The 57,671-nt window shown below is 36.5% G+C and carries 48 protein-coding genes, 4 tRNA genes and 4 pseudogenes (2 of these 56 only partly in view); 36 read left to right on the top strand and 20 right to left on the bottom strand.

The features are described 5' to 3' along the window. Together priA and AL022_RS03085 are read right to left on the bottom strand one after the other, a co-directional pair. Positions 1-1,369: the 5' portion of a replication restart helicase PriA gene (priA, locus tag AL022_RS03080; protein ID WP_014934817.1), read on the bottom strand. Its footprint begins 1,043 nt before the window's first position; 1,369 of the gene's 2,412 nt are visible here — the first part of the coding sequence; the start codon lies at positions 1,367-1,369; its stop codon lies beyond the left edge, outside the window. Positions 1,370-1,513: 144 nt separating this feature from the next. Beyond that, positions 1,514-2,314 carry a 3'-5' exonuclease gene (locus AL022_RS03085; RefSeq protein ID WP_014934818.1) on the bottom strand — a complete coding sequence of 267 codons (801 nt, stop codon included), beginning with the start codon at positions 2,312-2,314 and terminating at the stop codon, positions 1,514-1,516. Positions 2,315-2,400: 86 nt separating this feature from the next. On the opposite strand from AL022_RS03085, the gene mutY reads away from it, so the two are divergent. The 6 genes from mutY to AL022_RS03115 all read left to right on the top strand — a co-directional run bounded on the left by mutY (position 2,401) and on the right by AL022_RS03115 (position 10,047). Continuing rightward, complete coding sequence (mutY, locus tag AL022_RS03090) at positions 2,401-3,597, top strand: A/G-specific adenine glycosylase (protein ID WP_242388172.1); 1,197 nt, start codon at positions 2,401-2,403, stop codon at positions 3,595-3,597. Positions 3,598-3,833: 236 nt separating this feature from the next. Continuing rightward, positions 3,834-4,043, top strand: coding sequence for a cold-shock protein (locus AL022_RS03095; RefSeq protein ID WP_014934820.1), 210 nt, complete (start codon positions 3,834-3,836; stop codon positions 4,041-4,043). Between the two features lie 49 nt (positions 4,044-4,092). After that, positions 4,093-5,262, top strand: a complete 1,170-nt coding sequence (locus tag AL022_RS03100; RefSeq protein ID WP_014934821.1) for a DEAD/DEAH box helicase — start codon at positions 4,093-4,095, stop codon at positions 5,260-5,262. 269 nt (positions 5,263-5,531) lie between these two features. Beyond that, positions 5,532-6,197 (top strand): hypothetical protein, encoded by a 666-nt coding sequence (locus AL022_RS03105; RefSeq protein ID WP_014934822.1) that lies wholly within the window; start codon positions 5,532-5,534, stop codon positions 6,195-6,197. 200 nt (positions 6,198-6,397) lie between these two features. Further along, complete coding sequence (locus AL022_RS03110; RefSeq protein WP_041546129.1) at positions 6,398-7,027, top strand: hypothetical protein; 630 nt, start codon at positions 6,398-6,400, stop codon at positions 7,025-7,027. Between the two features lie 44 nt (positions 7,028-7,071). Continuing rightward, the gene (locus AL022_RS03115) at positions 7,072-10,047 is read left to right on the top strand and encodes an ankyrin repeat domain-containing protein (protein WP_014934824.1); all 2,976 of its coding nucleotides are present in this window, start codon (positions 7,072-7,074) and stop codon (positions 10,045-10,047) included. A 70-nt stretch (positions 10,048-10,117) separates the two neighbouring features. Here AL022_RS03115 and AL022_RS03120 read toward each other — a convergent pair. Further along, a tRNA-Arg gene (locus AL022_RS03120) sits at positions 10,118-10,191 on the bottom strand. A gap of 115 nt (positions 10,192-10,306) precedes the next feature. Beyond that, positions 10,307-10,381: transfer RNA gene (locus AL022_RS03125), tRNA-Pro, on the bottom strand. 152 nt (positions 10,382-10,533) lie between these two features. Here AL022_RS03125 and AL022_RS04315 point away from each other — a divergent pair. Both AL022_RS04315 and AL022_RS03140 read left to right on the top strand, forming a co-directional pair. Next, positions 10,534-11,522: pseudogene (locus tag AL022_RS04315) on the top strand (IS481 family transposase). A 191-nt stretch (positions 11,523-11,713) separates the two neighbouring features. Further along, positions 11,714-12,808 carry an IS3 family transposase gene (locus tag AL022_RS03140; RefSeq protein ID WP_014934830.1) on the top strand — a complete coding sequence of 365 codons (1,095 nt, stop codon included), beginning with the start codon at positions 11,714-11,716 and terminating at the stop codon, positions 12,806-12,808. Between the two features lie 72 nt (positions 12,809-12,880). Here the strand turns inward: AL022_RS03140 and AL022_RS04510 are convergent, their stop codons facing one another. Together AL022_RS04510 and AL022_RS03145 are read right to left on the bottom strand one after the other, a co-directional pair. After that, on the bottom strand, positions 12,881-13,030 hold the full coding sequence (locus AL022_RS04510) for a hypothetical protein (RefSeq protein ID WP_014934831.1): 150 nt from the start codon (positions 13,028-13,030) through the stop codon (positions 12,881-12,883). A gap of 51 nt (positions 13,031-13,081) precedes the next feature. After that, the gene (locus AL022_RS03145; protein WP_014934832.1) at positions 13,082-14,227 is read right to left on the bottom strand and encodes an Rpn family recombination-promoting nuclease/putative transposase; all 1,146 of its coding nucleotides are present in this window, start codon (positions 14,225-14,227) and stop codon (positions 13,082-13,084) included. A 564-nt stretch (positions 14,228-14,791) separates the two neighbouring features. On the opposite strand from AL022_RS03145, the pseudogene AL022_RS04405 reads away from it, so the two are divergent. Then, a pseudogene (locus tag AL022_RS04405) lies at positions 14,792-14,974 on the top strand (transposase); the annotation flags it as partial. Positions 14,975-15,140: 166 nt separating this feature from the next. Then, positions 15,141-16,208: an alpha/beta hydrolase gene (locus AL022_RS03155; protein WP_014934834.1), complete on the top strand. Its 1,068-nt coding sequence runs from the start codon at positions 15,141-15,143 to the stop codon at positions 16,206-16,208. A 74-nt stretch (positions 16,209-16,282) separates the two neighbouring features. Here the strand turns inward: AL022_RS03155 and hflX are convergent, their stop codons facing one another. From hflX to AL022_RS03185, 6 genes are all read right to left on the bottom strand, one after another. Further along, a complete protein-coding gene (gene hflX, locus AL022_RS03160; RefSeq protein WP_014934835.1) occupies positions 16,283-17,506 on the bottom strand; it encodes a GTPase HflX in 1,224 nt (407 codons plus the stop codon). A gap of 66 nt (positions 17,507-17,572) precedes the next feature. Then, on the bottom strand, positions 17,573-19,126 hold the full coding sequence (gpmI, locus tag AL022_RS03165; protein WP_014934836.1) for a 2,3-bisphosphoglycerate-independent phosphoglycerate mutase: 1,554 nt from the start codon (positions 19,124-19,126) through the stop codon (positions 17,573-17,575). A 227-nt stretch (positions 19,127-19,353) separates the two neighbouring features. Continuing rightward, complete coding sequence (locus tag AL022_RS03170; RefSeq protein WP_014934837.1) at positions 19,354-20,067, bottom strand: pseudouridine synthase; 714 nt, start codon at positions 20,065-20,067, stop codon at positions 19,354-19,356. A gap of 60 nt (positions 20,068-20,127) precedes the next feature. Beyond that, positions 20,128-20,493, bottom strand: a complete 366-nt coding sequence (locus AL022_RS03175) for a TraR/DksA family transcriptional regulator (protein ID WP_014934838.1) — start codon at positions 20,491-20,493, stop codon at positions 20,128-20,130. Positions 20,494-20,590: 97 nt separating this feature from the next. Continuing rightward, on the bottom strand, positions 20,591-21,340 hold the full coding sequence (locus AL022_RS03180) for a zinc ribbon domain-containing protein (RefSeq protein ID WP_014934839.1): 750 nt from the start codon (positions 21,338-21,340) through the stop codon (positions 20,591-20,593). Positions 21,341-21,343: 3 nt separating this feature from the next. Further along, positions 21,344-22,471, bottom strand: a complete 1,128-nt coding sequence (locus AL022_RS03185; RefSeq protein ID WP_014934840.1) for a Nif3-like dinuclear metal center hexameric protein — start codon at positions 22,469-22,471, stop codon at positions 21,344-21,346. A gap of 142 nt (positions 22,472-22,613) precedes the next feature. On the opposite strand from AL022_RS03185, the gene lpxK reads away from it, so the two are divergent. The 9 genes from lpxK (at position 22,614) to AL022_RS04450 (ending at position 31,810) form a co-directional block, all read left to right on the top strand. After that, positions 22,614-23,666 (top strand): tetraacyldisaccharide 4'-kinase, encoded by a 1,053-nt coding sequence (gene lpxK, locus AL022_RS03190; RefSeq protein ID WP_014934841.1) that lies wholly within the window; start codon positions 22,614-22,616, stop codon positions 23,664-23,666. A 378-nt stretch (positions 23,667-24,044) separates the two neighbouring features. Further along, entirely contained in the window at positions 24,045-26,045 is a 2,001-nt protein-coding gene (locus AL022_RS03195) for a putative porin (protein ID WP_014934842.1), read from the top strand. Between the two features lie 114 nt (positions 26,046-26,159). Further along, a complete protein-coding gene (atpB, locus tag AL022_RS03200) occupies positions 26,160-27,218 on the top strand; it encodes a F0F1 ATP synthase subunit A (protein ID WP_014934843.1) in 1,059 nt (352 codons plus the stop codon). Between the two features lie 70 nt (positions 27,219-27,288). Further along, entirely contained in the window at positions 27,289-27,513 is a 225-nt protein-coding gene (gene atpE / locus AL022_RS03205; protein WP_014934844.1) for an ATP synthase F0 subunit C, read from the top strand. A gap of 50 nt (positions 27,514-27,563) precedes the next feature. Further along, positions 27,564-28,070 (top strand): F0F1 ATP synthase subunit B, encoded by a 507-nt coding sequence (gene atpF / locus AL022_RS03210; protein WP_014934845.1) that lies wholly within the window; start codon positions 27,564-27,566, stop codon positions 28,068-28,070. A gap of 3 nt (positions 28,071-28,073) precedes the next feature. Beyond that, positions 28,074-28,613 carry an ATP synthase F1 subunit delta gene (atpH, locus tag AL022_RS03215; RefSeq protein WP_014934846.1) on the top strand — a complete coding sequence of 180 codons (540 nt, stop codon included), beginning with the start codon at positions 28,074-28,076 and terminating at the stop codon, positions 28,611-28,613. 76 nt (positions 28,614-28,689) lie between these two features. Next, a complete protein-coding gene (gene atpA / locus AL022_RS03220) occupies positions 28,690-30,276 on the top strand; it encodes a F0F1 ATP synthase subunit alpha (RefSeq protein WP_014934847.1) in 1,587 nt (528 codons plus the stop codon). Between the two features lie 60 nt (positions 30,277-30,336). Beyond that, a complete protein-coding gene (atpG, locus tag AL022_RS03225; protein WP_014934848.1) occupies positions 30,337-31,245 on the top strand; it encodes an ATP synthase F1 subunit gamma in 909 nt (302 codons plus the stop codon). Between the two features lie 322 nt (positions 31,246-31,567). Continuing rightward, a complete protein-coding gene (locus AL022_RS04450; protein ID WP_014934849.1) occupies positions 31,568-31,810 on the top strand; it encodes a hypothetical protein in 243 nt (80 codons plus the stop codon). Positions 31,811-32,539: 729 nt separating this feature from the next. Here the strand turns inward: AL022_RS04450 and AL022_RS04605 are convergent. Together AL022_RS04605 and AL022_RS04325 are read right to left on the bottom strand one after the other, a co-directional pair. Next, a complete protein-coding gene (locus AL022_RS04605; protein WP_242388174.1) occupies positions 32,540-33,385 on the bottom strand; it encodes a hypothetical protein in 846 nt (281 codons plus the stop codon). Positions 33,386-33,525: 140 nt separating this feature from the next. Beyond that, positions 33,526-33,801 carry a transposase gene (locus tag AL022_RS04325; RefSeq protein WP_014934851.1) on the bottom strand — a complete coding sequence of 92 codons (276 nt, stop codon included), beginning with the start codon at positions 33,799-33,801 and terminating at the stop codon, positions 33,526-33,528. Here AL022_RS04325 and AL022_RS04455 point away from each other — a divergent pair. Next, positions 33,786-33,980 (top strand): annotated as a pseudogene (locus tag AL022_RS04455) (transposase); the annotation flags it as partial. The gene AL022_RS04325 and the pseudogene AL022_RS04455 sit on opposite strands and share 16 nt — an antisense overlap. On the opposite strand, the gene AL022_RS04610 reads toward AL022_RS04455, so the two are convergent. The 3 genes and pseudogenes from AL022_RS04610 to AL022_RS03245 form a co-directional block, all read right to left on the bottom strand. Continuing rightward, entirely contained in the window at positions 33,977-35,011 is a 1,035-nt protein-coding gene (locus AL022_RS04610) for an IS256 family transposase (protein WP_014934852.1), read from the bottom strand. The pseudogene AL022_RS04455 and the gene AL022_RS04610 overlap by 4 nt on opposite strands. A 387-nt stretch (positions 35,012-35,398) precedes the next feature. Continuing rightward, a pseudogene (locus AL022_RS04685) lies at positions 35,399-35,634 on the bottom strand (IS481 family transposase); the annotation flags it as partial. A gap of 55 nt (positions 35,635-35,689) precedes the next feature. Further along, the gene (locus tag AL022_RS03245; RefSeq protein WP_014934853.1) at positions 35,690-36,193 is read right to left on the bottom strand and encodes a hypothetical protein; all 504 of its coding nucleotides are present in this window, start codon (positions 36,191-36,193) and stop codon (positions 35,690-35,692) included. Between the two features lie 611 nt (positions 36,194-36,804). Between AL022_RS03245 and rfbD the strand changes: the two genes are divergently transcribed. The 5 genes from rfbD to AL022_RS04690 all read left to right on the top strand — a co-directional run bounded on the left by rfbD (position 36,805) and on the right by AL022_RS04690 (position 41,013). Beyond that, complete coding sequence (gene rfbD / locus AL022_RS03255) at positions 36,805-37,677, top strand: dTDP-4-dehydrorhamnose reductase (protein ID WP_014934854.1); 873 nt, start codon at positions 36,805-36,807, stop codon at positions 37,675-37,677. Between the two features lie 256 nt (positions 37,678-37,933). Continuing rightward, the gene (gene der, locus AL022_RS03260; RefSeq protein WP_014934855.1) at positions 37,934-39,238 is read left to right on the top strand and encodes a ribosome biogenesis GTPase Der; all 1,305 of its coding nucleotides are present in this window, start codon (positions 37,934-37,936) and stop codon (positions 39,236-39,238) included. Between the two features lie 148 nt (positions 39,239-39,386). Next, positions 39,387-40,283 (top strand): MlaD family protein, encoded by an 897-nt coding sequence (locus tag AL022_RS03265; protein ID WP_014934856.1) that lies wholly within the window; start codon positions 39,387-39,389, stop codon positions 40,281-40,283. A gap of 92 nt (positions 40,284-40,375) precedes the next feature. Beyond that, positions 40,376-40,684, top strand: coding sequence for a phospholipase D-like domain-containing protein (locus tag AL022_RS04620; protein WP_014934857.1), 309 nt, complete (start codon positions 40,376-40,378; stop codon positions 40,682-40,684). Beyond that, on the top strand, positions 40,684-41,013 hold the full coding sequence (locus tag AL022_RS04690; protein ID WP_420888365.1) for a phospholipase D-like domain-containing protein: 330 nt from the start codon (positions 40,684-40,686) through the stop codon (positions 41,011-41,013). Before AL022_RS04620 ends, AL022_RS04690 begins: the two co-directional genes overlap by 1 nt. A gap of 10 nt (positions 41,014-41,023) precedes the next feature. Here the strand turns inward: AL022_RS04690 and AL022_RS03275 are convergent, their stop codons facing one another. The 3 genes from AL022_RS03275 to AL022_RS03285 form a co-directional block, all read right to left on the bottom strand. Further along, on the bottom strand, positions 41,024-42,790 hold the full coding sequence (locus AL022_RS03275) for a hypothetical protein (protein WP_014934859.1): 1,767 nt from the start codon (positions 42,788-42,790) through the stop codon (positions 41,024-41,026). Positions 42,791-43,123: 333 nt separating this feature from the next. Further along, positions 43,124-43,210 (bottom strand) — tRNA-Ser (locus AL022_RS03280). Between the two features lie 180 nt (positions 43,211-43,390). Then, positions 43,391-44,002 (bottom strand): DUF502 domain-containing protein, encoded by a 612-nt coding sequence (locus tag AL022_RS03285; protein ID WP_014934861.1) that lies wholly within the window; start codon positions 44,000-44,002, stop codon positions 43,391-43,393. 586 nt (positions 44,003-44,588) lie between these two features. Between AL022_RS03285 and AL022_RS03290 the strand changes: the two genes are divergently transcribed. The 11 genes from AL022_RS03290 to dnaE form a co-directional block, all read left to right on the top strand. Further along, the gene (locus AL022_RS03290) at positions 44,589-45,248 is read left to right on the top strand and encodes a metal-dependent transcriptional regulator (RefSeq protein WP_014934862.1); all 660 of its coding nucleotides are present in this window, start codon (positions 44,589-44,591) and stop codon (positions 45,246-45,248) included. Positions 45,249-45,311: 63 nt separating this feature from the next. Continuing rightward, the gene (locus tag AL022_RS03295; RefSeq protein ID WP_242388177.1) at positions 45,312-46,199 is read left to right on the top strand and encodes a metal ABC transporter solute-binding protein, Zn/Mn family; all 888 of its coding nucleotides are present in this window, start codon (positions 45,312-45,314) and stop codon (positions 46,197-46,199) included. Between the two features lie 247 nt (positions 46,200-46,446). Then, positions 46,447-47,346 (top strand): metal ABC transporter solute-binding protein, Zn/Mn family, encoded by a 900-nt coding sequence (locus AL022_RS03300; RefSeq protein WP_041546312.1) that lies wholly within the window; start codon positions 46,447-46,449, stop codon positions 47,344-47,346. A gap of 2 nt (positions 47,347-47,348) precedes the next feature. Then, the gene (locus AL022_RS03305; protein WP_014934865.1) at positions 47,349-48,110 is read left to right on the top strand and encodes a metal ABC transporter ATP-binding protein; all 762 of its coding nucleotides are present in this window, start codon (positions 47,349-47,351) and stop codon (positions 48,108-48,110) included. Positions 48,111-48,294: 184 nt separating this feature from the next. Further along, a complete protein-coding gene (gene hslU / locus AL022_RS03310; RefSeq protein WP_014934866.1) occupies positions 48,295-49,665 on the top strand; it encodes an ATP-dependent protease ATPase subunit HslU in 1,371 nt (456 codons plus the stop codon). 136 nt (positions 49,666-49,801) lie between these two features. Continuing rightward, positions 49,802-51,106, top strand: a complete 1,305-nt coding sequence (rseP, locus tag AL022_RS03315; protein ID WP_014934868.1) for an RIP metalloprotease RseP — start codon at positions 49,802-49,804, stop codon at positions 51,104-51,106. A 103-nt stretch (positions 51,107-51,209) separates the two neighbouring features. Then, positions 51,210-53,696, top strand: coding sequence for an endopeptidase La (gene lon, locus AL022_RS03320; protein WP_014934869.1), 2,487 nt, complete (start codon positions 51,210-51,212; stop codon positions 53,694-53,696). Between the two features lie 81 nt (positions 53,697-53,777). Next, complete coding sequence (locus tag AL022_RS03325; RefSeq protein WP_014934870.1) at positions 53,778-54,914, top strand: lipid-A-disaccharide synthase; 1,137 nt, start codon at positions 53,778-53,780, stop codon at positions 54,912-54,914. Then, a complete protein-coding gene (ruvX, locus tag AL022_RS03330) occupies positions 54,904-55,335 on the top strand; it encodes a Holliday junction resolvase RuvX (RefSeq protein WP_014934872.1) in 432 nt (143 codons plus the stop codon). The genes AL022_RS03325 and ruvX overlap by 11 nt, the downstream gene beginning before the upstream one ends. Positions 55,336-55,546: 211 nt before the next feature. Continuing rightward, positions 55,547-55,622, top strand: a tRNA-His gene (locus AL022_RS03340). Between the two features lie 87 nt (positions 55,623-55,709). Next, a protein-coding gene (dnaE, locus tag AL022_RS03345; RefSeq protein WP_014934873.1) for a DNA polymerase III subunit alpha crosses the window boundary here: on the top strand, positions 55,710-57,671 show its 5' portion. The gene runs 1,476 nt beyond the window's last position; the window shows 1,962 of its 3,438 coding nt (coding positions 1-1,962); the start codon lies at positions 55,710-55,712; its stop codon lies off the right edge, out of view.

Consider the following 57,671-nt stretch of genomic DNA (forward strand, 5'->3'; position numbering starts at 1 on the left):
ACTTAGGTTGCCCTGCTGTCCCAAATCTATGGCTTAATCTTACCAAGCCATATTTACCAGTTTGGCTATTGTAATAGCTTTCTATAGAAGGTGTGGCTGAACCCAGTAAAACTTTTGCTTGATGTTGTTGTGCCAATAGAATGCTACTCTCTCGTGCATGGTAGGTAGGCATTCTATCGATCTGTTTATAGGCCTGATCGTGTTCTTCGTCTATAATAATCAGTTGTAGCGCTTTAAAAGGCAGCAAAAGGGCAGATCGTGTGCCTATGACCAATAATGCAGCTGGGTTTAGCAAGCGTGCCCATGTTTTTAAACCTTCTTTATTCGATTGTTTTGAGTGGTGTACCATTAACCATTCTCCCCAAAAAGGTCTGATACGTTCTACCATATGCGTTATTAAACCTATTTCTGGTACTAAAAACAATACTTGTTTTTGTTGACAGAGTGCAGATGCAATTAGATGCATATATAACGCTGTTTTACCGCTTCCTATAGTACCATATAATAGTACCGCTGTTTTTTGAGTAAATTGCCTTTCAATTTCTATAAGCGCTTTTTTTTGATAGGTTGTTAAAGTAGATAATGGTGTACAGGGTGCTGTAAAAGTTACCAGCTGAGGTGAATCTGTCTTTATCAAAATCCCTTTCTTGTATAATGCATGAAAAGCTGATTGAGAATAGCCTAAAAGTACTTCTTTAGAAATATATAGAGGAAAATTTTCTTTATTGGGTAAAAAATGGGCTAAAAGTGCTTGTTGTTTCGGTGATCGTGGTGCTAGTTTGGTTATGGTAAATGGATCTAAATGGATAGTTGGAGAAAGGGTAATGTAGCGGTTGTCACGCTCTGCTGGATCAATCACAGTTTCGACAGTTGCCTCTACCAATCTTTTAGACAGCAGTGCTATAAGTGCTTTATTAGTATCTTTTTGTCCTATTAATGACACAATAGATCTATAAGATAAAGATTGGTGTTGTAGTGCAGTTATAATAATTTGTTCGATTGCAGATAGTGTATAGTTGCCCATAGACTCCTTGTATTGAAAACCTATGTTGTTATTAAGTATTTTAGGCCATGCCATCGATAGCGTTTCACCAAGATTAGATAGGTAATAATTAGCCATCCATTCTAAGAATGCCAATTGCTGAGTTGTAAATAAAGGGGTTGCGTAAGAGATAGCTAATACATCCTTAGTAGGATAGGAGGGAGGGATATTATGGCAGCGGATTACAATCCCAAGCAAGAGTTTGCTGCTACGCAATGGTACAAGTACACTACTACCTATTTCTAATCTATCTTGGTACTGAAAAGGAATAGAGTAGGTTAAAGCTTTAATAGGTAGCGGAAATATAATATCTACAAATTTTTTCAAGTGCCATACATTTTAAAAGTGTAAAAATGCTTATGCTATAACTCGAGTCATGTTATAAGTGATTGGTTAAGTCGTCCCGTAGGACTATTCAATAGACCTATAGATGTAAAACCTTGACTGCTTCAATCAATAAATTAAGTACTTTTAATCTATTATACCCATTTTAATTTGGGTTAATTTACGCTTGGTATCCAAAGGAAAATCACCTTGTATCATCCATTTATAATAAGAAGGTTCCAATTTGAGCACCTCTGATACACTTTTCCCTTTGTGTTTGCCAAAGTTAAAGATGGGTATATGTTGCGCGTTGTAGACTATTCTACCTGCAAAATCCACCATGTTGGTATTGGTTAGATGATGTAGGGTAGCCACATCATTTTTTATGATACCCAATGCATTGCCTAATGAATCTACTACTGGCTGATTTTCATATCTTTTTATTTGTTCCATAAGTACCTCTAAAGTAGCCTCTATGTCTACCATAGCGTTATGAGCGCCATCTAGTTCCTTTTGACAATAAAATTGATAAGCTGCCTTTAAAGTTCTTTTTTCCATTAAGTGAAAAAGCTTTTGAACATCTACGATTTTACGGGTTTCTACTTTAAACTCTAATTCTGCCCGTAAAAAGCTTTCTACTAATATAGGTATATCAAAACGCAGCAGATTAAAACCAGCTAAGTCAGCGCCTTTTAAAAAGGCAATTAATTCTTTTCCTATTTGTTTAAACGTTGGTTTGTCTTTTAGATCTTCCGTATAAATACCATGGATTAAACTAGATTCAATAGGAATAGTTTGTTCTGGATTAATTCTTTTGTAAAAGGTCAAGCGGTTGCCGTTGGGCATAAGTTTAATCATTGCAATTTCTATGATGCGATCATGTACTACATTGGTACCTGTAGTTTCTAAGTCTAAAAAAACAAGTGAATTGGTTAATTGTAAAGGCATAGTATCTTTTTCTTTGCTGAAGCTTGTCGTTGCAAGGATATTATTTATACACATAAAAAATGGTTTGTCCCCGCTTAAATTTGTCTATGCTTGCCTATATTGCGCAATGGTTATCGATTATTCAGTCTACAGTAGTACTTCTTGCCAAATATAATAAAATATGCACTACACTTTCCATTATCGTATCCTCTATATTAATGAATACCATTAGCCATCTTATTTTTCGTAGGTTATTGCTTTCTTGGTACAAGTTACATCAGCGTTGTTTGCCTTGGCGTACCACTAAAGATCCATATAAGATATGGTTATCAGAAATTATTTTGCAACAAACAAGAGTTGTGCAAGGGCTTCCCTATTATGAGCGTTTTATTGCCCAATATCCTTCTGTAGTCGCATTATCCCGTGCTACAGAACAGGATGTGCTCCGTTTATGGCAGGGATTGGGTTACTATAGCAGAGCCCGTAACCTACATCATTGTGCGCAAACTATTGTTGAAAAATATAATGGCGTTTTTCCTACTAGTTACCGATCACTCCTTACATTGAAGGGTGTAGGCCCTTATACAGCCGCAGCGATTGCTGCCGTTTCTTTTAAAGAAGTAGTAGCTGCTGTAGATGGAAATGTCTACCGTGTATTGGCACGTATTTTTGGGTTAACCTATGATATAGGTACATCCCAAGGTAGAAAACAAATGCATCAGTTTGCTACCCTATTAGTAGATCCTATACAACCTGATACATATAGTCAAGCAATTATGGATTTTGGTGCACTCCAATGTACGCCAGTAGCTCATTTTTGTACTACCTGTATTTTCAACAGCTATTGCGTGGCTTTCTATACCGACAGACAAAAAGTATTGCCTGTTAAAACCAATAGACTACATAAACGAGTCCGTTATTTTGACTATTTTATTTTGCAGTATAAGGAAGCCATATATATGAAAAAGCGTATAAAAAGAGATATTTGGCAAGGGATGTATGATTTTTATTTGTTAGAAAATAAACAGCGCTTGGTGGTAGATCAGATGGAAGATCCTTTGTGTAGGTTAGCTAAAAGCCATCAGTTATCCATTACTACCTTTGAAAAAGAAGCATCCCATTTGCTCACCCATCAGAAGTTGTTGGTGAAATTTCACAAGATCGAGGTTACTTTAGCTTTCTTGCAAGCAACCAACGATCTATTTAATCAATTTTCCTTAGTATCATTTAATCGTTCACAGATTCAAACTTTGCCTAAACCTATATTGATTCAAAATTTTTTAAAAAGACTAAATTTTGTTTAGTTAAAAAGTTTGAATAGCTGTTTTTTATCCATACTACTATAGCCTCTACTTACTTAAGTCTACCATTTTGGCAATAAAAATTTTCTTTTGTGAATAAAAATATTTACCTTGCAACACGCGTTTTTTCTAACCTTAAGTCAAGGTGCCTATAGGTTGCTCATTTAACAATTTTATAAGTAAAAGGTAAGTTAAGGCGCTTCGCGTTTAATTTTTAATAATAGTTTTTTTTGTTTTCCATGATGGAAGGAGTAGTAAAATGGTTTGATCCAGCCAAAGGTTATGGATTTATAAAACCGGTAAATGGAGGTAAAGATGTTTTTGTTCATATAAGTGCGCTTGTAGCGTCTAGAGTAAGCATGATAGACCAAGGTCAATCAGTAGGTTTTGAAATAACCAGCGATAGAGGCAAAGAAGTAGCTAGTAACATTAAGGTACTTGATGTGTAAGGAACAGAAGAAGAATGATTTAAATTTTAATATTATACTTTAATATACATTGAGTAATACTTTTCAAACATATAATTTGCCATCAGCTCTTTTGGGAGCGTTGGCCAAGATGCAGTATGATCATCCTACTGCTATTCAAGACCAAGTGATTCCAGTAGCTTTAACCGGCCAAGACATTTTAGGTTCTTCTAAAACAGGTAGTGGAAAAACAGCTGCTTTTTCTATACCTGTAGTTGCACAGCTTATGGATCGGCCTGAGGCGCGTGTACTCGTATTGGCCCCCACACGGGAGCTTGCTGAACAAGTGGCAGGTGTGATGTCGAGTATGATTCGTGGTTGTAGCCACTTGCGTACGGTATTGTTAATAGGAGGTGAGCCCATTGGCAAGCAGTTAATGCGTTTGCGCACGAACCCTAATATTATTGTAGGTACACCTGGTCGTGTAGAAGATCATTTATGTAGAGGCTCACTACATTTGCAACGTACTACCTTTTTGGTATTGGATGAAATCGACCGAATGTTAGATATGGGTTTTTCTATTCAAATAGATAAAATTATTAAGCGTTTGCCGATAGAACGACAAACATTGATGTTTTCGGCTACCTTGGATAGAAACATTGAGCGATTGGCTGGGTCTTATTTAAGGCAACCGGCACGTATTAATGTCGAAGTATCTGATGATGAGCCTAAAAACATAGAAGAAGAATCTCTTTATGTGCCAGAGGCTGCAAAATTCCAAGTTTTATTGGAGCAACTTAATCAACGGGAAGGGTCTATTATTGTTTTCGTAAGAACGCAAATAAAGGCAGATAGCATCAGTTATCAATTACAGCAAGCAAATTTTAAAGTTTGCGCCATTCATGGTGGATTAAAGCAACACCAACGGAAGCGTGTCATAAAGGACTTTAGAAATAAGCATTATACTATTATTGTAGCAACTGATGTCGCTGCAAGGGGATTAGATATTGATCATATCAAGCATGTAATCAATTATGATTTTCCCCAAGCTGCTGAAGATTATACCCATAGAATTGGTAGAACCGGTAGAGCGGGTGCTACAGGTTTTGCTTTGTCTATGATTTCTTCTCCCCAAGAAAGAAGGCTTTGGCGTATTATTCATAATGATCCAGTAGAAAAAGAAGTAAAAAGGCCATTTAGACAAAGCACAAATTTTAATCGGTTTAGATCTCGTTCTTTTGGACGTAGTGTTTCAGGTTAAGTATTTTACTTGTTTTGTTTGTTTCACTTAAGGGTTAGCTTTCATCTATTGTTAAAGGCTAGCCCTTTTTCTATAAATCTGGTAGTAAGCTTTAATCATTTTTTTCAGCGTAGCAATCACTCTATATTTAACCCTTCTATATTACAGTTGTATTGCTTGGAATTTTATATAAATAATCCTAGGATAAAAATCCATTCAGTTGCATAGAAAATTTTTGTAAGAGAAATTTGTTTTATACATTATCTATTTTGTTTTTAATAAAAAATGTTATGTACCGTTTTATCCAGCTTTTTAAACGATTAAGTTATGCTATAATAATAAGTCTAATTTTTACCCATCAAGCAGCAGCTTTTAGGATTAGATTAGGGACTCCGCATCAAGATCTAAAGCATTACTTTTATACAGGTATTAAGTCCCAATTAGGATATGCAAGTCTTAATGTCAACCACCCCAAAATAATTTGTCTGGGGGGTAGTTACTCCAGGGGTGCTGTTCTATTGGGGGCATTGGTAGGACGCCAGTGGATGCAATATTTTGCTACCGAGTTAGCTTTTGAATGGTTGCACAGCTATGCAGGAAGGAAAGAATATTTATTCAGGAGTGAGCCTATTAAAACTGACCTCAGTTTCTATACCCTTGGTTTTGGTTTAGACTGTATGCCTATGCTACCTGTATCAGATAATATAAGTCTATTGGGCGTATTCGGTATTGGGTATAAAAATGCTAATATAACAGAAAACAAACAAAAAATATTTGACTTGATGGGATGGAAGGTTATTCCTAGAATTGGGCTAGGAGTAGTTTTAGATAGAGTAGATGCACGTCTTTCACTAAAACTTTTAACGGAGCTTAATAATTTATTTAAAGATGGTAATCAATCGGTATTTAAACCTTCTTTTCTGCTTGGTGTAAATCTCTCTTTAAGTTTTAAATAACCAGTGTTATCTACTTTGTCATCAGGTTATACCTTAACCTTATTGTATAAAGCTGTCTCTATCTATTTTCATGCTGCGTTTTAATTCAATAATAAATGATCTATAAGGTTATGGAACAACCATTATTCAAGCGGGGTATATTCTGCTACTTTAAAAGAATATTGTACTACTGTTTCTTGTGCTGCTGCAGTTTAGTCTCTATGCCCATACCATCTGTAGAAGCAAAGACAAAAAAAACAGCTGTTCAGGACGATCCAGAACAGCAAAAAAAGCATAAAAATAAAAAAAAGAAAAGCACTAAAGTTAAAGAACCCGCATATGATATCATTGCGTATACTTCTCTTTGTCTAGAAAATCCCAGAAAATTAGCCAAATACGCTACTTTTTACCATTCGGGTGACCATTGTATAGGACTGGATATCAATAGAATAGATATTACTAGCGATGCAGATATAATATGCAGTATCTATGCTGGAGAACGGCTTAAAAGTTTTACTGAGGACAGCGAAAAAGCTACTTGGAAGCTTATCCAACGATATTATACAGCTCAGTTGTTGGCAGAGCGTGATTATAATCACTACCAAAACTATAAAAAAAATCAAGGAAATTATCGAGATTATAGCAATGGTATTTTGACTGGCCTGCTTACAAATGCTATTGTAAGTTCTATTCAAGCAGCAAGATTTAAGGAAGAGGAAGCTATTTTTAAACGCATACTACCCTGTATGGCTAACCTATATAGTATAAAAAAGCAAGTGCAACTCAGTAAAATTAATGTAGTCATGCTGACTACTAGAGTCCCTATTTTATACGAGCCAGTTGTTTGGTAACTACCGGTAAGACTACAAAACCACGCTATATAAATTATATTATTATGAAAATCATTCAACGGTTGTTAACCTGTTTAGCCATCATTGTTCTTTGTATCCATCAGGTATTTGCTAAAGATTGGTTTATGGCCGTTAGAGCAGGTGATCTTAAAACGGTAGAAGCATTGATCCATACAAACAAAACTAACATAGATCAATCAACCAAAAATGGTACTACTGCCTTAATGATAGCAGCCAAGCGTGGTCATGGTAAGTTGGTAGCAAAGTTGCTTCATGCAGGGGCTAGATTAGATCTACAAGAAAACAAACAAGCTGCTACTGCCCTGATGCTAGCTGCTCAAAAAGGTTACGTAGAGGTGATGGACCAACTCATTCAAGCAGGTGCTCAGGTAGCATTAACCGCTAAAAAGAAAGGCGGTTATACTGCCTTAATGCTGGCCATACAACAGGGCCAAACGGCTGCAGCCACCCGTTTGATACAAGCCCATGCACCATTAGATGTTGCCGCTACCAATGGCGATACGCCGCTTATTTTAGCGGCTAAGCAGGGCTACCGGAGCATTCTCCAGAAGTTATTAACAGCTGGTGCGGATATAGACGGTCATACAGACCAGGGTACCCCCCTTATGGTGGCTATAAAAGCTGGCCATATAGATGTAGCCATGCAGTTGTTGGCCGCAGGGGCTAGATCTGATTTAATTTTAGTTAAAACTGGGGAAACAGCCCTTTCATTGGCAGTCGTATATGGCCATGAAACCATCGTAGATCAGCTACTTGAGCAAGGTATCATCGTCAATTACCAGCATACCCGTCGTCTTTCTCCATTAAGTGAAGCATTGAGACATAAAAATCTCTCTATTGCTAAAAGGTTAATTGGGGCGGGTGCACGCTTTCATTCGGATGAAGATATCCACAAATTATGTTTAGCTGTTTTTGAAGGTCAATCTGATCAATTAGATAAAAAAACAGTGCACCAGCTAAGTGATGATGGTTGTCCCCTTTTGTACTACGCAGCCTTAAGGGGTCATATTAAATGGGTGGATGCTTTGTTAAAGCAGGGGGCTAAAGTAGATGCCTGTACGAAATGTTACAAAGAGTCTCCATTAATGGCAGCTGTTATCCATGGCCACGATGCAGTTGTAGCTAGGTTAGTAGAGGCAAAAGCCAAATTAAATTTGCAAGATAATGGAGGCTATACCGCACTTATGTGCGCCATTGAACAAGGCTATGAGCCAATTGCCTTAAGGCTACTACGGGCAGGTGCCAACCCAAATATACAAACGGGTTTAAAGGATACGCCATTAACCATGGCTGTAGCAAGAGGGCAAAGCAAATTGGTCGATCAACTCCTACGCCATACCAAACCAAAAGTTAACCTTCGATCTTATCAAGGTACAGCTGCTTTAATAACGGCCGTCTTCCAAGGTCATACTACCATTGCCGGTCAGCTTATCAAAGCAGGGGCTAGTTTTGTAAATAATAAACCAGTTGATGCGCTGTTTAAGGCAGTCTACCAAAACGATCTAGCCCTTATAAATAAATTGATCCGTCCTAAAACCAATTTAAATATACAAACATCGAATGGTTATACCTTTTTAATGGTAGCTGCTGCTGCAGGGCATACCGAAGTGGTCTCTAGATTAATAGAAGCCGGGGCTCATTTAAATAGTCAAAATAATACAGCTGCTACGCCTTTAATCATAGCTATTAGAGCGAACCAGCAGGCAGTAGTAGATCAACTCATTGCTGCGGGAGCCGATCTTAATAAGAAAACAGCATCAGCTGTTACTGCTTTACTTCAGGCAACTGCTATGGGCTATACGGATATGGCCAAGCGGCTTATCAAAGCAGGAGCATCCATTCATATGGCCAATCAAAAGGGGGTTACCCCACTAATAGTTGCTGCATTGAACGGAGATCATGATCTGGTTGCACAATTGATCGAAGGAGGTGCGGAACTGAATGCCACTACCCATCTGGGTTATACTGCCCTTACCTATGCTGTTGCCAAAGGGCATAAAGCAGTGGTCCAGAAACTGCTTGCCTCAGCTGCGGATCCTAATGTACCAACTGCTGCAGGTGAGACACCCTTAGGTTATGCAGCTACGGATCTATCCCTAGTTGATCCATTGCTCCAGGCAGGTGCAAAATTAGACTCCCCTACAGCTGGTGATGAAACCCCGTTTATGCGGGCAGTAATAGGAGGTAATCTGGCCGTTGTAGAGCGATTTATTGCAGCTGGTGTACAAGTGGATCAAGCAAATGCGCATCAGGTAACGCCTCTTATGCAAGCGGCTTGGAAAGGGCATGTAGATATTTTTAAAGTACTTATTGCTGCAAAAGCCGATCTAAATATTCAAACCATAGAGGGTGATACAGCATTATTATGTGCCATTCAAAATGGCCATTTTGAAATAGTTCAAGTGTTATTGGCTGCTGGTGCTAGTCTAAGCTTAGCCAATCATCAAGGATTTACCCCTATTATACAAGCAGCTAAAATGGGTCATCTACCAATTGTTCAGGCATTAATAGCTGCAGGTGCATCGTTCAATCAATTGGGTAAAAGTAAACTAGCGGCTACTGTTAATCTTCAAATTCAAGGACAAAAGATCGTGCAAACCCTTTTTGGTGTAGATGCGATTGCGGAATTAACACCATTGATGTATGCAGCACAGTACAATTATCCTGCCATTGTTAATGCGTTGCTTCGCGCGGGCGCTGATCCAAATTTGTCCAGTAATGTAGGTAATACTGCGCTGATTTTGGCGGTCAAAAATGGTTCAAAAGAAAGTATACAGCTATTGTTAGAATCTGGTGCTCGTCTTGATATACAAACCCATTCAGGTAATACTGCGTTGATGTGGGCAGCTAAAAAAGGTCATAGTGCGATCCTAAAGCAACTGCTTGCAGCCGGTGCCAATCTTAATATAACCAACCAATGGCAAGAAACAGCGCTTACTTTGGCTACTCGAAAGGGACATCAATCTATTATAGAAGCACTCAATCACGTTAAAATATAAAAATAATACTTTAACACGTTGAAATTTTCTACTAGAGTGGTCTCAAATTGCCCAATCTATCCTTATAGAGTGGTTCCGGAAGGATTCGCACCTTCAAACCTACTGCTTAGAAGGCAGTTGCTCTATCCATTGAGCTACGGAACCTAAGATATATTTATTTAGTTTTAGTCACTTGGCAAGCTTGCACTACTAAAGAGATAGAACCTAAGTGAGAAAGAAGCCCCATGAAACTGGTTGACATTTGCTATCAACTTGTCAGTCGGGGCGGCAGGATTCGAACCTGCGACCTTCTGCTCCCAAAGCAGACGCGATAACCGAGCTACGCTACGTCCCGAATCTATAAGCAAAATAAAAAGCGGATAGGGGGGGATTCGAACCCCCGGTATAGAACAATCCATACCGCATATTTAGCAAACTGCTGGTTTGTTTAGTCCCGTATAATTGTGGTATATTATATGCTTCAACAAATAAATGGCAAGATGATTTATCGTACAAATATTACACTCAAATGCCAGAACAACGGAGGCAACCCGTAGAGCAATACGTTTATGTAAAAAGAGCATAAAAGAGACCTCTAAATTATTTAATGTTAATCCTAAAACAGTAGTTAAATGGCGTAAAAGAGCAAGTCCTAAAGACTTACCTATGGGTCCTAAAGAACGTAGATCTAAAGTATTAAGTAGTTCTCAGGAGGCAGCAGTCATAGCTTTTAGAAAGCTGACTCAACTGCCACTTGATGATGTATTATATAGTCTTCAAGAGACTATTCCTCATTTAACTAGATCTACCTTACATCGTTGCTTTAAACGTCATGGTTGTTCTGTTTTACCAAAAGATAAACCTTTTATTAATCAGAAAAAAAATTTAAATCTTATCCCATTGGTTATTTTCATATAGATATAGCAGAAGTAAGCACAGTAGAGGGTAAACTATATTTGTATGTAGCTATTGATCGGGTATCTAAGTTTGCATATGCTGAATTACATACAAAACAAACCAAGATGTTAGCAGTAGAGTTCTTAGGTAATTTAATTCAATCAGTACCTTATAGGATTCATAAGATATTAACCGATAATGGCATTCAGTTTACCCATTATCAACAACACAGGCATGCTTTTCCGAATATATTTGATAGGGTTTGCAAAGCACATGCTATTGAACATAGAAAAACTAAAGTGAAGCATCTATGGACCAAGGGTCAAGTAGAGCGCATGAATAGGACTTTAAAGGAAGCTACGGTGCATAATTTTATGTATGCTAATCATAATTCAATTAAAAACTCATTTACATGCTTACTTGATGGCTTACAATTTTGCTAAACGATTAAAAGCACTAAAAGGAAAAACTCCTTGGAAAGCTATTTTGGATACATGGGAAAAAATCCAGAATATTTTAATACTAATCCAAACCATTTCTTACTGGGACTAAACAGTTATGAAGTATTGTATAATTATTATACTATGGGTGCTGAGTAATTTCCCTCATGTTAAAAAGTATATTAACCCGTATCATGTTTCCCCTACAGTACATATAATAGAACCAGATCAATGGGCTACTTGCCATAAAAAAGGGAAACAAGTATAGTGGACCGAAAAAATCGGACAGAAAATTAGATACTTTGTTTCGTATTGTACTAGTTTTATTGTTTCACAAACGAGTTTATAAAATGGGAAGAAAAAAGGTTAGAAAGTTTAGTTCAGTAGAGAAGACTAAAATAGTCTTAGATTTATTAAAAGAAGAATTGACGTTAGTAGAGTTATCGTCCAAGTATGGAGTAACTAGCAAAACACTTCAAAATTGGAAACATCAGTTTATGGAGCATGCTTATTTAGCTTTTGATCCATCCAAAGTTGTTAGTGCATACAAAGATGAAATAGCTCATTTAAAGGATGAAAATGATTCCTTAGCCAAGACATTAGGTAAAACTACAGTTGAGCGGGACTGGGCAGTGGGAAAGCTAAAGAGCTTGGACTTATTAAGTAAAAAAGGTCTTGTCGAATCCAAGCTTACTCATTTACTTAAGGCAAGACAATGTAAATTATTATCGATTAATCGTTCTTTTTTATATTATAAATCTAGTATAGAAGATAGTTTTAATAAGGAGCTTATCAATAAAATAGCTGATATTTATATCGATCATCCAGAATACGGATACCGTTATATATATAACCAGTTATTAGAAGATGGTTTGTCTATAGGAAAAAATCGTGTGCTACATTATATGCGTAGAATGGGCTTATGTGCTGTTTATCCGCGTAAAAAAGTTTTTACTTCTTTTAAGTCTTCTAAATATAAAGCACATGGTTATTTACTAGATAAGTATTGGTTTTCCTCTGGTCAGACCAGGCGTCTTTATGTACCTAAATCAAATCAGGTTTGGAGCGGGGATATAACTTATATTAAAACTAATAATGGATTTATCTATTTTGCAGCTATAATAGACTGGCATAGTAAGGCTATATTGAGCTATAAAGTATCTAACAGTATGGATACAACACTTGTAACAGATATTTTAGAAGAAGCTCTTAGCAAATATCCTGCTCCAGAGTACTTTAATAGCGATCATGGAAGTCAATATACCAGTCATGGTCACATACAATTGTTAAAAAAGTATGGTATTAAAATATCAATGAATGGGCAAGGTAGAAGTATTGATAATGTAGTTATAGAGCGTTTTTTTAGAACAATAAAATATAACTGCTTGTTTATAAATGACTTTAAAAATATTAAAGAGATTAAACAGGGCATTAACGATTTGTAGAAGTCAAGATTTAATCTTACAGACAGTAAAAAGGCTCTGTCCATTTAACTGTGTAAAATATTTTTATGTGTTTTAAATTCTATTTTCGAATTTAATTAAAAAATGTGCCATAGCCTCATTCCAACTATGAATAGAGGCTCTGTCTGGGTCTATGGTTGATTTTGTATAGACTGCCCCCCCCTTATCCCAAATTTTGGGTATTACGCCAGGGAGAATAACCATAAAAAATGCATTCAACTTTTAGAAAAAGCACTTAAAAGTAGATAAATACTATTAAATAGGCTGAATATCAGACTTAGATAAGCCAGTAAATAACATTACTTTTTCTACTTGGAAGCCATCTTTAAGAATAACCCTAGCTATAGAAATAGCTTTCTCTTTTTCTCCCTCTAGCTTACCTTTTTCTTCGCCTATTCGGATGCCTTCTTGTCTACCTTCTTGTCTACCTTCTTGTCTACCTTCTTGTCTACCTTCTTGTCTACCTTCTTGTCTACCTTCTTGTCTACCTTCTTGTCTACCTTCTTGTCTACCTTCTTGTCTACCTTCTTGTCTACCTTCTTGTCTACCTTCTTGTCTACCTTCTTGTCTACCTTCTTGTCTACCTTCTTGTCTACCTTCTTGTCTACCTTCTTGTCTACCTTCTTGTCTACCTTTCTGTTCACCTTCTTGTCTAGCCTTTTCTTTTATATAGTCTTCTGCAGCCTGATTATCGATAATCCGCTTGATCTCTTGCTCATAGGTCCTTAATTCTTCTTCTGACCAATTGAAACGATTTAACGCTTCATACGCACGTTGGATCACTAAGTCTGAATCTATTATTTTACGTACCTCTTCTTCACTAGTAGAGGACGCATATTTAAAAAAGTAGCACCATTTCTCTATCATTGTAGAGAGCAATTCGATAGATTTGATCTTAAATTTGGGTAATTCTATAAAAGTGAACGAAAAATCTTTTAAATCTCTTGCATATGTTTTAGAGTCTACAATAACATGATTAGATAAATAATCTTTTTTTGTAGGGAAAACAATATAATCCGTAATAGCTATAAAGATTACTCCTTGGAGATCTTGGTATCTAGCACCTACTTCTTGACCTACGTTGAGTTGCCTGGAATAGGCTTTAGAGGCATAGTGCTGAGCTCTCTTTTCAAAACCTTCTTGAGGAGCTACCTGCATCTCTACTATTATTTGCTTCCCATATTGATCTGTACATAATACGTCTACTATACTCTCTTTTTTACAGGCAATATCTGGATCTTGAATAGTAGATAAGAATCTAACGTCTTGTACCTTATCTGAGCCTTTTAGATCTAGCACATCATTGATAAAATGAATAAGAATATCTTTATGTTTTTCACTACCAAATATTTTACGAAAGGCTACATCGTTTTTTGGATTTAGAAATTTTGAGGTCAACATAAACTTACAGTAAAGCTATTAATAATTAAGATTCAATACTGTCTCAAATATCCTAAAAATAATCAGGTTATAGTATTTTGTTTTTTGAAATCCCAATATAATAACTTGAATTATATACTTACCTACTTGATTTAAAGCTGTTTTAATACAGTATTTTATTCGTATTTTTACTAGAAAATTAGCTATTGTACTTTACAAAATCAAATAATTTTTAACACAAAAACTTAATAACCAAAATAATTTATATAAAAAATAAAAATTCTTTATACAACTGTTTATAAATAAACTTTTATAAATGATTATCAAATTAAAAATATTATAATCTAGAATTCACTTTCATAAATAAAATAGATAAATCTATTACAAGTCAATACTTAATCCTAAATTTTTAGTGTAACAACCCTCTACGAATCATACATTTAAGAGTAGACACCAACTGTATCTGTATAAATTATTTTTCAGTTTTTTACAAATTTAATGAAAAAAATATGGATAGTCTAACTCTAATTTTGCAGATGAAGATTTAGACTACACCCTCTATTAACGTCAGTTATGGATTAAATATATTATAAATTGGTATCTAAGACGCGCTATAAAGTAGAAAGAGTATTTGGTAGCATTAAGAGGTGGTTCCGTAGTGCAGGGACTAGGTATATAGGACTGGATAAAAGCCATACGCAACATGTTATGGGAGCTGTAGCCTATAATTTATATAGGGCGCCAAATATCATATTAAAAGGTATTTAGGGGGATGGTCTATCTAAAATGTATAAAATTAATGTGAAAACCAATAAATAATGAATTATATGCATCCCTAACCTAAAAAATTACAAAAAATAGAACTAAAAACTTAAAAAAATTACAATAACTATCTATAGAAACTGCCTCAATATTATTACGAATCACAGAGTTTATGCACACAAAAAATAAAATAGATTTATCTAGCTTAGATCAAGCAGCTAGTTTTGCCGTTTTGCTTTTACATGGTTTGTACGCACGGGCAGATGAGCTAAAACCCATTGCAGAAAAGTTGACTAAACAATTTGGGAAAGCGATTTTTATCATGCAACCAACTTGTAGAACAGGATTAAAATCTCTGCTACAATCTATAGATCAACAAGCAGCGGGTATGCTTCAGTGGCTAGAACTTGAACTGATCCGATATCACAAAGATCCTATTTCTTTTCCTCTCATTATCATTGGATATAGTCAAGGTGGTGTATTGGCTTGCACCTTAGGAAAATCGTATAAATTTCAGCTCAATATACTGGGGATCATTACCCTTAATGCGCCACTAATGGGCACACCGCTACTTGAGCTCACGCGTAAGGATATGCAGCGATTTATATCCGATGCAACAGCTGGATTAGCGTTTATAGATTATCCATTAGCTAGAATCAAATGGATCAACACGGTAGCAGGATGGGTATACACACTTGCTCGTCTAGACTGGGCACCGGTAAATGGGTTAAAAGATATAGCTCCGAATAGTAGATGTCTAAAAGGCATATATAAGTTTTTAAAAGATAACCTTGACATACCTTGTTTACTAATCGGTACCTATCACAATGATTTGCTATCCTTATTCAACACCCATATCAAAACAGCCAAGAATCAGGAGTCGATAGCCCAATTAAATGAAGCCTATGGACTATTTATTAGTGGTAAAAAAGGGGCAAAACATGATACTTTGATTCCACTAACCAGCCAATTATGTAAAGAAGAAAATGTACATAACCTAATGGCCTTAGATAGAAAAGATCTAGACCATAAATACCTACCTATGGTTCGGCCCAACCATCCCCCCATAAGGAGGAAAATCTATAAACGGCTACTTCATGCCAGAAACTTAATTGCTATAGATCCTAATTTATTTGTAAAACAAGGTGAAACAGTTCTATATGCCCATCTAGTATCAACCGATTTAATCCAATATATTGAAGGCTTAGTACAAAACGTTGGAAACGTCCTGAAGAAATGATCAGTCATATGGGGGTTGTATGTTTATAATGGATAAAATCGATCTATAGCTAAAATTTAAGAGAAGAAAAGAGCTTATCCAATATCAACCACAGAGCCAATAGAGCTAGCTTTTATATATTTTGTTGCTTGAATTTCCTCTATTTGTTTTGTGATCATTTCTTTTAAAAGATCTATATGTAGCTGTTTCGTGGCAGATATACAAACTGAAGGATAACCACTAACAGCATGACTATATAACCCTGTTCTGGAAGCAACTGGTGCATCTATTGCTTGTATAACCATAACTTTCTTACTTTGGTGCATCATATCAATTTTATTGAATACTAAAATTCTTGGTAGATTTGCTGCACCTATTTCTGTTAGCGTTTGATCAACTATATCTATTTGCTCTTGAAACCCATCATGTGATCCATCTACTATATGCAACAGCAAATCGGCTTCTTTAATTTCTTCTAATGTAGACTTAAAACACTCCACTAGCGTGTGGGGTAGTTTACGAATAAATCCGACCGTGTCAGTTAGTAAAAAAAAGTGCTGATTTAATACTACCTTACGTACAGTAGCATCCACTGTAGCAAATAATTTATCATCGGTCAAGACATCTGACTTAGATAGCAGTTTCATTAAAGTAGATTTTCCTACATTTGTATACCCTACCAATGCGACCCGAACTAAATCAATACGCGCCTTGCGTCTGGTAGTACATTGTTGTGCAATAGTGGCTAATTTTTTACGGAGTTGGGTGATTTTATATTGAATCATTCTTTTATCCGTCTCTAATTCTTTTTCGCCAGGACCACGCATACCTGCACTACCTCCTTTCTGATTCGTAAGATGGCTCCACATTCTGGTAAGCCTTGGTAATAAATATTGATGGTATGCCAATGCGACTTGTGTTCTAGCTTGTTTGGTTTGGGCACGCATGGAAAATATATTAAAGATCAATAAACTTCTATCTAATATCTGGCAAGATAGTAATCTTTCTAGATTACGCACTTGTGAGGGCGTAAGCTCATCATCAAAAATAGCAAATCTAATCTTTTCTGATTTTATAAAATCAGCTATCTCTTTTACCTTACCCTTACCTACAAAAGTAGCACCATTTGGACGCTCTAACCTTTGCATAAAATTTTTCACAATTTTTAATCCAGAAGTACCTGCCAAAAAGGCCAATTCTGTAAGGTATGATTCTGTTTTAGCCAGAGGCTGATGGAATGTAATGAGCGCTATTAAAATAGCTGTTTGGGCTTCTTGGTTGACTACTAAGTTGGATGGATTAGACCTATCTGTGTACATAAATGACTAGATGATTTATAAAAAAACAAAATATAGCATTATAGTAATGGTACTGCTGCATCTCTTTCACACAACCCATTGAAGTAAATTTTTTCCACTCATTTCTTTAGATGGTGATAGGCCTAATAAGGATAACAAGGTTGGCGCTACATCGGCTAATGTGCCAGCGCTAGCCAGCTTAGCTGGCTGACCAACGTAAATCAATGGAACAGGTGCGATGGTATGGGCAGTATGGGGCTGTTGTATTTTAGCATCATACATACATTCTGCATTACCATGATCAGCTGTAATAATCGCTTCACCTCCTTGCTGCTTTAATGCAGCAATAATTTTAGCAAGACATTGATCAACAACCGTAATAGCTGCTTCTGTAGCCAATTGATTACCTGTATGACCCAACATATCAGGACTTGCAAAGTTGCAAACAATGACATCATAAGCCTTTTGTTCAATGGCTCGAACCATTTGATGGGTAATTTCTACCATACGCATCTCAGGCGCTAGATCATAGGTAACTACTTTTTTAGAAGGAATCAGTAGACGGCTTTCATTGGGAAAAGGCTGTTCAACGCCTCCATTAAAAAAAAAAGTCACATGGGCATATTTTTCTGTTTCTGCTATACGCAGCTGCGTTAAACCAGCTTGGGACAAACAAGCCCCTAAGCCATTTTGTATATATAAAGGGGGAAAAGCTATGCGACTAGGAATATCAGCTGCGTATGATGTCAATGAAACAAAATCAGCTAAATGAGGATAAATTGTACGTTTAAAATTTGAAAAATTAGGATCGACTAAAGCACGACTAAGTTGCCTTACACGGTCCGATCGAAAATTCATAAAAAAAACAATATCTCCCGAATCAATCGTTATAGGTGACCTATCTAATGGACAAATACAAGTAGGCTGTACAAATTCATCTGTTTCACCCCGCGCATAAGCTGCTTCTAAACCGCTTAAAGGGGTTGAAGCATTATAGGCGGCTTGACCTGTTACTATACAATTATAAGCAGCTTCTGTACGCTCCCAACGATGGTCTCGATCCATTCCATAATATCGGCCAGTAAGCGAAGCAATTTGACCTATTCCTATTTGTTTGCATTGCATTTGCAAATGTTGGATGGAAGTTACACCACTAATAGGTGGTGTATCACGTCCATCCAACATAACATGAATATAGCAGTTTTGTACAGCCATTTTCCCACACAACGCTAACAAAGCGTATATATGTTTTTCATGGCTGTGGACCCCACCAGGTGATAAAAGTCCTACTATATGAACGGATGCGCCACTATTATTTGCCTTACTTAAGGCAGATAAAAATACTTTGTTGGTAAAAAAATCTCCTGTTTCAATCGCTTTATTCAAACGTGTCAAATCTTGGTCTAGGACACGACCTGTGCCAATTGTCAAATGACCTACTTCTGAATTACCTACTTGACCTTCTGGTAGTCCTACTGAAGCACCAGACGCATCCAATAATGTATGGGGATAGGTCTCCATTAAATAATCCCAATATGGCGTTTTTGCACCTGCAATAGCATTATAACGAACTTTTGTTGAATAGCCCCAACCATCAAGTATCAATAAAATAATGGGTTTGGGTGGTTTAAATGTGCGCATAGAACTAGAAAAAAACGAAAGATTTATATAAAGAAAGGCTTTCGTCTAGGTGAAAATATTTCTATTGAACCATACAGGATTAGAGATCATAGCACTGTACATTATGACAAAACAATAGCATACAACTAAGATGGCAACATGCAACTATTCTAACGCGCCTACATATAAAAAGGCTAAAAAGGACATCAATATTAGTGTATTTATTAGGTTTTAAAACAAGTCACTGTCTATACCAAATTTTTAAGTTTAAACACCTCTTTATCTTGCAAAAAGATCCATTTTCCGCGGGGTATATGTTGCTTAGTAAGATGGGCATAACCTACCCTATCTAATTGGTGGACTATATAACCTAAATGGCTAAAAATTCTTCTAATAATGCGATTTTTACCCATATGGATGGCTATACCTATTTGAGTTGGATCTGCTTTTACTATAGAGACTTGATCTACTTTGACTAGGCCATCTTCTAGTAAAAGACCTTGTTGAACCGCATGTAAATCTTCAATTTGTATCGCCCTATTCAATACTACATGATACAGTTTCTTAACTTTACTGGCAGGATGCGACAATTTACAGGCCAAATCTCCATCATTGGTTAGGAGTAGTAACCCTGTAGTATCATAATCTAGCCGACCAACGGGGTAGATACGTTGGGCACAATACCGTTTACTAATCAAATGTAAAACGGTCTTTCTACCTTCAGGATCTTGTAGTGTAGTCACATATCCCCTTGGTTTGTTCAAAAGTATATACTTTAGTTTTTCTGGACGCAAAGGAATACCCTTATAAGTAACTACTGCATCGATTGGTACTTTTATACCTAACTGTTGTACAACTGCACCATTGACCGTCACATGACCTGACTTAATGCGTTGATCTGCCTCCCTTCTTGCACAAAGACCAGCATTACTAATAAATTTGTTTAACCGTATTAAAGACACCGCAGAAGAGCTATATAGAAAAACTGCCCATAGAGCATGATAACACTTACAACCTAAGGATTATTTTTTTGCATTTAACTTTGCGTCCACTGCATACATGGTATGAGGGACTACCTTTAAACGTTCTTTATCTATAACTTTACCTGTTAAAACACAAATACCATAGGTGCCATTTTTAATGCGTTGAATAGCAAGTTCAATTTGTTTTATAAACTTTTGCTGACGCTCAGCTAATTGACCCACATTTTCTGTCTCTATCACCTCTGCATTTTCTTCAAATGGCTTACCAGCAACCTCTAGACCTGCTTCTTGTCGGCTCAAAACTTTTTCCAACACTTGCAGCTCATGGTTAGCTTTTTCTAATTTTTCTAAAAGAATCTTTTCAAAAAACCTTAGCTCCTGAGGTGAATATACTTGTTCTGCCATAACTTTTTGATCTTAATGGTACGCAACGTAAAAGCGTAACATGAATTATTTTTATTACATTACAGCACCTAAGTAACGTAGTATCTTCACTTATGCTTTAGCCAACGAATAGCAATGCATCAATAGGCTGCTCCAAAGCAATTAACATTCTACCACAATGTTCACAAAGTACTATTTTATTGCGTTCATAGACACCTATTTTTTGCTGAGGAGGAATGACTATACAACATCCCCCACAGGCCCCTTTTTTAATAGGAACTACTGCCAAATTATTAGGTACATTTTTTCTAATTCTTTCATAAGTAAGATACAAAGGCTCACCTAAAACAACTATAATCTCTTTTCTTGTTTGGAATAATGCTTGCTCTTCCCTTTCACTTGCTTTTAAAATTATTTCAAGTTCTTCTTTTTTTAAAACTAAATCATATTTTTTTGATTCTAAAAGTTTCGAAAAAGCTTCTAAATTAGCTTCGTCTTGCTCTATATTGCCATAGGCATTATGTAGAAATTTTTCTGCAAGTTGAATATCCAATCTATGGAGATCAAGTTCTTTGGTAATGGCGTCATATTCTCTATTATTTCGCACTTCCATTTGCTGCGCTTCATACTGCTGGAGTTTTTTTTCACCTTGCTTGATAAATGCTTTTTTATGTACTACCTCCTCTTTTAGTTTAGTCAATAGTAATGCACGCTCTTCTATAGTTGCAGACAATGCCTCTATCTGTGCCTCTAATTTAGATACCTCTTCTGGAAGGGTACCTCTAAGTTTCAAAATATTATTAAGATTTGTATCAACATCCTGAATATCAGACAGTTTTTTTAATTTAATTGCAATATTTTTATCCATTAGCTAATCGTTAATGTGGTGAATAGGGTTGGTAATAGTTTTACAGCGTAGTATTACAATATTATTAAATTCTTTTGATAATAATGCAAGTATTAATTTTTTAAGACCCAATCGAGTCGCATGATGGCCTATATCGATGAGTAATGTTTTACCATTCGCTTCTAAAAATTGTTCATATTGTAGGCCCGTTGTAATAAACGCATCTATTTTCTTGTCAAGTACTTCTTGTAACAATCCACTACCACTGCCCGCATAAATGGCCACTGTTTTAATAGGTCGGTCGAAATAATTTGTATGTTGAAGATAGGCTAAATTCAACTTTGTTTTAATGTATTTTAAAAAATATTTATCTGGCAACTCTATAGGCAAACTACCGAATACGCCACTTCCTCTATTGTTTATAATTACTTCTACCTGCTCTAAATAGTAGGTCACCTTTTCATAAGGATGTACATGGAGTAAAGTTTGCATGACTCTTTTCTTACAAAACATAGGTACCATAAACGTAAGCTGGCTTTCTTGTAAAAATTCTAATCCTAACCTAGCAGGAAAGTAGGATATCGCTTCTAATCCTATTCCAGGGTGGCCATTAACGGCAACAGTAGTTAGATGCTCAGTAGCCAATACAGCTCCTACTTGGCACAAAGATTGGATTAAATGTTTGGCTGCATGGGGCAGCAGAAAGGTCGTAAGCCTATACATACTTGCTTTCTGAGGAATGATGGGGTAGGTTTCTTGTAACTCAAGCAAATGAGCGATTCGATGGCTAGTTCCCTGACCGAGATAGTCTAAATTAGTACTAAAAATATAAATGGTAAGTTTATACTTTATGGCTTTAATGATACATCCCCCAGCATAACTTTCTGGAGTAATTTCAGTCAATGGTTGGGTAAAAAAAGACTGATTTACGATTATAAAATTACAGCTATTTTCAATAGCCTCATCCAATAACGCTTCCGTTATATCCAGGGCAATCAATATGCCCGTTACTATATTACTTATATCACCAACTACAACAGGAGATGTGGCCACACTATGCTGGCTTTGAAACTGGACATTTTGCTCTAGGTAATTTATCACATCAGATATGGTAACAGCAGTAGAACTATATCTCGGTGCTTTTGTGGTCATCAGGGTGTTTAGATATATAGTGCGAATGAATTAAAATTTAGTTGAAGAAGACTTTAATATAAGAAAAATACCGTTACTTGTGTAACAAGATCCGTTGTAGGATATTATAGTCGATCATTTTTATTAGTAATATATAAATTTTATGTTTCCACTATGGTTGCAGATAGTGCGTTGGGGGTATGGAGGAATGGTTGCATTACGTCATTTTCTGTACAATAAAAAAATAAAAAAAAAGTTTTTTTATAAAAAGCCCATATTGATCAGTATAGGCAATCTATCAGTAGGTGGTACCGGTAAAACACCTTTGACAATCTATTTGGTCAAATTGCTTGCTAAGTACCAAATCGTAGCCGTGCTAAGCAGAGGCTACAAGCGCAAATCGGTAGGCTTTAAAATAATCAATGGACTAGACTCTGCTTTAACAGCAGGTGATGAGCCTTATCTTATATATACATATTTTGTAGATAACCCTAATGTGCTTATTACAGTTTGCGAAAACAGAACTAAAGGAATAGATAAAATTATGGAATATAAGCCAGATGTCGAAGTAATTCTTTTAGATGATGGTTTTCAACAGCTTTGCCTAATGCCCCACCTAAATATTTTATTGACTACTTTTCATCAGCCTTTTTTTAGGGACCATCTACTACCATTGGGTCGATTGCGTGAGCCACGTAAAGGCGCATCACGTGCTGATATAATATTGGTAACCAAAAGCCCAACAAACCTTAGCCGATTAAAAATGGAAGCCATAAAAGCCTCTATACAACGATATTATACCAAAGCCATACCGATTTTTTTTACACATATCATCTACCACAATCCTATGACGATAGCCACTCGAAAAGCAGATAAATTGCCGATTGTGCTACTCCTAGTTACCGGTATTGCAATCCCCCTACCTTTACGAAATTATTTAGAAACCAATGGACATAAGATTACACATCTGATTTTTCCAGATCATCACTGGTTCAATTATGCTGATATATTAAAAATTATCAGTGTATTTCATGGATTAAGCGATACAGATAAAGCCATTGTTACAACAGAAAAAGATTATGTAAGATTAACAGCGCATGATTCGATCAAGCAATTGGTCCGATTACCTATATTTTATATTCCCATAGAGGTAGGATTTCTGCAAGAAACAGCGGAAAACTTTGAAAAAAGAATTATGCAAACTGTACTTTCTTAGTCTAATCATACGCCCACTTTTTACATAGCATGTATTAACGTGCGCCGTTTCGGATTAAAAATAATTTTATTACATCTGATTACTAGACAATTATATATAATCTTTTATGAATCTTAAATCCTTAAATCATGGTTTTATCAAAAAATATTTTTAAAAACTTTGATTATCAGAATTTGATTATATTTTTATAAACTGATTATTAGTATAAATTTATATAATCCAAAATTTACCTTAATATGATAGGACTATTTAATAGCCCAGATAGATCGGTTGTCTGCTTTAAACGGATTGGCATCGCTTGTAATTTTCTAGTTTATTTTACCATCGTAGCTCCATACAAGTCATTATATTTGTAACTTCAATATTAAAAATATTAATATGGCAAATCTTTGGATTGGGTGGTGGTATAATCTATTTCTTTTGGTTGTTATCCAATCATTTAATGCGTATGGAAACGAAAAAGCAGAAGAGATCTTTGAAAAAACACAAGAAGAAAAGGTGGACGCAACTACTACTTTTTTTATAACACCACGTGCCATAAAACAAAATTACAGAAGGTATCATCGCATCGACCGATCGGTAACGAAGATGGACCATTTTACAGTTGCAGAACGTCATCACTACAATTTTCAAGATCTGGGTAATCATTGGACAGCGGCTCAACATTTATTTTACAGGTTACCCCAACATATAGGTGCGACCTATGGCCTTTCCGCCTATGACTTTTACTTTCAACCACCTCAAGATATACGTTACTACTATACTGCCAAAGCATATGCCTATTTTAATATTGTACTGGCCAATTTAGGTAGTTTCTTCTTTGATGGCTGTTATACCCAACGGCTCCTTAAAAACTGGCACATAGGCATCCATTTGCATGGTGCTATGACAGAAAAAGAATGGCCACATAGCAAAGATGATAAAATCATTAATGGGTTCCCCCATTTTGATATTTTTACCCATATGAAAAGTTCAGATGAGTGCTATCATCTATTTATGAGTGGATCGAATATGCAGTATCTGACCAAAGAAACGGGTGGTGTACGTTCAAGCAAAAAAGAAAAAGATCAATTTAAGTTTGATGAAAAAAGTCCAAGTAAACGATATGCCTCTTCTTTCCCTTTGTTAGAAGAGGCATATATGCAAAACAAAATAGACAAAAAAGTAATGCATAAAGATCTTAGACGTAGTTTTTACCTCTACCATCATTACGAGTTCAGTAAACCACTACAATTATACCATGAGTTCAACTATAACCGTACCAACAATCTATGTACCATTAAAAATCTATACAAAACACTACTGGAGTGTATCTCTGAAGAAACGGATGAAGATGACAAAGAGGAAAACCGTGTGACCATGCAATCCTTTGGCCATGAAATAGGAATTAAAGGAGATATAGAACGCCATAATCTATTTTATGCAGTACATTATACAATCGAATCCATTGATCTAGAATATAATTTCTCTACGCCTAATCCCAAAACATACGACAGCCCTTTAAAGGACAAAAAATTAGCAAAAGAACACTATATAGGGGGTAATACGCGGTTGCACTTTACCAACCATCGTACGCTTTATGTAGATGGCGCTTATCTATTGGAAAAAGGAGGCTATCATAAATTAAACATAGCTTACCAAGATAAATTTTTTAAAGTTTCCTGTCATACCATTAAGCATAAAGTGCCTTACATAGTATCCTATGGTTATAGCAGACACAGGTTATGGAAGAAGGATTTTATAGCGCCATCTGCACAAGCAATAGATGCAGCAGTATGGTATAAATGGCTCCATACAACCATTCATCCGATTTTATCGTTTAAAAGGCTAAACAACTATATTGGCTACCAGAAGGCCATACTACCAGATAGAGCCGACCATTGTATATCGGAGCCTATACAGATCACTACCCCTATTTATCTTTTTTCTTTAGAGGGGAACTTAAATTTTTGCTTCTTTTCATACTTTCATTTTGACCACAATATTACCATACAATGGGACATCAGCAAGGGGGGAAAGCCTTTTAAAGGCTATACACCTCCTTATATGTACACAGGTCGTTATTACTATGCAAACCAGCCCTACGATAAAAAGATGGATATAGAAACAGGTATCAATGTACATTTTAAAGAGCTTTACTACGGAGATGGCTACGATGTAATCGCACAGCAATTTTACCGCCAAAACCAATTTGCTACACAAGGACGCCCAATCATAGACCTATTTTACAATATCCGTATTAACAACTTAAAACTTTCTTTGAAATACAGCTTTATCAACGATTTTATGCATAAGCCATCTGCCTATTTTGCCACACCATTTTATCCTGGACTTAAAAAGGCAGCAGACATTGGTATCCATTGGTCTTTTTTTGATTAGGCCTATATTTGTAGTAGTGTGTCAAAGCTAAATAGATCATCGTCTAACATTTTTTTGAAAAATTCCTTGTAACTGCGTACCTTAGCATAGATAAATATTTAGCCCCAATTGCTTATGTTACCCTATAGATTATTTAGCATATTTCATGCCATCCTAAAGGAGCAGATGGCATCAAAAAAAGTTGTTTGGGTAAAATACCTATTGGCTTTTATCCTATCTTGGCCATCTTTTAGTGGCCATCCCACATCGCCACAAGCTAAAAATCCAGTTATGGAGCATGTTGCAGATGCCCATAGTTGGCACTTTGCCACCATTGCTAGAAAACACATTGAACTATACCTACCCGTTATACTGTATTCTTCAGATAAAGGTATAGAGTGTTTCTCCTCTGCCCATTTTTATGATAAAAACCACCAGCCTACTCCATTTTGTGGCTACTTTCTTTCGAATCAAAAAATTCATCCGCTAGATCCAAGCCGATCTGTTTTAGATCTGTCTATTACAAAAAACATAGCAGCTATGTTTTTAAGTATGGTACTCCTAATAAGCGGACTGCTATGGATGGCAAACAGCTATAGGCGGGCCCCACTTGCTCCACCCAAAGGATGGTTGGCTTGTATAGATTTAATCATATCTTTTATAAAAAATGAAATAGCCCTGCCTAACATAGGCCCGCAACACTATAGAAGATTTTTACCTTATCTGTTAACCATTTTTTGCTTTATATGGCTTAATAATCTTTTGGGGCTATTGCCAGGTGGTGCCAATGTAACAGGGAGCATTTCAGTCACCTTGGTGCTGGCTGCTTTTACTATGCTGATCACTATTTTCAACGGTAATAAATCCTATTGGCGCCATATATTTAAGCCAGAAGGGGTACCAAATTGGCTGTTGCCTATTATGATGCCAATAGAAATTTTGGGGATTTTCACAAAGTTTTTTTCGCTTATGGTCCGGTTATTCACCAACATTACAGCCGGTCACATCATTTTATTAAGTATCATAGGACTTGTGTTTAGCATGAAAAGTATATGCATCGGCTTTATGGTCAGTCTACCTTTCGGAGTCTTTATGTTTTTGCTAAAATTGCTCGTTGCATTTTTACAAGCCTATGTTTTTACACTGCTTTCTGCCATTTACCTGGGACAAGCTGTTGATGAAGGCAACCATTAATAGGGTTGTATTGCTTAATATTTTATATATTTACCTATCCTCTTTATTTAACAATTAAACAAATTTTTTTATGTTGGTTCTATTAGATCTATTTAGTGCGGGAATTGGTGCAGGTATTATTGCCTTAGGCGCAGGCATTGGGATTGGTAAAATTGGAGCCGCTGCGATGGAAGCTATAAGCAGACAGCCAGAGATGAGCGGAAAGATTCAAACTGCCATGATTATTGCTTGTGCACTTATTGAAGGAGTTGCCCTATTTGGCGTACTAATTTGTCTTTTGATTGCTAACAAATAGTATGGGTTTAGTCAACTTGGCTAGTCTATTTTCTTACAACTATAGCTTTTATGACTTTAATAACGCCAGATTTTGGTATTATATTTTGGCAAACCATAACTTTTTTAGTCGTCCTTTTGGTATTATCTAAATTTGCCTGGAGGCCTATTTTAGAAATCCTAAAAGCACGAGAAGATGCAGTAGCCCATGCGGTATATAAAATCACTGAGGCAAAAGTATTAATCAAGCAACTAGAGGAGGACCGAGCCAAACTTATAGAAGAAGCCCATCTAGAACGTGCACGTATTGTTGGTGAAGCGCTGGTTACCCAACGGGCCATTATTGATCAAGCACATCAAGAAGCTTTAGTCCTAAAAGAACGTTTATTGGCAGAAGCTAAAGTAGCCATAACTAGAGAAGAAGAACGTGCCCTTGAAACAGTTAAAGCCAATGTTGGCTCACTAGTTGTTCAAATTACTGAAAAATTATTGGTCAAAGAATTAAGTCAAGATTCATCCCAATGGGCGCTAATAGAACGACTCATGGCAAATAAACTGCCTCATGCATACAAACCCTGATCTATGTTAAAAAAAAAGAAGATAGCAGCACGATATGCTAGCCTGTTTTTAGCCCAAGCCATTCAAGATAACATACTAACAAGTATACATAATGACCTTTCTTTTTTGCAAAACCAGTTTAGGGACTGTCCTCTACTAGATAGATTACTGAATAATCCTACTATACCCCGTTCTGGAAAACGAAAACTACTTGAAAAAATTTCTACACAGCCCCTTAGCCCTATGCTATGGAGGTTTCTTAAAATCATCATTGATCAAAATCAAATTGGTTTACTAAAGGAAATTTTAACTGCTTTTTGGGTAGCCTATCGTAGCTATATGGGCATTCAATCTGCCCTTTTAACAACTGCCACGGCTTTACCAGAAGCTTTGATCAAGCAATTAACAGAAGAGGTAAAAAAATGGGTGTCCTGTAAAGAAGTAGTAATGAAACAACAAATTGATCCCTGTATTATTGGAGGATACATTCTTCAAATGGGCACATTAAAATTAGACAGAAGCATACAGCACGCGCTACACACCCTACAAAACTGTTTGGGATAGCGTTAGTAATAGATAGAGAAGCCTAGTTAAATGCAACCATACGCTATGGAGCAGACAAAATTATATAATTGAACCAATGGCGCAAATAAATACAGATGCGGTTACTGCAATACTCAAAGCACAACTAGCCAATTTTAAAACAGAAGCTGAACTAGCAGAAACAGGTATAGTCGTTCAATCTGGTGATGGCGTAGTCCGCATCTACGGTCTTTTACATGCACAAGCAGGAGAGTTACTATCTTTTTCCAATGGATCAAAAGGATTAGCGTTAAACTTAGAAGAGCATATGGTAGGTGCCGTTATTTTAGGAGAGGCTAATTCCATCAAAGAGGGAGATGTAGTAACGCGAACCAAAAATGTCGCCTCCATTCGAGTAGGCGAAGGATTACTAGGTCGTGTGGTGGATACCCTTGGCTTACCGATAGATGGCAAAGGTCCTATTATTGGGGAAACTTTTGAAATGGCGCTAGAACGGAACGGTCCTGGTGTAATCTACCGTCAACCAGTAGATGCACCCCTCCAAACAGGACTAAAAGCCATTGATGCAATGATTCCAATTGGCAAAGGACAACGAGAGCTTATTATTGGAGATAGGCAATCTGGTAAAACCTCTATTGCCCTAGACACCATTATCCATCAACGTAAATTATTTGAGCAAGGGAAGCCTATTTATTGTATTTATGTAGCCATTGGTCAAAAAGCATCGGCTATAGCCAACGTAGTAGACATTTTAACCCGCCATGGTGCAATGGCCTATACCACGATCGTAGCAGCCCCTTCTTCTGCTTCCGCGCCCATGCAATCTTTTGCCCCCTTTGCAGGCGCAGCTATTGGTGAATTTTTTAGAGATACAGGCAGAGATGCACTGGTTATCTATGATGACCTTTCCAAACAGGCTGTTGCGTACAGAGAATTATCCTTACTATTAAGAAGGCCACCTGGCCGGGAAGCTTTTCCTGGTGATATTTTTTACCTACATGCCCGTTTACTAGAACGAGCAGCACGCATTATTGCCAACGATGCAATGGCTGCTTCTATGGAAGCGATTCCTTATGGCTTAGTTGGAAAAGTCAAAGGTGGCGGATCGCTTACCGCGTTGCCGATTATAGAGACCCAAATGGGTGACGTATCGGCTTATATTCCTACCAACGTTATTTCGATTACGGACGGGCAAATATTTTTAGAAATGAATTTATTCAACGCAGGCATCAAACCTGCCATTAACGTTGGCATTTCTGTATCCCGCATTGGCGGTGCTGCACAAATCAGGGCGATTAAAAAAGTGGCTGCTACCTTAAAATTGGACCAAGCACAATTTGCTGAGTTAGAAGCTTTTTCAAAATTTAGTGCTGATTTAGATGCCACTACCAAAAAAGCTATCGACAGAGGTCGTAAAAACCAAGAATTGCTTAAGCAAAATTTGCATACGCCTATGCCGATAGAAGAGCAAGTTGCCATTCTATATATAGCTATGAATGGGTACTTGGATACCGTTCCACTGGATCAGCTTAAACCATTTGAAAAAGAATTTTTAGCCCTATTGCGCGGCCAACACCCTACTATGCTTACCACTATTACAGCAGGAAAGTGGGAAACGCAAATGGCCGAAGTACTAGTAGCAGCAGCAGCGCCTCTTGTAACAAAATATAGTGCTAAAAAATAAAGAAAGAGGCGATGGCAGTACGCTTCGAGATTACAATAACAGTAAAGCAATCTGATTACTATGGCACATCTTAAAGAAGTAGTAGACCGCATCAATCTGATAGCCTTTACCCAACAAATCACCAAAGCCATGAAAATGGTATCTGCTTCGAAATTGCATAAGATCCAGCAGGTGCTATTTCCTTTAAAAACATATGCCACCCAACATAATGCATTGTTGCATGCTGCACTTCAAAATATAGATGAATCCCATCCAGTCCACCATTTAAGCCAAAAAAAGATAGAACAGCGGCTCTTATTGGTAGTGGTTGCCTCCAATCGAGGATTGTGTGGTGCATTTAATAAAAATGTACTCAGAGGCGCATATGAACATATTACAAGACGCCAACAAGCGTCATCTATCCCTGTAGAAGTGTTGACAATTGGTAAAAAAGCCCATCAGTTTTTTAAAAAGTCCAATATACCTATTATAGAAGCGTATGTTGATCTTTTATCAAAACCGAATGATCAATCCAGTGCTGAGCTGACTACCTATTGTATAGAAGCCTTTCAGCAAAACAGCTATAGTGAAATTGCATTGGTTTATACTGCTTTTAAAAATTCTGGCAAACAAGAAGTAACTGTGTTGCCTTTTTTACCTTTTTTACCTTTTTTACCTTTTTTGCCTGATATAGAAGCAACATATAAGCAAACCACCCGCCAACCACACCAGTATATCTACGAACCTTCCCAAGCGCTATTGATTGCACAGCTTATCCCCGAAGTACTCAACCATAAAATCATGCATATGCTGATTGAATCCAGTGCCAGTGAACATGCAGCAAGAATGGTTACGATGAGCCAAGCAACCGACAATGCAAACGACCTTTTAAAAGCACTTCGTATCAGCTACAATAGAACAAGGCAAGCATTGATCACAAGCGCACTAGCAGAAATCACAAGTGGTGCAGAAGCATTGGCAGAAGCTTAAAAAAAGTGATAAACTACTTTTGACCAAAAAGATGATAGCTTTTCTAGTTCATCAAAAAACAGGTGAAATTTTTTAGTTGATTGCTGTATCCCATAACTACAACTTCTAGCTACACCAAACAGATACACCACTTCCGCTATTTAAAATAAATAAAGCTAAGCATTTGGAATATATTAGAAATATACTTAGTATTGCTTTGGTAGGAAGATTAGTTGTAATCAGTTATAAAGTATAAAACTTAAAGCTTTATGTTTTTAACATTTTTTTATTATGCAGCTATATTTTCAAGTTAAGAAATAATCATCCAAGCATACACAGACTGATGAAAAATAACATAAAAAAATTCGTATACGGCTCCATAGTAGCGCTAAGCGCATATAGCTGTTTTGACAAACCGACCCCTCCAAATAACACTAACCATTCAGGTAATAAAAAATTGAAAGAAGGTGGATCGAAAAATCTAGATGCTTCAACAAAAATTGGCACAGCAACAAATGGAGCAGCAGCAACAAACGGAACAGTAACAGCAACAGAAAACGGAACAGAAACAAGACGATCTAAATAAACAAACAAAGAAATCAGGAAAGGAGGCATCTTAAATGAGAAAAATGCATCAAAGATAGTATAGTAGTAGAACTGACAGATAAAACTAGAAAAGTAAACGAACTACTAGATAAAGCTTTAACAAATAACACTATATAAGCTTATTGTTTTTTCCATTTCTTACTCTTTGGTGATTATAGTAAAAACCATCCCTAAAAGTTATCGGGAATTGAATTACCGATAACTTTTTAATTAGCAAATACAATATAGATATATTGTTTTATTATAAAATGCTGCAGATTATATAAGTATACCTTAAGAAGGGTGAGGGTATTGAATATTTTTTTATGATATTCCTAAAACTCACTAAATAAACACAAAATTTTAGCAAAAAAACTATAAATAAGTTAAAAAACTTACTAGTTTTCCAAAGTTAAGTGGAATTTTACCTGCTCTGCTATATCACCATAGCTACAACTTATAGCTACATAAACAGATAAAAATTTTTATCAATGTATCTATTTTGATAAAATTAAAAATATATTTAATTTTATTTAAACTTTTCTAAAAATAAAGAAATAAGTTTGAAGTATTTATACATTTATACTTAAAATAATACTTTAAGCTAAGTACAACAACGACTAAACATAGATTAAAACAATGAAAAACAACATAAAAACTTTCCTATATGGCTCTATGCTATCTTTAACTACATCTAGCTGTTTCGATAACGCGACCTCTCCAAATAGGGTTAAGGATTCAGGTAATGCCAAATCTCAAGGAAGCACCTTGCAGCAAAGCGCAAATGCTTCAAAAGGAATAAAAGAACTAGAACTAGAACTAGACGGAGCACCAGGACCGCAAGGAGCACCAGGACCGCAAGGAGAGAAAGGGCCACAAGGAGAACAAGGGCCACAAGGAGAGAAAGGACCGCAAGGAGAGAAAGGGCCACAAGGAGAACAAGGGCCACAAGGAGAGAAAGGGCCACAAGGAGAACAAGGGCCACAAGGAGAGAAAGGGCCACAAGGAGAACAAGGGCCACAAGGAGAGAAAGGGCCACAAGGAGAACAAGGGCCACAAGGAGAACAAGGGCCACAAGGAGAGAAAGGGCCACAAGGAGAACAAGGGCCACAAGGAGAGAAAGGGCCACAAGGAGAACAAGGGCCACAAGGAGAGAAAGGGCCACAAGGAGAACAAGGGCCACAAGGAGAACAAGGGCCACAAGGAGAGAAAGGGCCACAAGGAGAACAAGGGCCACAAGGAGAGAAAGGGCCACAAGGAGAGAAAGGGCCACAAGGAGAACAAGGGCCACAAGGAGAACAAGGGCCACAAGGAGAGAAAGGGCCACAAGGAGAGAAAGGGCCACAAGGAGAGAAAGGGCCACAAGGAGAGAAAGGGCCACAAGGAGAACAAGGGCCACAAGGAGAACAAGGGCCACAAGGAGAACAAGGGCCACAAGGAACCCAGGGCTACAAGGAGAGAAAGGGCCAGATAGACCGCAAGGACCACCAGGAGAACAAGGAGAAACAGGAAGCACCGATAGTAAAAACAACACCAACAACCGAAGCACAAATAGAAACAGAAGATAAAGTAACAAGCCCAACAGATATAGACAGCAAGCTCAATGGAAGTAACAGACAACAAAGAGGAAGAGGAAGAGGAAAAAGCTAACAATAAAAAGAAGAAGAATAAAAATCGGCTCTGTCCATTTAAGTGTGTAAAATATTTTTATGTGTTTTAAATTCTATGTTCGAATTTAATTAAAAAATGTGCTATAGCCTCACTCCAATTATGCATAGGCATGGTCCACTTTCTGGTTATGTAGTTAATAGTTAGATACAAGGTTTTAAAAACAGCTAAATCGTTAGGAAACACTCTTTTATTTTTAGTAACTCTACGGAATTGACTATTTACAGATTCAACAATATTTGTTGTNTAAATAACCNTACGTATTGCATTAGGGTATTGTAAAAATAGCATCAGATTATTCCAATTGGCATACNATAGAATCACTTAATAGTGCGATTAGAAAATCGATCAATAACCGTAAATTTTTTCCTAATGACCAATCTGCATTAAAAGTGGTATATTTAGCTATACAAAAAGCATCACAAAAGTGGACTATGGCTCTACATGATTGGAGAGCCGCTATCAATCGATTCGCTATAGAATTTGAAGGAAGATTTTCTTAAAAAATGGCACTTACACAAAATCGCTTACAGGCTCTCAGATTATTCCAATTGGCATACCAAGCCTTGGCTATTTGTGGGTACTGTTTATCCCATTTGTTGGCAAAAGTTTCTAATGCTATTAGTGCTTCTTCTTCATTTACTGATGTATAAATTGGCTTTAAATCAGCAGATAATGCTTTCCTATCTTTATAGGATACATACTTCAAGCTATTCCTAATTTGGTGAACGATACAGAGTTGGTGGTCTGTTTTAGGATATACAGCACNGATTGCCTCAGACATACCTGATAAATTATCTGTACAAGCAATCAGCATATCCTGCATACCACGATTTTTGAGCTCTGTCAAATTACCTAACCAAAACTTAGATCCTTCATTTTCACTCATCCATAGTCCTAAAACATCTTTTATCCCTAATCGATCTATACCTAACGCAACATAGACTGACTTATTCATGATGCGTTTGTCTTGTCTAACCTTAACTACAAAACAATCAAAAAAAACAATTGGATAGACTGTTTCTAATGGACGATTTTGCCATATCTTAACATCTTCAATAATAGAATCTGTGATCTTACTTATCAGGCTTTCACTAACTTCTGCTCCATATAATTCTTGTATTTGAAGTTGAATATCTGATAGGCTCATCCCTTTAGCATATAAAGATAAGATCTTATCATCTAAACCAGGGATTCTTCTTTGACGCTTAGGTAATAAAACAGGTTCAAAAGCCGATGATCTATCTCGGGGGACATCAACCGATATAACACCATTATCAGTTATAACTTGCTTACTAGATAAACCATTACGAGCATTTTCTGAATCACTACGACTATATTTGGTATAACCTAAATGGCTATCCATTTCTGATTNTAACGCTTTTTCTACAAGACGTTTGCTTAATTGTTTNAGTAAACCGCCTTGATCAAACAGAGTCGATAGGTCTACACCTGAGTCTATAAGGACTTCTATCGCCTTGCTTATTCCGTCTTTACATATATCTTTTTTTTTATCTATTTTAAGTGTTATCATTTAGGTAAATATAAACCCTAAAAAATATTTACACACTTATAAAGACAGACTCAAGATGGCACAAGATGGTCTTTTTTTAACTGAATCACAGCTATAAGCCTTAGAAAAACGTAAAAACGAACAAGAAGCATGCGGAGAAATAGATACCGAACAGGCTCTGTCGCGTCTGTGTAAAAAATTTGTTTCTGGAAGGATATGATATGTGCGTGTATTTTCTATTTAACATAATAGATATTATATAACTAGAAGTCTAAGTATCGATGATCTTTTCTGGTTCTGTCGCATCTGTGGTGACATTTAATCTTACAATTGTTAAATTGTGTTGATATAAATACGGCCTATTATTATTGTAGAAGTCAAGATTTGATCTTACAGACAGTAAAAGAATTATAGTATATAGTTGTGGTTTAAGTTTAGCGTGTCAGATGTTCCTTTAATATATGCGATTTGATTATTTTTTTCAAGTACTAATTTTTTACTATCCTCCCAAGTTTGTATAGGTGTTTTACCATAATAATATTTTCCAGAATGTGGTCGCTCATATCAAAAGCATGATGTTCTATTTTGCCTTTATACTCACCACGATCTGTTCGTATACGTAAGATAGATATGCTTTGAGCTTGACAATTTTAACAATTGTAAGATTAAATCTTGACTTCTACACTTGAAGATGTATTTTTAGGTTTTGTTATTTTTTTGTCTTCTTAAGAGATTTTTAAACCACACCTTTTTTTCTTGTTTCTTACTGCTATTTCTTTGAGTTATATTATCTGGGTTGCATACATCGTCATTCGTTGGTTCAGAACCAGCTTCTCTATTATTTGAATCTCTATATTGCTTATCTTCTTCTGTTTTAAATGCATGTTCTTCTTTCCAAGATTGATCTTTTTGAGTAGTTTTTATGTTTTTTGTTTCTTGTACACTTGGTGGAACAACTTTAACTTCCTTTATGACTTGATCTTTCTTGTCTTCTTTCTCTTTCTCTTTCTCTTGTCTATCTGGTTGTGCCTCAGTAGTTGCGAGGTCAGTTAAAGGAATTGCATCCGCAGCAGCTGCCATTTTGCTGGGAGCAATGGTAGAGGCGTCCCGTTTAAGGTTTCCGTTTTTAGAACCAGTACATTTTTCTGCTGTTAAGACAGGTAAAAATAATAAAATAATTAGTTTGCTTGTAGATGTGGACATAATAATGTAAATTTGATTCGGTGAAATAAAATTTTAAATACAATGGAATATGCCCTCGGCATGTCTCCATAATTAGTTTGGTATAGTGTGTTGTATACAGCATATTTTTTTGTTACGAGTAAAAAACAATAAATTAAAAATAGCTTATTAAGTACATGCACTTCCATATATGCCAATAGATAATTCATCTACTGGAATCCGCTATAGATATACACTTAAGAATCTTATCTACTTAAGCCACTTATATAGATATAAATTACGGATTAGCTTTTTTATTCGCATCGAAACAGTGGTTTGGATTATACATTGAGGTTATTTTTTTGTTTTTTTTATATATCTTAAGCTCTTTATCATGAAANCAATATCCGCCAAAAAGCAGGTGAAAGCGGTTATTTTGCTGGTTAAAAGGACTTCCTCGCTTTCCATTGGTTTATAGTTTATACTTAATGGTAATAAAAAATATATATTTTCCCAATTTTTTTGAAGGCAATAATCGTGCTTGTCTGTCTTTTTACACTTTGCTTTAAAGTCAATGTTCATGTAAGGGAGGGAAAACAGTACTGGCTCTTTTACCACATTGTTTACTTGTATAGTCCATCTTATCACAGGCTATGTCTGTTGTTTTAGTTACTGGTTCAGAAGGTCAGTTGGGCGTTGCTTTACAGGCTACTTTTAAAGCGGGTCCTTTGTTTGCGCCGCTTTTTTGCAGCAAATTCATGCTGGATATTACAGATGCTGGCCAAATAGAGGCTTGTATCAAAGCCCATGCCGTTCGATACATTATAAATTGTGCGGCTTATACAAATGTGCAATGGGCAGAACAAGAAGCAGCAACCTGTTTTAAGGTAAATAGCCTAGCTGCGGGCTACTTGGCGGCATTGGCAGCAAAATACGGTATTGTGCTCTTCCATATTTCAACAGACTATGTATTTGGCCTTACAAAAGGACGGCCATTCAACCCCAATGATCCCACCGATCCACTGAATCAATATGGTCAATCCAAACTAGTTGGAGAACAAATGGTGGCAGCACGGGCTACCCATTTTTATATCATTCGAACAGCATGGTTATATGGTGAAAAGGGGCGTAATTTTTTTACCAAGATGGTGGCATTGGCCCAGAAAGGGGATGTTATACAGATGGTCGATGACCAAATAGGAAGTCCTACCTATGTCTATGACCTGGCCACAGCCATTTGGGAGGTAGTTGAAAAAATAGCAAAAAATAATCTAACCGACTACCCCTCTGGAATCTATCACTATACCAATGAAGGCGTAGCCAGCTGGTATGATTTTGCGTATGCTATTGCTGCTGCTTTACCCAACCGTTGTGCCGTAATCCCCCGATCATCTGCTGCAGTAGGACTTAAAAGGCCTTACTATAGTGTATTAAACAAATCTTCTTTCCGAAGCGTATTTCAAATAAAGATTCCCCATTGGCAAGATAGCTTGGCCCTTTGTGTAAAAAGATGGCAACCCCAATAATGGATTGGTTCCATTTCCCATCCAGTGCTACCCTTTAATAAGTAAACTATAGCTATTTTTTCCCTTATAAGTAAGTTGCTTTTGGGTAGGATTTATACTAAATTTAAAGCTTTATTTTAATGATTGCTCGTACGTATACCCCCTTTACGATTGTGCTGTATCTGGTACATTATATTAAGGTGATCAGGTGATCACCAGAGGTATTGCGCTGTCGAGACATCACGGCCGCTTCAAATTTTTAATTTTACTTTAATCTATGGCAAATGTAGTGGCCATTGTAGGCAGATCTAATGTAGGTAAATCTACTTTTTTTAATAGATTAATCGAAGAAAGACGAGCCATTATGGACGGTTCTGTCCATACTACGCGTGACCGACACTATGGTTATGCACAGTGGAGCAATAGATTTTTTACTGTTATTGATACGGGGGGATATATATCTGGTACCGATCATACTTTTTCCCATGGTATTCGTGAACAAATTCAACTTGCATTAGATGAAGCCAATTTGGTACTCTTTATGGTAGATTGTATAGAAGGACCAACCGATCTAGATAAAGAATTTGCCCATGTATTGCGGAAAATCAATAAGCCTGTTTTTTTAGTAGCCAATAAATCAGAAGGTGTCATGGCTGAAATGGCTGCATCTAGTTTCTATGCTTTAGGGCTTGGTCCACCATTTCCTATAGCAGCGATAAATGGTTCTGGAACAGGTGATTTATTAGATGCCTTATTGCCCCACTTAAAAGAGCTACCCATTGCCCCATCAGATAAGCTCCCTAGGTTTACCATTTTAGGCCGCCCAAATGTAGGTAAATCTTCTTTTTTAAATGTATTATTAGATGAAAAAAGGAGTATGGTCAGTCCTGTCTCTGGTACTACCAGAGATGCAATAGATACCCCATATAACCGCTATAATAAAAAGTTCATCCTTACCGATACAGCAGGGATACGGAAAAAACCAAAGGTACGTGATGCCATCGAATTTTATTCCGTGTTGCGTGCGGTAAAAGCTATGCAAAACGCAGATGTTTGTTTGATCATCATAGATGCGCAATATGGCATAGAAGCACAGGATATTTCACTTATTTCACTAGCACACCGGTATAAAAAAGGTATGGTTTTAGTAGTAAATAAATGGGATTTGATCGATAAAGAGGCTACAACCGCTGATAGCTATAGAAAACATCTATTGCACAAACTAGCTCCTTTAGACTATTTGCCCATTTTATTTGTTTCAACTGTAAAAAGACAACGGGTCTATCAAACCATTGAGAAAGGGCTTGCCGTTTATCAAAATAAAGTAAAAAAAATTTCTACTTCTGAGTTAAACAAAGTTATCTTACCTATTATTGAAAAAAACCATCCGCCTGCTGTAAAAGGGAAGCACATCCAAATTAAGTATTGCACGCAAGTTAGTGGAAATGCCCCTATATTTGCTTTTTTTTGCAACCACCCAACCTATATTCAGCCTAATTATAAAAGCTATTTAGTCAATCAACTCAGGTCCCATTTTAACTTTGAGGGTGTGCCTGTTCAAGTGGTATTTAAGAAAAAGTAATCTTTTGCTATATATTTACTGTAGCCATTGGCTATTAAAGCCGTTGGTTGGCTGCAAATCATTGAGTTATTTTGTAAATTGTTTTACTATAAAATATTTTTTTACTGTATTTTGTTTCCTCTTACCCAAACATACAAAAGATACCAATATGAAAATAAATAAGAACTATACGATAGGCTTATTAGTGCTATCTTCTTTGGGCATTTTGTATTATGGTTTTTCATTTCTAAAAGGTTATAATATATTTTCTAAATATAATCATTACCAAGTTTCTTATCCTGTAAATAAGAACTTATGCGTTTCGGCGCCTGTCAAACTAAAAGGTCATGTAGTAGGCATGGTCACAAAAGTAGAAATTCAGCCTAAACAGAATTATAGCACACTAGTTACCATTCAAATAGACAAACAATTTCCTTTGACCCATACCAGTAAAGTTATGTTGAATAATGCCGGTATGATGGAATGTAATGCCTTAGAAATTGAGCTTCAAAAAGGACGTCCTATCGGTAGACAAGACATTATCATTGGACAGATCCATCCAGATTTTAATGATATTGATCTTAAGGCAATGACGGCACAGATAGCAACGGTTACCCAAAATCTGATCAAAACGACCGAAGGGGTCAATGCCATCCTAGTAAATTTTGAAAAAACAAGTGCGATCTTAAACAGCACTATGCATCAGCTTGAATCTAACATAAGTGCTATTGCAAAAAATATAGTTGCTATTTCTTCACCATTGGCAGATCCTGAAAAAGGTATACCGGCTATGTTTTCCACTATACATAGCCTAGTTATGGAAGTGCAATCTATTCCGTTTAAGGATATGTCTTTTAGAGTGAACCATATCTTACAAGATTTAGAAAAATTCATACAGAAGACCACTACTGGTCATGGCAGCTTGGGGCTGCTTATAAACGATCCAGCGCTTTATTATAAGTTTAATCATAGTGTAGAAAACTTGGATGCATTACTTTTTGACCTAAGAAAACGGCCTTCGCGTTATGTACACTTTTCTTTATTTGGTTTAAAAAAGCATAGATAAAAAGTATACTAGACTGGGTTACTAAGGCAAATTTTTATCCATTTTATTTCCTTCTTTGTTCTATTTACTAGCTATCTGATTTAGAACCATTTATGAAACAATCTACCATTCGAAAGTTGCTACGTATCCCCAATGTTTGGGTTAAGTTTTTAGGAACTGCGCTCATTGCTTTTAGTAGTTTATTGGTTAATTATACCGCTTGTAATACCTCCAATCGGTCTGATGACGACCTAGCGATACAAGTGTGGTTTACACCGCAAGATCCTTGCATGGATCTTATTGTAGCCAAGATCCTATCTGCCAAAGCATTAATTCTTGTGCAGGCCTATGTGATCACCTCTGGAAAGATTGCAAATGCACTGATACAAGCGCATCAAAATGGGGTAATGTTCGGTTATTAATAGATAAAGATGCACAAACTACAAAGGGGAGTAAAGTTAACAGCTTATTACAACATGGTATTCCTATTATAATTGATAAAATAGTTGGTTATGCACATAATAAAGTAATAATTATTGATGATACTTATGTTATCACAGGTTCTTTTAATTGGACAAATAGTGCGCAAGCTAGAAATGCAGAGAACTTAGTCATCATAGCAGGACAAGCCATCAATAAAAAATTTAAAGCTAATTGGTATATAAGGGCAGCAAATGGAAAACGATTAAGATCTATCTATACCCTATTCATCCCTAAGATAAAGGAAGCTTGCTCCTATTCATCCATTTGAAATCTTATTTTTAGTTGACGGAGACGCATACAAATTTATCTTTTTCAAATCGTAACACTGGAATATGCTGATTGGCATGATGCTTTCCATAGGATACACCCTGAAAAATAACGCCACTGTAGTGCATATTTTCCCATTTTTTTTGAAAATAAGTACCATAGTCGCCTAACATCCGACCAAAAAATAGCATCATTTCATAGCCAATGTAGCTTTTTTCATTGGGTTTTGTTGCATTTTTCTCAAAAAAATTTTTCCGAAATATGCTTAACGCAGGCCTATTATAGTCGATATAGTTTGGAGATAAGAATAAAATAGGCAACCTTTGTAGCTGGTAAATATTTAATATCTCTTTTTTTATCCACTGTTCATGGCCTATAATTTGTGGCTTAATACCAAGTTTTAAGCAAAGACTTATTACGCTAGAAACGACCAACTCATCTTGAGAGGGTACATAAATATGGGTTAGGTTGGTTAAATCTAAATGCGTTTGTTCTGTATTTTCAAGATTTTTTTCTTCTTCTTGGTTGGTATTTTCTTGCAAAAAATTTTTAATGGTTGTATCAGAAAGTTGTACAAATAGATCTATTGACTTACCTAGCTGCTCCTCAATCCTATGTTTATATAAAGTAGCTTGTAATATATCCTTCTGTTCCATACCATAAAATACCCCTATACAAGGTTCTGCTGTTGCTTTACCGTATATATCACTTAGTGTAAGCGCTGCTGCTCTTTGTGCACAAGTTTCTAAATCGGGCTGAAAAAGAAAAGCGAATGGGTTACTGTGGGTTATCGTAGAATTATCAGAGATAGGATTTATAAGGTTAATTTTGTGTTTTTTAGCAAATGCAGCAACCAACGGAATGGTATCGGGATAGAGTGGACCTATGATGAGATCCATATAGACCATAGCTTCTTGCGCCAGCAATGCTTTGGTAACTTCTACGCTTCTTTTCGTATCAAACGTAAAAAGATTAATCACAATACCATCTTGAGCAAGTCTTTCTATGGCCAACTGTATACCTTGGTATAGCTCAATAACAAATTGGTCTGTACATGCTTCATAGTCCAACTCGTTGACAAACAAAGGAAGTAAAACCGCTACATCATAAGCTGTTTTATGCTTAGACTTTACGTGTTTCAAGGGATCGTATGTATAGTCTGCAACATTATATTTCTGTTTTAACTGATTTATTAATGAAAAGTCTTGCGTAAGATAGGCCTCTCGTGCAACTTTTTTATGTAAAATAGTTTTAATAATAGCGTCATTTGGAAATTTTTCAATCAGCTCTTGTAGATATCCATGATCCTCTATTCTTTTTAAGAAAATTTTTTTTAGTTGCAGAACCGATCCAGCCATATGCTTATCTTTAATCAAGGCAAGCCCACCCAAAGCCTCTTCAACACGTCCCTCTTCAAAGCTACATTGCGCACACCAATAGTGGATTTCATTTTGCTTGTTCCAATCTGGAAATTTTGCTTGTATATCCAAAAACGTCTGATGAGCGATTGCTTTTTCTCCATTGTGATAGGCAGCTAATCCATAGTAAAAATGGATATAAGGAGAAAGAGAAGGAGGATGTTGTATTGTTCTCAGTTTATCAAATAATGATTTTGCCTCAGCATAAGCTTCTATCTTGTAAACTTTTTTGGCTGCTTCGTATTGGGCCAATAGAAGTTTTGCATGGCGATCTGGCATGCCTAGGTTAGGTCTGGCCACAGCAGTATGTTCTAAAGGGTATATAAGAAAGAATAAGATCAGACGTAGGTAAATGTTCATAGTGGTATACTTTAAATTATATTATAGGTAGGTCCAACTATTTTGTACATACAAGCCTATGCTAAGCAGCCATTGGCACTGACTAAATAGCTAGTTCTGTCGCATCTATATTTGACTTTATATAGTGCTTTCCTTTGTCGTCTTAAATTTTGGATATTATGCAACCGCTGGATTAACGAAATGATCGAAAAACGAACAAAAACAATCTAATATTTTCTGTAACATTGGGAAATTATAATCTTGTAACGTTACAATACAAAAATAGCATGCTACTGCTTTGTATTTATATTTGTATTGCTTTGTCTTTAATATTAATAACATTAATATAATATGAGGAGGGTGAGGGATTCGAACCCTCGGTACTTTTAACAGTACCACGGTTTTCAAGACCGTTGCATTAAACCACTCTGCCAACCCTCCGAACCCATATAGTATGGTACATTATGCTATATCAAGACCAATTTTTAGACATAAAATATAGATATATAACCTTTACAGATTGCACTATACCGTACCGTTGGAGACAATATTACAAAATAAAATGGAGCTTGTAAAAGTTTGTTTGAAAATAGCTTATTTCGCTTTATAGATCGTCTACTGCTATGCTGTTGCATCTAAATCTGGCGTATTTGCTTTGGTGCCTGTATTTTTTAGTGGTGTGAGTCCTCCAGAAAAATTGAATTTCATTACTTCAGAGCCAGGTAGGTCCAAAGGCCTAACCAATTCCGGAGGAACGATAACAAGCACGCCAGCTAAATCATAAGCATTTGGTAGGTAAACCGCTATATGGCTAGGCATAGAAAGCACGTCCAAAGCATCTTTTGTAATAAACCCTATTCTATAGACTTGGGTGGTTTTATTTAGTAAAATAATAACCGGTTTATTAAACTTTCCTTTGCTGCTTACAAAAGCTGAAGTAAAATCTTTTAGGTAAGAATAAAGCGCACGAATAAATGGAACCTTTTTGATCAGTGCTTCTGTAAAGCCAAATACTGACTTAACGAAAAGGGTAGTACCTATATATCCTAACAGGGTTATAGAAGCCACTACAATGCACATGCCCAAACCTGGGATACCCAGGCTAACAAATCCATCTATTTTCCGCAACACTACTGAAATTAAATAGAGTGTTCCACCTAATGGAATGATCAATAGTAACCCTCTAAAAAAGTAGCGCATCAGCCTATTAATAAGCGGTTGCTCAATGCTCATGGTGTCAATATTTGTAAATAATAAAAGCAGTTTAATCCTCAACTATACCAGCCTCAATTTAAATAAAAAAGATGATATAAAATAATGGTTGGTGCGCTCATAACGCTAAACTATATATTAAAGTAAAGCATTTAAAATTATATATATATAACTGATAATGATTTAATATAATTTTTCAACAATATTTTATTCGGCTAAATATCCAAATATATGCTTTGCTATCCTAGTTATAGCCATGTATTTTTTGAAGTTTATGTTTAATAAATATATATTTTATTTTGATTATAAAATATATTTATATTTATTCTGAATAATATTTATTTACATTGTATGCTTCTTTTAGACTATTCATTCGATCGTTTTGTTGATGGTTTATTCAATAGACTGATGAAACTATTTTTATTTTAATCTCTTTACAAGATTTGATTTAGTACATTGGCTATACCATTATGTATAAATACATTTTATTAATTTTATAATTGATTGTCAATTTTATAAAATACTATAATCCAACATTCATGTTTCATTTAGATTAATTTTTAGGTTTGTCTAAAAAATTATTTAAATTTGTCTAAATATAAGATATATGAAACGTACACATGCAGAAGAAAACTACTTAAAAGCCATTTACATGCTTTCAGAGGGGAAAGAAAGGTTGGTTGCAACTACTGCCATGGCGGAATTTTTACATACCCGTGCTGCCTCTATTACCGATATGATGCAAAAACTACATCATAAAGGCTTAGTGGTCTACCGCAAATACCAAGGCGTAACCTTGACAGAAACAGGAAAACAATCGGCTATAAAAATTTTGCGCAAACATTTACTTTGGGAAGTTTTCTTAGTAGAAAAATTAAAATTTGGATGGAATGAAATACATGAAGTAGCAGAGCAACTAGAACATATTGATTCTGATATACTCATAGATCGATTGGACCATTTTCTAGGCAGCCCATATTGTAATCCCCATGGTATAGTCATTCCAAATGCGGATGGAAAGATTGTAACCAAGCCTAGACTATTAATGACAGATGTAGCTGAAGGCACAAGTGGTATAGTAAGTGCCATTAAAGATGATTCCGTTGCCTTTTTACAATACCTCGGTAAAAGAAATATCTATTTAGGCGCTAAAATGACAGTTATTGAAAAAATTAAATTTGATGAATCAATGGATATAACTATTGATAACCAACATAAAATTAATATATCTCGTAAAATAACAGATAATATTTTAATCACTTTATAGTATTGTAATAAGATGGCTATTTGTATAAAACATCTCTACTTGAATAGATATAAGATTTTTTATTTGTTTTTTTGTTTAAGCCTATTTTCCTGTACCAATCATACAGACGAACCATTTACCATTTTAACCACCACAGGTATGCTGGGAGATGCGGTTAAAAACATTGTTAAAGACGACGCACGTGTAATAAGCTTAATGGGGCCTGGTATAGACCCTCATACCTATCAAACTACTCAGAAGGATGTACAACAGCTTAAGCATGCCCATATAATATTTTATAATGGTCTTGACTTAGAGGGGAAAATGTCTAATTTATTAAAACGAATGGCCCAACAAAGGCAAGTTTATGCCGTTGGTGACGCGCTCGATAAAACACAGCTACTATACGATGGTATGATTGGTGTAGATCCTCATATCTGGTTTGACGTAAGTATATGGCAAAAAGTGGTTGGTTTTATCAGTCAAAAACTCCAAGCAGCAAGACCTGAGTCAGCAGCCTATTATCAAGACAATACAATAGCCTATTTAGAGACTTTAGAGGCATTACATCAATCGGTTATGCGGGAAATTCAATCTATTCCAAAGCAACAACGGGTATTGATTACCGCACATGATGCTTTTGGTTACTTTGGAAAGGTTTATGATATAGAAGTAGTTGGCTTACAGGGAATTTCTACTGCATCCGAGTGTGGATTAAAAGACATTAAACGTATTGTATCGCTGATTATAAAGCGCAATATTAAAGCAATTTTTTTTGAAACTTCTGTTTCAGACAAGTCGATGCGAGCTGTATTAGAAGGTTGTGCCCATTATGGACATAAGGTAGCAATAGGAGGGTACCTCTATTCAGATGCACTTGGTGCACCTAGTACTGTAGAAGGAAGCTATTGTGGAATGATCCGTGCCAATACCATAACAATTGTTAATGCACTTAAAAAAGGTACGCTCTAAAGAGAACATAAAGTAGAGAACATAAAGTCAAAATAAATTACTTCTACAAATAGTAAAATTATAGGGAAAAAGTTAGCTTTGCATTGTCTCTCCTGTAAAATTACAAGAGGTGCAAAGTAGTATTGGGTCGGCTTATCTAAGCAGTACGAAAGATTTAGTAATCTATAACGATCATGGTTCAATCAATAAAGTCTTAAATATACTATTCTCTATGCTGCCCAATCTTACTAAGTCCATATCATCCAATATGTATGGCACTGTTTGTCTATTTTTTTCTTTGATTTTATCCTCTTGCGGCACTACTTCAGATGAACCATTTGTTATTTTAACCACTACAGGTATATTGGAAGATGCCGTTAAAAATATTGTAAAAGACGATGCTCAGGTAGTTAGCCTAATGGGCCCTGGTATAGATCCTCATATCTATCAAACTACTCAAAAAGATATTCAACAGCTTAGACATGCTCATATAATTTTTTATCATGGTCTTGATTTAGAAGGTAAAATGACTGACTTATTGCAAAAAATGGCCAAAGAGAAAAAAACGTATGCGGTTAGTGATGCCCTTATGCCAAAGCAGCTCTTATATGAGGATATGTGTGCTGTTGGTATAGATCCTCATATCTGGTTTGATGTAAAGTTATGGCAACAGGTAGTTGGTTTTATTAGCCAAAAGTTACAAGAAGCAAGACCTGAATCAGCGGCTTACTATCAAAAAAATACATTGGCTTATATCGAAACATTGGAGGCATTACATCAAGCCATAACTGTCCAAATGCAGTCTATTCCCTTTAAGCAACGAGTATTAATCACTGCACATGATGCTTTTGGTTATTTTGGTAAGGCTTATAATATAGAAGTAGTTGGCTTACAAGGAATTTCTACTATATCTGAGTGTGGCTTAAAAGATATTAAGCGTATTATAGCCCTTATTATAGCACGGAATGTTAAAGCGGTTTTTTTTGAAACTTCTGTTTCAGATAGATCGATACGAGCTGTATTAGAAGGTTGTTCCCATTATGGATACAAAGTAGAGATAGGAGGATGCCTTTACTCCGATGCACTTGGTGCGCCTGATACTTTAGCATCCACCTATTGTGGCATGATTAGCGCCAATACTACCACGATTGTAAATGCACTGAAATAAGGATGATACAAACAGATAAGCATATTGTACAGATAAAAGATCTATCTGTTTCTTACCCAAATAGCAAAGTTGTATTGGAAAAAGTTAGTTTTGATTTACCATCACGTAAAATCATTGGAATAATAGGTCCCAATGGGGCAGGTAAATCTACCCTATTAAAGGTTATTATGGGGCTTATTCCTTATCAACAGGGTGAAATAAAGTTGTTGGGATCATTTATCCATAAGGTAAGAAGACGGATCAGTTATGTCCCTCAAAAAGAATCAGTAGATTGGGACTTTCCTGCGTCTGTATTTGATATTGCGCTTTTGGGCAGGTATAATAGATTGCATTTTTTTGAGCGGCCTAATAAAAAAGATAAAACAATAGCTATGCAGTGCTTAGAAGAATTAGGTATCGCACATCTTGCCAAACAACAAATTGGCGAACTATCTGGAGGACAACAACAAAGGGTGTTTTTAGCTAGGGCTTTGGCCCAAGATGCAGCGTTATATTTTATGGATGAACCTTTTACAGGTATAGATATTACTACAGAAAAAATTGTTATTGGACTCTTAAAAAACATGGTGGAAGCAGGTAAAACCATTGTAGTCGTACACCATGATTTAGGGTCAGTAGATACTTATTTTGATTGGCTGGTCTTGCTCAACCATCAACTTATAGCTGCCGGTGATACAAAGAAGGTCTTTACAGCTGATTTTCTTGAAACAACTTATCATAGTAGATTGCCTTGCTTGAGGGACCCTTCCAATAAATGCTGGTAGTATTTCCACCGTTCAGGTTGCATAGATAGGGATAGAACCGTTATATTAATATAAATATTAGTAAGTTTATTGTATGTTCACGGTTGCATCCGCATAAGCTGCGCTTAATAGTTTTTTATGTAAGACAAATAAAATATATTGCCATCAAGCAATTTGTATAGACCCAACCAAATTATAAATAACTATGTCAACTGATCAGCAGGCCCTTACACCTCTAGAAATTGTACAAAAACTCGATAAATATATTATCGGCCAAGTAGAAGCCAAACGCAATGTGGCTGTTGCTTTGCGGAATAGATGGCGCAGAATGGAGGTTACGGGCATTTTAAAGGAAGATATTGTCCCAAATAATATCTTAATGATTGGACCGACTGGGGTAGGCAAAACAGAAATAGCTAGGCGATTGGCTAAAATTGCAAAAGTTCCTTTTGTAAAAGTAGAGGCCTCCAAATTTACAGAAGTAGGCTATGTTGGACGTGATGTAGAGAGTATGGTAAGGGACTTAGTGGAACGTGCTGTAGCGATGGTAAAGTCAGAAAAAATTGAAACAGTCCAGCATAAAGCAGTTGAACAAGTAGAAGAAATTATTTTAGATATATTACTTCCTCCGTTTCAATCAAAAACAAACGAAGAGACCTGTTTAGATAGTACACAAAGCAGCTATACTACGCGGGAACGATTTCGTGAAAAATTAAGAAGTGGTCAACTGGATCAACAGCAAATAGAAATTAAAATAACTAAGGCCGTTCCAGCTGGTAATGTCAATAGTCTAGGGTCAGGTCCTTCCATGGAAGAAGGATTGGTAATGAACTTTCAGGATATGCTGAGCAGTTTTTTACCCAAACAAACTAAAAAAATAAAAGTTAGTATTGCAGAGGCACGCACCTTACTATTGACAGAAGAAACAGCCAAGCTTATTGATATGAATGCCGTTAAGGAAGAAGCCTTAGCAAGAGCTAGCCATTCCGGTATTATTTTTATAGATGAAATAGATAAAATTGCCCACACTGGTCAAGGCAATGGTCCAGGTGTAAGTCGGGAAGGTGTTCAGCGCGATCTTTTACCCATTGTAGAAGGCAGTACAGTACAGACCAAACATGGTCCCATTCAGACAGATCATATTCTTTTTATTGGAGCAGGTGCTTTTCATATGGCCAAACCATCTGACCTCATTCCAGAGTTACAAGGTCGCTTTCCGATTCGTGTAACTTTAGAAAATCTTTCACAAAAGGATTTTTATAAGATTCTAGATGAACCTAAAAGTGCATTACCCATCCAGTATCAAGCATTGTTAGCTGTAGAAAACGTTAGGCTAGATTTTAGTCCAGAAGCCAAACAAGAAATTGCCGCCACTGCCTATCTCCTCAATGAAGAGATAGAAAATATTGGTGCGAGGCGGTTGCAAACTGTGATGAGTCATCTATTAACGCCTATTCTATTTGATGTTCCAGATACGATTAGGCCCAATACCGCCATTACCATCACCAAAACAATGGTCCAAGAATCGCTGGCTGACTTACTAAAACAGAAAGACCTTAGTGCGTACATTTTATAACGTATGCTACTTGCAAGCCACTTTTTTGTAGCCTCTATTGCCCAACATAGACCATCTATTGAAGATGTATATCCTATTTTTTGCTTATATTTAAGGGCTACTCCCTATAAGATTAACATAGTAATTGCTACACTATATGGCGTTTTTTATTAAGACCATCCAATTTTTAGCCGCTCTATTCATCATAGTTGGTATACATGAATTGGGCCATTTGCTTTTTGCTAAGCTATTTAAAATGCGCGTCAATAGCTATATGATTGGATTTCCTCCTAAACTATTTAAAGTCAAGTGGGGTGAAACAGAATATGCCTTAGGATCGATTCCCTTAGGTGGAGCCGTTCAGATTGCAGGTATGGTGGATGAATCGTTGGCCATTGATGATTTGGAAAATAGTCCACAACCTTGGGAATTTCGTTCAAAGCCAGCCTGGCAGCGCTGCCTCACTATATTGGGTGGTATTATCTTTAACCTACTCAGTGGCATATGCATATGGATTGGTTTAACTTATATAATGGGCAATACCTATTTACCTAAAGATGAAGTAAATAAATATGGCATCATACCAAGTGCACTAGCTAGAGAAATGGGCTTTAAAACAGGGGATAAAATTTTCAAAATCAATGGAAAAAATTTTGATGATTTTAATGATGTTGTATCACCCAGCTTTTTACTCCGTAGTAAAAGCTATTATACCATCAACAGAGATGGTCAGCTATTCACACTACCCATTCCAGAAAAGCTCCTAGAAAGCTTATCAGATATAAAAAAAGATTTTTTTATAAGGCCCATTTTTCCCTGCTTGATTCACTCCGTTCGCCCAAATAGTAGTGCTACCCTAGCAGGCCTAATGGCTGGAGATCAAATTATTGAGTTAGCAGGCCAATCTACCCTTGATCTATATAGCTTAATAAGGATAGTTAAAACTTGTTTGGATAAAACAGTTGAAGTAGTCTATTTGCGGAATGGCATAAAAATGGGTACCCAGGTCCAAATAGGCCAAGAAGGATTAGGTATTGAATTGGCTCAGCCTAAATATAGACAACTACATTATTCATTTGTAGCATCTATTCCCATTGGTCTAAAAAAAGCTTTAGAGTTGATGGAATGCCATTTTTTAACCATATGGAAATTAATCACAGGAAAACTTGCTTTAAAAAAATCGTTGGGTGGTCCGATTAGCATAGCCCAAAATTTTGACAACGAATTTATTGGATATAAATTCTGGACCCTGGTTGCCTTGTTATCCATCATGATTGGTTTAATCAACTTACTGCCTATTCCAGCATTAGATGGAGGACATGCTTTATGTATATTGTATGAAGTGCTATCTGGCAGAAAACTTTCTGATAAGTTTTTACAAAGCACTCAAAAACTCGGCATGATCCTTATGCTTTTACTTATGCTTTATGCATTGGGTAATGATATTCGTAAGCTATTATAAGTAGTTTTATAACCATATTATTTTTTACTTTTTGGCATAGTATTTAAGTATACAATCATATAAGTCATGCTAAAAAGGTAAATTAGGAATCATTTATAACCATATGTACTTCAATAAATCACTAGTAATGGATGGGGGGCTTGCTTCTGCATGGGGTGAGGACGGCATAGGCGGTATGGTAGAACTGATTGTCTCTGATGAAAAAGAACAGCTCTCTGATGACCACACCCAAGGTAGAATACCCTTGTTGGCACTTCGTAATATGGTTCTTTTTCCTAACGTTGTCGTCCCTATTTCCGTTAAAGAAAGGCAGGCGATGCATTTGATAGAAGTCATACATGAAAAAGATGGTCTATTGGGCATCATTGCACAGCGCAACCCAGAAAACTTTGAAGGTAAACAAACGGATGTATATCCAATAGGTACACTAGCTAAAATTATTAAAATCATTAATTTACCAAATGGTAAAACAATTGCTTTGGTACATGGCAAACAAAAATTTCAAACCATTCAACTCTTTACAGAGTCATTAGGATTAGAAGCTACTATTCAGCTATTAAAAGATCACCCTTATAAGGAAGACAAAAAAGTTCTTGCCCTTATGCAATCCTTAAAAGATGTAGCAATTAAGATTCTTAAATTTCGACCTGATGGTTCTGGTGAAGCACAGGCCATGCTAACCAATATTAAAAGTCTTGATTTTCTTACCTATTTTTTGGCTTCTAATTTAAATACAGATATCCACTACAAGCAAAAGTTACTAGAGTTAAGTAATAGCACCAAGCGAGCCAATTTGCTCTTAAAACATCTTTTAAGAGAATTAGAAATCTCAGAGCTTAAAAAAGAGATTCAAGATAAAGTACACTCTGATATTAGTCAGCAACAACGAGATTATTACTTAAGGCAACAGGTTAAAGTGCTACAGGATGAACTAGGCGAAAACGAGGGTTCAGACGAAATTGATAGATTACGTGAAAAAGGAAATAAAAAACAATGGCCTAAAGAGGTAGCCAATTATTTTAAAAAGGCATTGGAAAAAGCTGAACGGATGAGCCCACACAGTCCAGATTATTCCATTAGCATCAACCATGCAGAGCTGCTCGTAGAGTTGCCTTGGGAGCACTATACCAAAGACAATTTAGACCTAACCCGGGCCAAAAAGATTTTTGATGCAGACCACTATGGTATTGAAAAAGTCAAAGAGCGCCTTTTAGAATTTTTAGCAGTTGTACGGCTAAAAAAAAATATGAAGGGACCTATTTTATGTTTATGTGGTCCTCCTGGAGTAGGAAAAACTTCTTTAGGAAAGTCTATTGCTAAAGCAATGGGTAGGAAGTATGCACGTATTGCACTAGGTGGGCTAAATGATGAAGCAGAAATACGTGGACATAGAAAAACCTATATTGGTGCAATGGCTGGAAAAATTATCTATAACATTCAAAAAAGTGGTTCATCTAATCCGGTTATTGTACTAGATGAAGTAGATAAAATAGATGGCATGCGTGGAGATCCAGCATCTGCACTACTAGAAGTGCTAGATCCAGAACAAAACAATGCTTTTGTGGACCATTTTTTGGAAGTGCCATATGATCTTTCTAAAATTCTATTTGTAGCCACTGCCAATTCAATGGATCGTATTCCATCTGCTTTACAGGACAGAATGGAAGTCATTGAAGTAAGTGGCTATCTTCTAGAAGAAAAGATAGAAATTGCAAAAAAATATCTCTTCCCCAAACAAAGAAAAGAACATGGCCTTAAAGCTACTGATCTAGCCATACAAGATGATGCTTTGGCCACTATTATAGCAAGTTATACGCGTGAATCTGGCGTACGTGAACTATCTCGTCAAATAGCAAATATTTGCAGAAAGAGCGCAAAATCGATTGCTTTAGCGGAAACTTATACTAAAAAAATCAAACCAACTGATGTTATTGCTTTACTTGGCCCAGAGCCATTTGATCAAACACCTTATCAAACCACATCCTTACCTGGTGTTTCGATTGGGTTAGCCTGGACGGCTGCTGGTGGTGAAATTCTCTTTATAGAATCTGTCTTGAGTAAAGGAAAAGGAAGGATTAATTTGTCTGGTCATTTAGGAGAAGTTATGAAAGAATCTGCTATGACAGCGCTTTCTTACTTAAAAGCGAATGACCAGTACCTTGATGTATCACATGGTGTATTTGAAAATTATGATCTACACATTCATGTGCCTTCTGGGGCAGTCCCTAAGGATGGTCCCTCTGCAGGCATTACCCTTTTTACCTCATTGGCGTCTTTATATACGCAAAAAAAGGTAAAAGACTGTTTGGCTATGACAGGGGAAATTACCTTACGTGGCGAAGTACTACCAGTAGGTGGTATTAAAGAAAAAATTCTAGCTGCAAAACGTGTAGGTATGAAAGAGATTATACTCAGCAGCAAAAACAAAAAAGATGTACAAGAAATAAAAGCAATTTACCGTGAAAGTTTAATATTTCATTATGTAGATTCTGTAGATCAGGTCTATCGCTTGGCACTTCAAGAAAATAAAATAGCTAATCCCAAAGTTTGGGATGGCAGTTTAGCTGAACCCATAACGGAAAAAAAATAAACCATTTAAGCACATTTTTTTGATTAAAAAGTATCTCTATATCTTTGGATAGCAAGGCTACCATCTAAAATCCAAATACTTATGCGTTATTACGTTATTGCGGGTGAGCACTCTGGAGATATGCATGGAGCTGATTTGATTAGACACATCAAATCAATAGATCACTACGCCGATTTTTGGTGTTGTGGAGGAACTGCTATGTCTCAAGCTATGGGTAGGCCTTGCAGTGTAGACGGTTCAAAAATGGCCTATATGGGGATAGATTTTTTAAAAAGGTGGTATACCCTATGGCAGTTGCTAAAGTTTTGCCAAAAAAGTCTAAAGCACTACCAGCCAACTGTCGTTCTTTTAATTGACTACAGTGGCTTCAATATGAGGCTTGCTGCATTTGCTAAAAAAAATGGATTTCTAGTACACTACTATATACCGCCTAAAATCTGGGCACATGGTCAAAAAAGAATTGCAAAAATCAAGCAAAATGTAGACCACATATGGTCCATTCTACCTTTTGAAGTAGCCTATTATCATGCACAGGGCTACCATACAATTGACTATGTCGGCAATCCATTGATTCAAAAAGTTGCCGATCATGCCATCAATCCCTTTTTTAAGGCAGAAAATCGCCTCGACCATCGTCCGATTATAGCCCTATTACCCGGCAGTAGATTGGATGAAATTCATCGTTTATTGCCTCTAATGGTTGCGCAGGCAGCCCATTTTAAAGGCTATCAGTTTGTAGTAGCTGGATTAAGTATTATTCCAAACAGTTTGTATGAAGCACTATGCCCACCTACGGTTCAAGTTATTTATGACCAAAGCTATGACCTAATGGCCGTTGCAAAGGTGGCGGTGATTGCTGCTGGAACCGCTAGTTTAGAAGCTGCTTTATTTAATCTTGCACAAATAGTGGTCTATAAGTTCCATCCATTGGCCTATTGTTTTTATAAAACCATTATTACGGTAGATTACATCTCTTTGGTTAACCTTTTGATGGATCATCCGGTTGTTCCAGAACTCATTCAATATCAACTAACAGACAAAAAGCTCTATGCTACTTTAACCAACCTACTATCGGACAATGGTAGGACTAAACAACAAGCAGCCTATCCAGCAGTTCACCGATTGCTGAGTCCAAAAAATGGCGCTGCAATAGCTGCAAAGTCCATAGTAGCCCACGCCAAACAGTTCCTTCAAAACCAACAAAATAATGGAAAATAAATTGGGTAGGATTATCGCCATAGATTATGGGCTCAAACGGGTCGGTATTGCTGTAACAGATCCTTTACAAATAATTGCTACCCCTTTGACAACAATTGCTGCCCCTATTTTATTTCCTTTTTTAAAGGATTATCTCGAACAAGAAAATGTAGTCACCTTTGTGATGGGTATGCCCAACTATTTGAATGGCAAACCTTCTACAATGGGTAAGATCATAAAACAGATCGCCACGCAATTAAAAAAAGCTTTTCCAGCCCAAAGTTTTTATTACCAAGATGAACGATTTACTTCTAAGTTGGCTTTACAAGGACTCTACCAAGCTGGCTATTCTAAAAAGGATAGAGCAGATAAAAGCAATATAGATAAGGTAAGTGCTGCAATTCTCTTACAATCTTTTTTAAATCAACAGATAGTTGTATGATGCCAACCACAACTTTTTACAGGCAGCCTGTTTGGATGACTCGAATGGCATCTTTATAATACATATCCAATATGCTCTGCTGCGTGATCATTATCTTGTCCATGATGGTTTAGACAGACAGAGCCGTTGTGTACAATTTTTATTTTTTTTGCTTATATTTGACCCAATCAAGTTATCTATTGGCTCAATAGCTTGATAGATCTGGTTTTATGGTGAATGTAGCTCAGCTGGTTAGAGCATTGGTTTGTGGTACCAAGGGTCGCGGGTTCGAACCCCGTCTTTCACCCTTATATTTACCTCTTTTTCCTTTAAATCCACTTTTAATGCTTCTATAAACAGCCCTTAGAAGGGCATCTATACCATGTCATACCACCATGCCTAACTTTTGCCATTTACATTGTCATACAGAATATTCTTTATTGGATGGGGCCGCTAAGGTCACACGTTTAATAGCGGCGAATAAACAATTGGGGATGGATGCATTGGCCATTACCGACCATGGGAATATGTTTGGGGTCCCCCAATTTGTAGCTGCAGCTGCTAAGGAAGGAATAAAGCCCATTATAGGATGTGAGTTTTATATGGCACCTGATCGGCAGGATCATAAAGATAAAACCCGTTACCACCAGTTGTTGCTGGCTAAAAATAGCATAGGTTATCAAAATATTACCAAATTATGCTCCCTAGGTTTTTTAGAAGGCTATTACTATAAACCACGTATTGATAAAGCTTTACTCAAACAGTATAAAGAAGGTTTAATTGCCACTACCTGTTGTTTAAGTGCAGAGATTCCTAAAACCATTATACGCCATGGTGAAGCAGCAGCAGAAAAGCTTTTTTTAGAATGGGTTGCGCTATTTGGTGAAGATTACTACATAGAGCTACAAAGACATGGCATCAAGGAACAAGAAATTTGTAATCTCGTATTGCTCCGTTGGGCTGAAAAATATAATGTGAAAGTGATTGCCACCAACGATGTCCATTATGTTGCGCAACAGGACAGTCTTGCACAAGATGTATTGCTCTGCTTACAAACAGGAAAAGATTACAACGATCCCAATCGGATGCGTTTTAACAACGATCAATTTTTTTTAAAGCCACCAGAAGCCATGGCGCTGCTTTTTGCAGATCTACCAGAGGCGCTTACCAATACCCTAGCCTTGGTAGAAAAAGTAGAAACCGTTTCCTTAACACGTGATGTGCTGCTGCCTATTTTTAGCCTTCCGAGTGGATTTTCAGATACCAATCTCTATCTAAGCCATTTGGCTTTTTCTGGGGCACGTGCCAAGTATGGGACCATTCCTCTAGAGGTAGAGAACAGACTCAACTATGAATTGACCATTATTGCCCAGACCGGTTTTGCTGGCTATTTTCTAATTGTACAAGACTTTATTCAAGCAGCTGTGCAATTAGGTGTGGTTGTAGGGCCAGGTCGAGGATCGGTAGCAGGCTCTTTAGTGGCTTTTTGCATCGGCATTACCAAAATAGATCCCATACGCTATAATCTGCTTTTTGAACGTTTTTTGAATCCAGAACGGGTTTCTATGCCTGATATAGACGTAGATTTTGATGATGAAGGACGTAAAAAAGTAATTGATTACGTGATTCAAAAATATGGTAGAAACCAAGTAGCCTCGATTATCACCTTTGGTAGTATGGCCGCTAAATCTGCCATACGGGATGTAGCCCGTGTGTTGGGGGTACCTTTGGCACGGGCCAACTATATGACCAAGTTGATACCAGATAAACTAGGGATTACCTTATCAGAAGCTTTTGAAGAAGTAAAAGAACTGGCTGAGCTTAAAAAATCCCTTACCACACCAGAGGGTAAAGTATTGGATTTAGCAGAAAGATTAGAAGGGTTGGTCCGCCATACAGGTATTCATGCAGCAGGGATCATCATAGCACCCCATGATATTGTAGAATATATTCCAGTAAAAACAGATAAAAATTCTGATTTATTGGTTACCCAATATGATGGATCGGTACTTGAAGGAATCGGTATGCTAAAAATGGATTTTTTAGGCTTAAAGACGCTTAGTATTATTAAAGATGCCTTGCAATTGATCCAACAAAATAGAGCCATTTCTATAGATATAGATCTGATTCCTTTAGACGACCCGATTACTTTTAAACTATACCAATCCGGTAATACAAAAGGGACTTTTCAATTTGAGTCAGAAGGGATGCGTCAATGGTTGATCAAACTGCAACCCACTACGATGGAAGAGCTGATTGCGATGAATGCCCTTTATAGGCCAGGCCCTATGCAGTTTATTCCTAATTTTATTGCCCGCAAACATGGTAAAGAAACTATTGAATACCCTCATCCACTT

The sequence above is a fragment of the Cardinium endosymbiont cEper1 of Encarsia pergandiella genome (assembly GCF_000304455.1).
Classification (GTDB): Bacteria; Bacteroidota; Bacteroidia; order Cytophagales; family Amoebophilaceae; genus Cardinium.

Bases quoted from the DNA above. Each gene is read 5' to 3' on its own strand.
- AL022_RS03140 (WP_014934830.1), top strand. From the start codon at position 11,714: ATGGGAAGAAAAAAGGTTAGAAAGTTTAGTTCAGTAGAGAAGACTAAA.
- mutY (WP_242388172.1), top strand. From the start codon at position 2,401: ATGCTTGCCTATATTGCGCAATGGTTATCGATTATTCAGTCTACAGTA.
- AL022_RS03275 (WP_014934859.1), bottom strand. From the start codon at position 42,790: ATGAACATTTACCTACGTCTGATCTTATTCTTTCTTATATACCCTTTA.
- AL022_RS03300 (WP_041546312.1), top strand. From the start codon at position 46,447: ATGTATGGCACTGTTTGTCTATTTTTTTCTTTGATTTTATCCTCTTGC.
- AL022_RS03285 (WP_014934861.1), bottom strand. From the start codon at position 44,002: ATGAGCATTGAGCAACCGCTTATTAATAGGCTGATGCGCTACTTTTTT.
- lon (WP_014934869.1), top strand. From the start codon at position 51,210: ATGTACTTCAATAAATCACTAGTAATGGATGGGGGGCTTGCTTCTGCA.
- AL022_RS03180 (WP_014934839.1), bottom strand. From the start codon at position 21,340: ATGGATAAAAATATTGCAATTAAATTAAAAAAACTGTCTGATATTCAG.
- AL022_RS03155 (WP_014934834.1), top strand. From the start codon at position 15,141: ATGCACACAAAAAATAAAATAGATTTATCTAGCTTAGATCAAGCAGCT.
- AL022_RS03115 (WP_014934824.1), top strand. From the start codon at position 7,072: ATGAAAATCATTCAACGGTTGTTAACCTGTTTAGCCATCATTGTTCTT.
- atpH (WP_014934846.1), top strand. From the start codon at position 28,074: ATGTTAAAAAAAAAGAAGATAGCAGCACGATATGCTAGCCTGTTTTTA.
- AL022_RS03185 (WP_014934840.1), bottom strand. From the start codon at position 22,471: ATGACCACAAAAGCACCGAGATATAGTTCTACTGCTGTTACCATATCT.
- AL022_RS03245 (WP_014934853.1), bottom strand. From the start codon at position 36,193: ATGTCCACATCTACAAGCAAACTAATTATTTTATTATTTTTACCTGTC.
- rseP (WP_014934868.1), top strand. From the start codon at position 49,802: ATGGCGTTTTTTATTAAGACCATCCAATTTTTAGCCGCTCTATTCATC.
- gpmI (WP_014934836.1), bottom strand. From the start codon at position 19,126: ATGCGCACATTTAAACCACCCAAACCCATTATTTTATTGATACTTGAT.
- AL022_RS04620 (WP_014934857.1), top strand. From the start codon at position 40,376: ATGAAACAATCTACCATTCGAAAGTTGCTACGTATCCCCAATGTTTGG.
- AL022_RS03145 (WP_014934832.1), bottom strand. From the start codon at position 14,227: ATGTTGACCTCAAAATTTCTAAATCCAAAAAACGATGTAGCCTTTCGT.
- AL022_RS03175 (WP_014934838.1), bottom strand. From the start codon at position 20,493: ATGGCAGAACAAGTATATTCACCTCAGGAGCTAAGGTTTTTTGAAAAG.
- AL022_RS03085 (WP_014934818.1), bottom strand. From the start codon at position 2,314: ATGCCTTTACAATTAACCAATTCACTTGTTTTTTTAGACTTAGAAACT.
- der (WP_014934855.1), top strand. From the start codon at position 37,934: ATGGCAAATGTAGTGGCCATTGTAGGCAGATCTAATGTAGGTAAATCT.
- ruvX (WP_014934872.1), top strand. From the start codon at position 54,904: ATGGAAAATAAATTGGGTAGGATTATCGCCATAGATTATGGGCTCAAA.
- rfbD (WP_014934854.1), top strand. From the start codon at position 36,805: ATGTCTGTTGTTTTAGTTACTGGTTCAGAAGGTCAGTTGGGCGTTGCT.
- hflX (WP_014934835.1), bottom strand. From the start codon at position 17,506: ATGTACACAGATAGGTCTAATCCATCCAACTTAGTAGTCAACCAAGAA.
- AL022_RS03305 (WP_014934865.1), top strand. From the start codon at position 47,349: ATGATACAAACAGATAAGCATATTGTACAGATAAAAGATCTATCTGTT.
- AL022_RS03110 (WP_041546129.1), top strand. From the start codon at position 6,398: ATGCCCATACCATCTGTAGAAGCAAAGACAAAAAAAACAGCTGTTCAG.
- atpF (WP_014934845.1), top strand. From the start codon at position 27,564: ATGACTTTAATAACGCCAGATTTTGGTATTATATTTTGGCAAACCATA.
- AL022_RS03105 (WP_014934822.1), top strand. From the start codon at position 5,532: ATGTACCGTTTTATCCAGCTTTTTAAACGATTAAGTTATGCTATAATA.
- AL022_RS03095 (WP_014934820.1), top strand. From the start codon at position 3,834: ATGATGGAAGGAGTAGTAAAATGGTTTGATCCAGCCAAAGGTTATGGA.
- atpB (WP_014934843.1), top strand. From the start codon at position 26,160: ATGTTACCCTATAGATTATTTAGCATATTTCATGCCATCCTAAAGGAG.
- atpG (WP_014934848.1), top strand. From the start codon at position 30,337: ATGGCACATCTTAAAGAAGTAGTAGACCGCATCAATCTGATAGCCTTT.
- AL022_RS03290 (WP_014934862.1), top strand. From the start codon at position 44,589: ATGAAACGTACACATGCAGAAGAAAACTACTTAAAAGCCATTTACATG.
- AL022_RS03195 (WP_014934842.1), top strand. From the start codon at position 24,045: ATGGCAAATCTTTGGATTGGGTGGTGGTATAATCTATTTCTTTTGGTT.
- AL022_RS04450 (WP_014934849.1), top strand. From the start codon at position 31,568: ATGAAAAATAACATAAAAAAATTCGTATACGGCTCCATAGTAGCGCTA.
- AL022_RS03265 (WP_014934856.1), top strand. From the start codon at position 39,387: ATGAAAATAAATAAGAACTATACGATAGGCTTATTAGTGCTATCTTCT.
- AL022_RS03325 (WP_014934870.1), top strand. From the start codon at position 53,778: ATGCGTTATTACGTTATTGCGGGTGAGCACTCTGGAGATATGCATGGA.
- hslU (WP_014934866.1), top strand. From the start codon at position 48,295: ATGTCAACTGATCAGCAGGCCCTTACACCTCTAGAAATTGTACAAAAA.
- atpE (WP_014934844.1), top strand. From the start codon at position 27,289: ATGTTGGTTCTATTAGATCTATTTAGTGCGGGAATTGGTGCAGGTATT.
- AL022_RS04510 (WP_014934831.1), bottom strand. From the start codon at position 13,030: ATGGTTATTCTCCCTGGCGTAATACCCAAAATTTGGGATAAGGGGGGG.
- atpA (WP_014934847.1), top strand. From the start codon at position 28,690: ATGGCGCAAATAAATACAGATGCGGTTACTGCAATACTCAAAGCACAA.
- lpxK (WP_014934841.1), top strand. From the start codon at position 22,614: ATGTTTCCACTATGGTTGCAGATAGTGCGTTGGGGGTATGGAGGAATG.